The organism is Arthrobacter sp. SE2 (assembly GCF_058244265.1).
Genome location: NZ_JBZAYA010000001.1, coordinates 171,835 through 228,191 on the forward strand (window position 1 = coordinate 171,835; position 56,357 = coordinate 228,191).

General features: G+C 64.2%; 52 protein-coding genes, 1 tRNA gene and 1 riboswitch (2 of these 54 only partly in view). Of the genes, 33 read left to right on the top strand and 20 right to left on the bottom strand.

The features are described 5' to 3' along the window. The 4 genes in view from thrC to argS are tightly spaced (at most 5 nt apart) and all read right to left on the bottom strand, a layout consistent with a single transcriptional unit that may run on beyond the window. A protein-coding gene (gene thrC / locus AC4CS3_RS00840; protein ID WP_490781797.1) for a threonine synthase crosses the window boundary here: on the bottom strand, positions 1-360 show its start. It extends 747 nt beyond the left edge of the window; 360 of the gene's 1,107 nt are visible here — the first part of the coding sequence; it begins with the start codon at positions 358-360; its stop codon lies beyond the left edge, outside the window. Further along, entirely contained in the window at positions 361-1,677 is a 1,317-nt protein-coding gene (locus tag AC4CS3_RS00845) for a homoserine dehydrogenase (protein WP_490781798.1), read from the bottom strand. After that, entirely contained in the window at positions 1,670-3,148 is a 1,479-nt protein-coding gene (lysA, locus tag AC4CS3_RS00850; RefSeq protein WP_490781799.1) for a diaminopimelate decarboxylase, read from the bottom strand. Before lysA ends, AC4CS3_RS00845 begins: the two co-directional genes overlap by 8 nt. A 5-nt stretch (positions 3,149-3,153) precedes the next feature. Then, positions 3,154-4,803 (bottom strand): arginine--tRNA ligase, encoded by a 1,650-nt coding sequence (gene argS / locus AC4CS3_RS00855; protein WP_490781800.1) that lies wholly within the window; start codon positions 4,801-4,803, stop codon positions 3,154-3,156. Positions 4,804-5,022: 219 nt separating this feature from the next. Here argS and AC4CS3_RS00860 point away from each other — a divergent pair, with 219 nt between their 5' ends. The 6 genes from AC4CS3_RS00860 (at position 5,023) to AC4CS3_RS00885 (ending at position 9,534) form a co-directional block, all read left to right on the top strand. Then, positions 5,023-5,442: an FMN-binding protein gene (locus AC4CS3_RS00860; protein WP_236811752.1), complete on the top strand. Its 420-nt coding sequence runs from the start codon at positions 5,023-5,025 to the stop codon at positions 5,440-5,442. A gap of 4 nt (positions 5,443-5,446) precedes the next feature. Then, positions 5,447-6,319, top strand: a complete 873-nt coding sequence (locus AC4CS3_RS00865) for an FAD:protein FMN transferase (protein ID WP_490781801.1) — start codon at positions 5,447-5,449, stop codon at positions 6,317-6,319. Next, complete coding sequence (locus tag AC4CS3_RS00870; RefSeq protein ID WP_441411720.1) at positions 6,316-7,836, top strand: FAD-dependent oxidoreductase; 1,521 nt, start codon at positions 6,316-6,318, stop codon at positions 7,834-7,836. The genes AC4CS3_RS00865 and AC4CS3_RS00870 overlap by 4 nt, the downstream gene beginning before the upstream one ends. Before the next feature lie 87 nt (positions 7,837-7,923). Then, a tRNA-Arg gene (locus AC4CS3_RS00875) sits at positions 7,924-7,996 on the top strand. A 176-nt stretch (positions 7,997-8,172) separates the two neighbouring features. After that, positions 8,173-9,189, top strand: coding sequence for a M4 family metallopeptidase (locus AC4CS3_RS00880; protein WP_441411719.1), 1,017 nt, complete (start codon positions 8,173-8,175; stop codon positions 9,187-9,189). A gap of 33 nt (positions 9,190-9,222) precedes the next feature. Then, entirely contained in the window at positions 9,223-9,534 is a 312-nt protein-coding gene (locus AC4CS3_RS00885; protein ID WP_490781802.1) for a protealysin inhibitor emfourin, read from the top strand. Here AC4CS3_RS00885 and AC4CS3_RS00890 read toward each other — a convergent pair. Beyond that, the gene (locus tag AC4CS3_RS00890; protein WP_490781803.1) at positions 9,531-10,499 is read right to left on the bottom strand and encodes a GlxA family transcriptional regulator; all 969 of its coding nucleotides are present in this window, start codon (positions 10,497-10,499) and stop codon (positions 9,531-9,533) included. The two genes, AC4CS3_RS00885 and AC4CS3_RS00890, sit on opposite strands and share 4 nt — an antisense overlap. An 81-nt stretch (positions 10,500-10,580) precedes the next feature. On the opposite strand from AC4CS3_RS00890, the gene AC4CS3_RS00895 reads away from it, so the two are divergent. The 3 genes from AC4CS3_RS00895 to hrpA are packed head-to-tail and all read left to right on the top strand — an operon-like array spanning position 10,581 to position 15,807. Continuing rightward, positions 10,581-10,745 carry a hypothetical protein gene (locus AC4CS3_RS00895; protein WP_490781804.1) on the top strand — a complete coding sequence of 55 codons (165 nt, stop codon included), beginning with the start codon at positions 10,581-10,583 and terminating at the stop codon, positions 10,743-10,745. Positions 10,746-10,805: 60 nt separating this feature from the next. Further along, a complete protein-coding gene (locus tag AC4CS3_RS00900) occupies positions 10,806-11,792 on the top strand; it encodes a helix-turn-helix transcriptional regulator (RefSeq protein ID WP_490781805.1) in 987 nt (328 codons plus the stop codon). Positions 11,793-11,805: 13 nt separating this feature from the next. After that, complete coding sequence (gene hrpA, locus AC4CS3_RS00905) at positions 11,806-15,807, top strand: ATP-dependent RNA helicase HrpA (protein ID WP_490781806.1); 4,002 nt, start codon at positions 11,806-11,808, stop codon at positions 15,805-15,807. Between the two features lie 191 nt (positions 15,808-15,998). Here the strand turns inward: hrpA and AC4CS3_RS00910 are convergent, their stop codons facing one another. From AC4CS3_RS00910 to AC4CS3_RS00920, 3 genes are all read right to left on the bottom strand, one after another. Beyond that, complete coding sequence (locus tag AC4CS3_RS00910) at positions 15,999-16,427, bottom strand: HIT family protein (protein WP_490781807.1); 429 nt, start codon at positions 16,425-16,427, stop codon at positions 15,999-16,001. Next, the gene (locus tag AC4CS3_RS00915) at positions 16,424-17,632 is read right to left on the bottom strand and encodes an NAD(P)-dependent alcohol dehydrogenase (protein ID WP_490781808.1); all 1,209 of its coding nucleotides are present in this window, start codon (positions 17,630-17,632) and stop codon (positions 16,424-16,426) included. The genes AC4CS3_RS00910 and AC4CS3_RS00915 overlap by 4 nt, the downstream gene beginning before the upstream one ends. 77 nt (positions 17,633-17,709) lie before the next feature. Further along, positions 17,710-18,564 (bottom strand): sulfurtransferase, encoded by an 855-nt coding sequence (locus tag AC4CS3_RS00920; protein ID WP_490781809.1) that lies wholly within the window; start codon positions 18,562-18,564, stop codon positions 17,710-17,712. 115 nt (positions 18,565-18,679) lie between these two features. Here AC4CS3_RS00920 and cds1 point away from each other — a divergent pair, with 115 nt between their 5' ends. Next, entirely contained in the window at positions 18,680-19,768 is a 1,089-nt protein-coding gene (gene cds1, locus AC4CS3_RS00925) for an L-cysteine desulfhydrase Cds1 (protein WP_490781810.1), read from the top strand. Between the two features lie 50 nt (positions 19,769-19,818). On the opposite strand, the gene AC4CS3_RS00930 is transcribed toward cds1, so the two are convergent. Further along, complete coding sequence (locus AC4CS3_RS00930) at positions 19,819-20,475, bottom strand: MBL fold metallo-hydrolase (protein ID WP_490781811.1); 657 nt, start codon at positions 20,473-20,475, stop codon at positions 19,819-19,821. Positions 20,476-20,583: 108 nt separating this feature from the next. Here AC4CS3_RS00930 and AC4CS3_RS00935 point away from each other — a divergent pair, with 108 nt between their 5' ends. Continuing rightward, positions 20,584-21,066 carry a Fur family transcriptional regulator gene (locus AC4CS3_RS00935; protein WP_490781812.1) on the top strand — a complete coding sequence of 161 codons (483 nt, stop codon included), beginning with the start codon at positions 20,584-20,586 and terminating at the stop codon, positions 21,064-21,066. On the opposite strand, the gene AC4CS3_RS00940 is transcribed toward AC4CS3_RS00935, so the two are convergent. The 5 genes from AC4CS3_RS00940 to AC4CS3_RS00960 all read right to left on the bottom strand — a co-directional run bounded on the left by AC4CS3_RS00940 (position 21,063) and on the right by AC4CS3_RS00960 (position 26,565). Then, positions 21,063-21,980: a metal ABC transporter permease gene (locus AC4CS3_RS00940; protein ID WP_441411709.1), complete on the bottom strand. Its 918-nt coding sequence runs from the start codon at positions 21,978-21,980 to the stop codon at positions 21,063-21,065. The two genes, AC4CS3_RS00935 and AC4CS3_RS00940, sit on opposite strands and share 4 nt — an antisense overlap. Further along, positions 21,981-22,814: a metal ABC transporter ATP-binding protein gene (locus AC4CS3_RS00945; protein ID WP_490781813.1), complete on the bottom strand. Its 834-nt coding sequence runs from the start codon at positions 22,812-22,814 to the stop codon at positions 21,981-21,983. Between the two features lie 121 nt (positions 22,815-22,935). Continuing rightward, on the bottom strand, positions 22,936-23,922 hold the full coding sequence (locus tag AC4CS3_RS00950) for a metal ABC transporter solute-binding protein, Zn/Mn family (RefSeq protein WP_490781814.1): 987 nt from the start codon (positions 23,920-23,922) through the stop codon (positions 22,936-22,938). Between the two features lie 94 nt (positions 23,923-24,016). Further along, the gene (locus AC4CS3_RS00955; RefSeq protein WP_490781815.1) at positions 24,017-25,087 is read right to left on the bottom strand and encodes a hemolysin family protein; all 1,071 of its coding nucleotides are present in this window, start codon (positions 25,085-25,087) and stop codon (positions 24,017-24,019) included. Then, positions 25,084-26,565 (bottom strand): hemolysin family protein, encoded by a 1,482-nt coding sequence (locus AC4CS3_RS00960; protein ID WP_490781816.1) that lies wholly within the window; start codon positions 26,563-26,565, stop codon positions 25,084-25,086. The genes AC4CS3_RS00955 and AC4CS3_RS00960 overlap by 4 nt, the downstream gene beginning before the upstream one ends. Before the next feature lie 542 nt (positions 26,566-27,107). Between AC4CS3_RS00960 and AC4CS3_RS00965 the strand changes: the two genes are divergently transcribed. From AC4CS3_RS00965 to AC4CS3_RS00985, 5 genes are all read left to right on the top strand, one after another. Next, positions 27,108-30,920 carry a multifunctional oxoglutarate decarboxylase/oxoglutarate dehydrogenase thiamine pyrophosphate-binding subunit/dihydrolipoyllysine-residue succinyltransferase subunit gene (locus AC4CS3_RS00965; protein ID WP_490781817.1) on the top strand — a complete coding sequence of 1,271 codons (3,813 nt, stop codon included), beginning with the start codon at positions 27,108-27,110 and terminating at the stop codon, positions 30,918-30,920. Between the two features lie 134 nt (positions 30,921-31,054). Continuing rightward, positions 31,055-31,654, top strand: a complete 600-nt coding sequence (locus AC4CS3_RS00970) for a GDSL-type esterase/lipase family protein (protein ID WP_490781818.1) — start codon at positions 31,055-31,057, stop codon at positions 31,652-31,654. Between the two features lie 120 nt (positions 31,655-31,774). Further along, entirely contained in the window at positions 31,775-32,623 is an 849-nt protein-coding gene (locus AC4CS3_RS00975; RefSeq protein ID WP_490781819.1) for a DUF4097 family beta strand repeat-containing protein, read from the top strand. Continuing rightward, positions 32,623-33,237 (top strand): PadR family transcriptional regulator, encoded by a 615-nt coding sequence (locus AC4CS3_RS00980; protein ID WP_490781820.1) that lies wholly within the window; start codon positions 32,623-32,625, stop codon positions 33,235-33,237. Before AC4CS3_RS00975 ends, AC4CS3_RS00980 begins: the two co-directional genes overlap by 1 nt. A gap of 106 nt (positions 33,238-33,343) precedes the next feature. Then, entirely contained in the window at positions 33,344-33,418 is a 75-nt protein-coding gene (locus tag AC4CS3_RS00985; RefSeq protein ID WP_369299106.1) for a 50S ribosomal protein bL37, read from the top strand. 79 nt (positions 33,419-33,497) lie between these two features. On the opposite strand, the gene rsrA is transcribed toward AC4CS3_RS00985, so the two are convergent. Both rsrA and AC4CS3_RS00995 read right to left on the bottom strand, forming a co-directional pair. Then, positions 33,498-33,755: a mycothiol system anti-sigma-R factor gene (gene rsrA, locus AC4CS3_RS00990; protein ID WP_028264789.1), complete on the bottom strand. Its 258-nt coding sequence runs from the start codon at positions 33,753-33,755 to the stop codon at positions 33,498-33,500. Beyond that, a complete protein-coding gene (locus AC4CS3_RS00995) occupies positions 33,752-34,591 on the bottom strand; it encodes a sigma-70 family RNA polymerase sigma factor (protein ID WP_490781821.1) in 840 nt (279 codons plus the stop codon). Before AC4CS3_RS00995 ends, rsrA begins: the two co-directional genes overlap by 4 nt. A gap of 217 nt (positions 34,592-34,808) precedes the next feature. On the opposite strand from AC4CS3_RS00995, the gene AC4CS3_RS01000 reads away from it, so the two are divergent. The 7 genes from AC4CS3_RS01000 (at position 34,809) to AC4CS3_RS01030 (ending at position 42,019) form a co-directional block, all read left to right on the top strand. Beyond that, complete coding sequence (locus AC4CS3_RS01000; RefSeq protein ID WP_490781822.1) at positions 34,809-35,324, top strand: DoxX family protein; 516 nt, start codon at positions 34,809-34,811, stop codon at positions 35,322-35,324. 6 nt (positions 35,325-35,330) lie between these two features. Then, on the top strand, positions 35,331-36,725 hold the full coding sequence (gene aroA / locus AC4CS3_RS01005) for a 3-phosphoshikimate 1-carboxyvinyltransferase (RefSeq protein WP_490781823.1): 1,395 nt from the start codon (positions 35,331-35,333) through the stop codon (positions 36,723-36,725). Between the two features lie 2 nt (positions 36,726-36,727). Continuing rightward, a complete protein-coding gene (gene rsgA, locus AC4CS3_RS01010; protein ID WP_490781824.1) occupies positions 36,728-37,843 on the top strand; it encodes a ribosome small subunit-dependent GTPase A in 1,116 nt (371 codons plus the stop codon). Positions 37,844-37,902: 59 nt separating this feature from the next. Continuing rightward, complete coding sequence (gene hisN / locus AC4CS3_RS01015; protein WP_236811797.1) at positions 37,903-38,715, top strand: histidinol-phosphatase; 813 nt, start codon at positions 37,903-37,905, stop codon at positions 38,713-38,715. 161 nt (positions 38,716-38,876) lie between these two features. Beyond that, a riboswitch (SAM riboswitch) is annotated at positions 38,877-38,989 on the top strand. 35 nt (positions 38,990-39,024) lie between these two features. After that, entirely contained in the window at positions 39,025-40,449 is a 1,425-nt protein-coding gene (locus tag AC4CS3_RS01020) for an aminotransferase class V-fold PLP-dependent enzyme (protein WP_490781825.1), read from the top strand. A gap of 50 nt (positions 40,450-40,499) precedes the next feature. Beyond that, on the top strand, positions 40,500-41,276 hold the full coding sequence (locus tag AC4CS3_RS01025) for a class I SAM-dependent methyltransferase (RefSeq protein WP_490781826.1): 777 nt from the start codon (positions 40,500-40,502) through the stop codon (positions 41,274-41,276). A 29-nt stretch (positions 41,277-41,305) separates the two neighbouring features. Continuing rightward, on the top strand, positions 41,306-42,019 hold the full coding sequence (locus tag AC4CS3_RS01030; RefSeq protein ID WP_345452761.1) for a metal-dependent transcriptional regulator: 714 nt from the start codon (positions 41,306-41,308) through the stop codon (positions 42,017-42,019). A 70-nt stretch (positions 42,020-42,089) separates the two neighbouring features. On the opposite strand, the gene AC4CS3_RS01035 is transcribed toward AC4CS3_RS01030, so the two are convergent. After that, positions 42,090-43,535 (bottom strand): MFS transporter, encoded by a 1,446-nt coding sequence (locus AC4CS3_RS01035; protein WP_490781827.1) that lies wholly within the window; start codon positions 43,533-43,535, stop codon positions 42,090-42,092. Between the two features lie 80 nt (positions 43,536-43,615). On the opposite strand from AC4CS3_RS01035, the gene AC4CS3_RS01040 reads away from it, so the two are divergent. Continuing rightward, positions 43,616-43,990 carry a hypothetical protein gene (locus AC4CS3_RS01040; RefSeq protein WP_490781828.1) on the top strand — a complete coding sequence of 125 codons (375 nt, stop codon included), beginning with the start codon at positions 43,616-43,618 and terminating at the stop codon, positions 43,988-43,990. A 136-nt stretch (positions 43,991-44,126) separates the two neighbouring features. Further along, positions 44,127-44,267, top strand: coding sequence for a hypothetical protein (locus AC4CS3_RS01045; RefSeq protein WP_172465476.1), 141 nt, complete (start codon positions 44,127-44,129; stop codon positions 44,265-44,267). Positions 44,268-44,331: 64 nt separating this feature from the next. Here AC4CS3_RS01045 and AC4CS3_RS01050 read toward each other — a convergent pair whose 3' ends face one another. Beyond that, positions 44,332-45,330 carry a S1C family serine protease gene (locus AC4CS3_RS01050; protein ID WP_490781829.1) on the bottom strand — a complete coding sequence of 333 codons (999 nt, stop codon included), beginning with the start codon at positions 45,328-45,330 and terminating at the stop codon, positions 44,332-44,334. Positions 45,331-45,441: 111 nt separating this feature from the next. Beyond that, positions 45,442-45,912, bottom strand: coding sequence for a MarR family winged helix-turn-helix transcriptional regulator (locus AC4CS3_RS01055; RefSeq protein WP_490781830.1), 471 nt, complete (start codon positions 45,910-45,912; stop codon positions 45,442-45,444). Between the two features lie 123 nt (positions 45,913-46,035). On the opposite strand from AC4CS3_RS01055, the gene AC4CS3_RS01060 reads away from it, so the two are divergent. Genes AC4CS3_RS01060 through menE form a run of 6 tightly spaced genes read left to right on the top strand, consistent with a single transcriptional unit; the run spans position 46,036 to position 52,624 of the window. Beyond that, positions 46,036-46,977 (top strand): SDR family NAD(P)-dependent oxidoreductase, encoded by a 942-nt coding sequence (locus AC4CS3_RS01060; RefSeq protein ID WP_490781831.1) that lies wholly within the window; start codon positions 46,036-46,038, stop codon positions 46,975-46,977. 1 nt (position 46,978) lies between these two features. Beyond that, the gene (locus AC4CS3_RS01065) at positions 46,979-47,875 is read left to right on the top strand and encodes an amidohydrolase family protein (RefSeq protein WP_490781832.1); all 897 of its coding nucleotides are present in this window, start codon (positions 46,979-46,981) and stop codon (positions 47,873-47,875) included. Between the two features lies 1 nt (position 47,876). Continuing rightward, positions 47,877-49,115 (top strand): acyl-CoA dehydrogenase family protein, encoded by a 1,239-nt coding sequence (locus tag AC4CS3_RS01070; protein ID WP_490781833.1) that lies wholly within the window; start codon positions 47,877-47,879, stop codon positions 49,113-49,115. Positions 49,116-49,155: 40 nt separating this feature from the next. Continuing rightward, positions 49,156-49,611, top strand: a complete 456-nt coding sequence (locus AC4CS3_RS01075) for a MaoC family dehydratase (protein WP_441411688.1) — start codon at positions 49,156-49,158, stop codon at positions 49,609-49,611. Between the two features lie 45 nt (positions 49,612-49,656). Further along, entirely contained in the window at positions 49,657-51,024 is a 1,368-nt protein-coding gene (locus tag AC4CS3_RS01080) for an MFS transporter (RefSeq protein WP_490781834.1), read from the top strand. A gap of 40 nt (positions 51,025-51,064) precedes the next feature. Then, a complete protein-coding gene (gene menE / locus AC4CS3_RS01085) occupies positions 51,065-52,624 on the top strand; it encodes an o-succinylbenzoate--CoA ligase (RefSeq protein ID WP_490781835.1) in 1,560 nt (519 codons plus the stop codon). Positions 52,625-52,652: 28 nt separating this feature from the next. Here menE and AC4CS3_RS01090 read toward each other — a convergent pair whose 3' ends face one another. Beyond that, the gene (locus tag AC4CS3_RS01090; protein WP_490781836.1) at positions 52,653-53,579 is read right to left on the bottom strand and encodes a PaaX family transcriptional regulator; all 927 of its coding nucleotides are present in this window, start codon (positions 53,577-53,579) and stop codon (positions 52,653-52,655) included. Positions 53,580-53,756: 177 nt separating this feature from the next. On the opposite strand from AC4CS3_RS01090, the gene AC4CS3_RS01095 reads away from it, so the two are divergent. Beyond that, the gene (locus AC4CS3_RS01095) at positions 53,757-55,127 is read left to right on the top strand and encodes an MFS transporter (RefSeq protein WP_490781837.1); all 1,371 of its coding nucleotides are present in this window, start codon (positions 53,757-53,759) and stop codon (positions 55,125-55,127) included. Positions 55,128-55,199: 72 nt separating this feature from the next. After that, positions 55,200-56,357, top strand: the 5' portion of a protein-coding gene (locus tag AC4CS3_RS01100; RefSeq protein ID WP_490781838.1) for a CocE/NonD family hydrolase. The gene runs 594 nt beyond the window's last position; only the first 1,158 of its 1,752 coding nucleotides appear in the window; its start codon is at positions 55,200-55,202; its stop codon lies beyond the right edge, outside the window.

A 56,357-nucleotide genomic window follows, 5' to 3' on the forward strand; every position in this document is an offset into this window, starting at 1 on the left:
CTGGCTGAGTTTGCCCATGGAGATCTTGCCTTCTGGGACCAAAACGGCGCACTTCAGCCCGGCGGCCGTGGCGTAGGCTGCGGCGGAGGCCGAGGTGTTTCCCGTGGAGGCGCAGACAACGGCTTTGGCGCCTGCTGCGACGGCCGCCGTCATGGCCATCGTCATGCCGCGGTCTTTGAAGGATCCGGTGGGGTTCATGCCCTCTACCTTCAGGTACACCGTGGACCCGGTAAGTTCGGAGAGCTTCTGCGCGTGGACGAGCGGAGTTCCGCCCTCGCCGAGGGTAATGACCTTCGTGGCTTCCGTTACAGGCAAACGATCAGCGTACTCGCGGATTACTCCGCGCCATTGGTGAGCCACTTAGACCCCTTCTACCCGCAGGACGGATGTTACAGAATTGATGACGTCCAGGCCCTTGACGGCCTCGACGGTTGCCGCGAGTGCGGCTTCGGATGCGCGGTGGGTGACGATCTTCAGTTCGGCCGACTCAACCTTCGAGGCGGCGTCGCGGTGGATCGTCTGGCGCATGATTTCAATCGATACGCCGTGCTCCGCGAAGATGTGGGTGATCCGGGCCAGCACGCCGGCCTGGTCCGCAACGTCGAGGCCGATGTAGTAGCTCGTGGTCGAAGCATCGATCGACAGAGCGGGCACGTAGCCGGTGGTGGTCTCGGTACGACCGGGACCACCAAGCACCACCCGGCGTGCCGCCGAGACGAGGTCGCCCAGGACGGCCGACGCCGTCGGGGTTCCGCCGGCGCCCTGGCCGTAGAACATGAGCTGCCCGGCATTCTCGGCTTCGATGAAGACTGCGTTGAACGCACCGCGAACGGCCGCAAGCGGGTGTTCGCGGGGCAGGAGGGTCGGGTGGACGCGGACTGAAATGCCGCCGTCGCCGTTTGCGTTGGTGATCTTCTCGGCGATGGCGAGCAGCTTGATGACGAAGCCTGCTTCCTTCGCTGCAGCGATATCCGCCGCGCTGACCTTCGTGATGCCTTCGCAGTAGACGTCTTCGAGGGCGAAGCGCGTGTGGAAGGACAACGACGCGAGAATGGCGGCCTTGGCGGCCGCGTCGTGGCCTTCGACGTCGGCAGTCGGGTCGGCTTCCGCGTAACCGAGCCTCTGGGCCTCGGCCAGCGCGTCGGCGAACTGCGCGCCGGTGCTGTCCATCTGGTCGAGGATGAAGTTGGTGGTGCCGTTCACAATGCCCAGGACCCGGGTGATGCGATCCCCTGAGAGGCTGTCGCGGATGGGGCGCAGGATCGGAATGGCTCCGGCGACGGCGGCCTCATAGGAGAGCTGCACGCCGGCCTTGTCGGCCTCTTCGTAGAGCGTGGGGCCGTCCTGTGCCAGGAGCGCCTTGTTGCCGGTCACGACGCAAGCGCCGTTCTGCATGGCGGTCAGGATGAGCGAACGGGCCGGTTCGATGCCGCCCATGAGCTCGATCACCAGGTCGGCGTCCTTGACCAAGGTGTCGGCGTCGGTGGTGAACAAATCGCGCGGCAGTTCGACGTCGCGCTCTGAATCAATGTTTCGCACGGCGATGCCGGACAGCTGCAAGCGTGCGCCGGTGCGGGCCGCAAGGGCGTCGGCGTCGTCAAGGAGAATCCGCGCTACCTGGGCTCCCACGTTGCCACAGCCCAGCAGGGCCACCTTCAGGGTTCGCACTTCAGACATTCGCCACTCCCATGTCGCGGTTCAAGAGATCTTCTTCGGTTTCCCCGCGGACGATCAGCCGGGCGGATCCATTGCGCACAGCGACAACGCCAGGCCTGGCCAGATAGTTGTAGTTGCTTGAGAGGGCCCAGCAGTAAGCGCCGGTTCCCGGTACAGCGAGCAGATCACCGGCTGCCACGTCTTCGGGCAGATATACATCTCTAACAACTATGTCGCCGCTCTCGCAATGTTTGCCCACTACTCGGGACAGTTGCGGAGCGGCGTCCGAGGTCCGCGAGGCGAGAATGGCCGAATAATCCGCGTCGTACAGCACCGGACGGGCGTTGTCGCTCATGCCGCCGTCCACCGACACATAGCGGCGCGGGAACGTAACGTTTTCCTGCCCTTCTGTCCCGTCAGGCGCATCCACGCGGACGGTTTTCAGCGTCCCGACCTCGTACAAGGTGAAGGTGCTGGTGCCCACGATTGCGCGGCCCGGTTCGATCGAAATGCGCGGCGAGCTGATGCCAAGCTCAGCGCACTTGGAGCGTACGACGGCGGCCATCGCCTGCGCGATTTCGGCCGGGGGGCGGGGCGTGTCCACGGGCGTGTAGGCGATGCCGTAGCCGCCGCCCAGGTCCAGTTCCGGCAAGACGATGGAGTACTTCGCCTGCATCGCGGCGAGGAATCCCAACAGCTTCTCGGCTGCCAGGGCGAATCCGTCGGGCTCGAAGATCTGGGAACCGATGTGGCAATGCAGGCCCAGGAGTTCCACGTTGGAGTACGAGGTGGCCGCAGCAACGGCTTCTTCGGCGGCCGAGAGGCCGGCTGACTCGGTCGTGTCCCCGGCCATGGAGAGACCGAATTTTTGGTCCTCGTGGGCTGTGGCGATGAATTCGTGGGTGTGGGCGTGGACGCCGGGAGTCAGCCGCAGCAAGACCTTCGCCGTCTCGCCGCGGCCGGACGCAATTTTGGCAACCCGCTCAAGCTCATCGAGGCTGTCCACCACGATGCGTCCGAGCTTCATGTCCAGCGCCCGGTTGATCTCGGCGTCGGATTTGTTGTTGCCGTGCAGCCCCAAGTTGGCGCCGTCGATGCCGGCGCGGGCCGCGACGGCGAGTTCGCCGCCTGAGCACGTGTCCAGGCGCAGGCCTTCCTCGGCCACCCAGCTGGCCACCGCAGTGCACAAGAAGGACTTACCGGCGTAGTAGACGTCCACTCCCCCGCAGATGTCCTCGAAAGCTGCGTCAAAGGCATCTTTGAAGGAGCGGGCGCGGGCACGGAAATCGCCCTCGCTCATGACGAACAACGGGGTGCCGAATTCCGCCTTGAGGTCACTGACAGGAACCCCGTCAATGGCGAGTTCGCCGTCGTCGTTCCTCCGGACTCCTTCGGCCCACATCGGTGTGTGAAGCGCGTTGACGTCGTCCGGGACGGCAAGCCATTCGGGGGCAAGGGGCGAGCCTGCGGCGTTGCTGGGGGTTTGCTGCATGCCGATCACATCCGTTCCGGAGCTGAAACGCCGAGGAGTTCAAGTCCGTTGGCCAGCACCTGGCTCGTGGCGTCGTTGAGCCAAAGCCGTGTGCGGTTGACGTCCTGGACGGGTTCGTCGCCGAGCGGCGAAACGCGGCAGGCGTCGTACCAGCGGTGGTAGGCGCCGGCAATGACCTCGAGGTGGCGGGCCACACGGTGCGGTTCGCGCAGCTCCGCGGCCTTGGCCACGATGGACGGGTAGCTGCCGAGGTAGGACAGCAGCTCGTTCTCGGTGGCGTGGTCCAGCAGGGACGCGTCGAACGCGCTGTGGTCGACGCCGGCCTCGATCGCGTTGCGTGCTGTGCCGCGGGAGCGGGCGTGCGCGTACTGCACGTAGAACACAGGGTTTTCGTTGCTGTTCTTCTTCAACAGTTCCGGATCCAGTGTCAGCGGCGAATCGGCGGGGAAACGTGCGAGCGAGTAGCGCACGGCGTCCTTCCCGAGCCATTCGATAAGGTCCTTGAGCTCGATGATGTTGCCGGCACGCTTGGACAGCTTGGCACCGTTGACGGAGACCAGCTGTCCGATCAGGACCTCGATGTTGACCTCGGGGTCATCGCCCGCACAGGCGGCAATCGCCTTGAGCCGGTTGATGTAGCCGTGGTGGTCGGCCCCGAGCAGGTAGATCTTCTCCGTGAAGCCGCGGTCCTTCTTCGACAGGTAGTAGGCTGCGTCGGCGGCGAAATACGTGGGTTCGCCGTTCGCACGGATCATCACGCGGTCCTTGTCATCGCCGAAGTCCGTGGTGCGCAGCCAGACTGCCCCGCCGTCGTCGAACACGTGGCCCTGCTCCCGGAGGCGGGCAACGGCGGATTCGATCGCACCGCCGTCGTGCAGTTCCTGCTCGGAGAAGAAGACATCGAAAGCCACGCCGAACTCGGCCAGGGTGTCCTTGATGTCCTTCATCTGGGCCTTGTAGGCGGCGGAACGGATCACGGGCAGTGCTGCCTCGTCGGTCAGTTCGCGGATTGCCGGATGGGCCTTGAGGACCTCGTCGCCGAGTTCCCGGATGTACTCACCCGGGTAGCCGCCGTCAGGAACGCCGCGTCCGTGCAGGCGGGACAGTACGGAGTTCGCGAAAACGTTCATCTGCGAGCCGGCGTCGTTGATGTAGTACTCCGCGGTGACCTCCGCACCGGAGGCGCGGAGGACGCGGGCAATGGAATCGCCCAGGGCGGCCCAGCGCGTGTGGCCGATGTGCAGCGGTCCCGTGGGGTTGGCCGAGACGAATTCCATGTTGACCACATGGCCTTCGAGCGCCTGGTTGGTTCCGTAGGAGCTTCCCGCCTCGACGATGACCTTGGCCAGCGCGCCGGCGGCGGCTGCATCCACGGTGATGTTGAGGAAGCCCGGGCCCGCGATGTCCACGGCGGTGACGCCGTCAATCGCTTCCAGGCGCTTGCCCAGGATCGTCGCGAATTCACGCGGGTTGGTCCCGGCGTGCTTGGCAAGCTGCAAGGCAATGTTCGTGGCCCAGTCGCCGTGCTCCCGGTTCTTCGGTCGCTCCACGCGCACATCCTCGGGGAGGGCAGATTCTGAAAGCGCAAGCTCGCCGGCGGCGACAGCGTCTTTCAGGCAGGCGGATATGGCGGCTGAGAGTTCTTCGGGAGTCACCTGTCTAGCCTACCGGTGGGGCTTGCAAGTGGTGGAATTCTTATGCTTAGCAATGCGCACACGCGGGCACCAGCGCGCACCCAGCCGACGCTCAGCTTCGGCCAGTAGAGCTCCCAGACTGAACCGTTAGGCTGAAATCAACGTCAATGGTGTGATCGGCCCACGGCCCGGAGCAATGTGCATTGACCCTTTTCGAGTCCAGTTGAAACGAGCAAAACCATGACTACGCCACTCCGCAAGGGCCTTCTGGTGGGCGCCGCCGGCCTCTCCCTGGCCAGTTCGGTGGCAGCTTGCGCCCCCTCGGCCCAAGGCAGCACCCCGCAAAAGACCTCCACGATCTCCGGCCCGTACAAGGACGGTACCTACAGCGCGGACGGTGACTACATTTCACCCAATGGCGGTGAAACCGTGGGCGTCAAGCTGACCTTGGCCGGCAGCACTATTTCCGCGGTGGACATCACCGTCCATGCCAACAACCCGAACACCAAGGAATTCCAGGGGCAGTTCAAGAACGGCATCGCCGCGCAGGTGGTCGGAAAGAAACTGGACGAGATCAACGTCTCAAAGGTTGCCGGCTCATCGCTGACCAGCGAAGGATTCAACAAGGCCGTGGAAACCATCAAGTCCGAGGCCAAGTAGGCGCATGACCCACACGGGCTGGAGCGTTTTCAGCTTCGACGGTATCGGGACCAGATGGGAAATCTCGACGCCGGAGGAACTCCCGGACAGGGTGCGTGTCAGCCTGCTCGGCGTCGTGGAGGACTACGACCGAGGCTATTCGCGTTTCCGGGACGACTCCCTGGTTGCAGCGCTCGCCCGTGGACCCGGCACCGTGACCCTCCCGGCCGGGGCAGGCGAGCTGGAACAACTTTTCAAAAAGCTGTATCGCCTCAGCAACGGCGCCATGACGCCGCTCATCGGCGGCAGCCTCGAGCGCCTGGGCTACGGGGCGGACTATGCCTTGCGGCCTCTCGGCCACCCGGTGGCGGCACCGCGGTGGGAAGACGTCCTCGCATGGAAGGGTACGGCGATCTCCGCTTCCGCACCCGTGGTCCTGGACATCGGTGCTGCCGGGAAGGGCCAGCTGGTGGACCTTGCGGCAGAGGTCCTGCGCTCAGCGGGAATCACGGAGTTCCTTGTCGATGCCAGCGGCGACATGCTCCATTCCGGGGCGGAAACGTTGGGCGTGGCCCTCGAGCACCCGTACGACCCCACCCAGGCGATCGGCGTCGTCGAACTCCACGACGGCGCGCTGTGCGCCTCCGCCGCCAACCGCCGCGCGTGGGGCGACGGGCTGCACCATGTCCTCGACGGCGCGACTGGTCGCCCGATAGAGACCGTGGTGGCCACGTGGACCATGGCTGCCACCGCAATGGAAGCCGATGCCCTGGCCACGGCGCTTTTCATGGTGGATCCGAAGGTGCTTGAGGGAGAATTCGAATTCTCCTGGCTCAAGGTTTATTCGGACGGACACGCCGCCTATTCGGCCGGCTTCGAAGGGACACTGTTCTCATGATTGCCATCAAAGCGCGAGTGGATGCCTGGCTCGGCCGTTTCACGATGTACCGGCTGATCCTCTGGGTCCTTGCCGTACTCGCGGTGTACAGCCTGGTGTTGAACGCCTTGGGGTGGCTAAGCTTCGGGCTGCCTGAGATGCTGGTCCACCTCGTGCTGTGCCTGGGTCTGACGTACGCATCGAACAGGCTCGTGGCCATGCTCTTCAAGGTGCAGCCGCATTCGGAGTCCTCGCTCATCACAGGCCTTCTGTTGTACTTCCTGTTCTGGCCCACCGAGCTGATTCCCTCGGTCCAGATCCCGGATCTCGCCGGTGTCGCCGTGGCATGTGTCATCGCCTCGGCATCCAAATACGTCCTGGCCTTCCGCGGACGGCATATTTTCAATCCCGCCGCGGCGGGCGCCTTCATCGCAGGGCTGACGGGTTTGAACATCGCCACGTGGTGGGCAGCAACCCCGGCCATGCTGTGGCTCCTGGTCCCCGGCGTGGCGCTGGTGCTCTACCGGACGCTGAAGGTGCTCATGGCCTGCGCTTTCCTGGTGGTGGCGCTGTCGGTGGTCTGCGCCGTGCTCCTCCGGGGCGGAATGAGCTTCGGCTCCGCTGTGTGGCAACCGATCGCGCAGCAGCCGTTGCTGTTTTTCGTCGGCTTCATGCTCACCGAGCCCCTCACCCTGCCTCCCCGCCGATGGCAACAAGTGGCACTGGCCGCCGTCGTGGCCTTGTTGTTTGCGGTGCCCTACAACCTGGCGGGCGTCGTCGCCAATTCGCCCGAGCTCGCACTGCTCATCGGGAACCTCCTCGCCTTTCTCGTGGGACAGCGCGGCGGCATCATGCTGACGTACAAGGGTTCGCGTCCGATGACGCCCTTCACCACCGAATTCCGTTTTGAGCCACGACGGCCCGTCCGTTTCCTGCCGGGGCAGTTCATGGAACTCAACCTTCCGCACGCTCGCTCGGACGGGAAAGGACGGCGACGGGTCTTCAGCATCACCAGCGCGCCAGACTCGCCCGAAATGACATTCGGCGTCGGCACGGCGGAACCTGTCTCGGCCGCCAAGCGCGCGTTGCTCGCGCTTGAGCCTGGACAGTGCGTCCAAGGAACCGCGGTGGGCGGCGACTTTGTCCTACCGCCCGACGCCGGCAAACCCGTGCTGCTCATCGCGGCGGGAATCGGGATTGCCCCTTTTCTTTCCCAGCTGGCGTCCGGCGACTCCGCGCGAAGGGACATCGTCGTGTTGTATCTCGCCCCCAGTGCCGCCGAACTAGCCGGGAGCGATGTCCTGGCGGCCTCCGGCGCACGGGTCATCGCCCGCCTTTCGGACGGTTCCCCGCCGTCGTTCATGCACGACGCCGGGCGGAGCCGCATCGACGGCGACTCCCTGCGGGAGCTGATCCCCGATGTCGCCGAGCGGGAAGTGTACGTCTCCGGGTCCCCGGCAAACGTGGACACCCTTCGCTCCGCCGCCCGCCATGCCGGAGCCCGACGAATCCATGTGGACGCTTTCGCGGGCTACTGACGGCTCGCCCCCGCCCGTTTTCCATTGCGGCGCGGTGACCTGCTAAGCTCGTGGACGTCCCTCCGGCAACGGACGGGAGCCCCGGATGCCCTCGTAGCTCAGGGGATAGAGCGTCTGCCTCCGGAGCAGAAGGCCGTAGGTTCGAATCCTATCGAGGGCACAACAGAAAACCCCGCCAGTTCAAGGAACCGGCGGGGTTTTTCTTTGCCTGTCCGCGTTGCCGGGGACATGCCGCACCGGGCCTGCCAAAAAGTCGGTGGCCGCTCCTAAGCTGTTCGTACCCGTCCAACAGGTACGAAAGGGTTCGCCGTGATTTGTTCCATCATTCCTCCCTACATGCTGCGAAGGCTGGCGGCCCAGCACGAGCCCCGCCTGCGGGTGATTGCCCGCGCGGCCAAGGAATCCCTGCTGCACATCAAGAACCTCCAGGCGGTCCGGGCGCTTCCGGTGCCGGTCCCTGTGCCCACGGCGCGCCAGGCGAAGCCCGGCCCGCCCAAGCGGACCATCTACGACGCCGGCTCCACCGAGGCTTTGCCGGGGACGCTTGTCCGCAAGGAGAAAGGTCCGGCGACGGGCGACGCTGCCGCCGATGAAGCCTACGACGGACTGGGCGAAACCCACGCGCTTTTTGCCGAGGCGTTCAGCCGGAATTCGATCGACGGCGCCGGGCTGAAACTCGATGCCACTGTCCACTACGGCGAGCTGTACGACAACGCCTTCTGGAACGGCAGCCAAATGGTCTTCGGTGACGGCGATGGCGAGATCTTCCAAAGGTTCACGACGTCGCTCAGCGTGATAGGGCACGAGCTCGCCCACGGCGTCACCCAGTACACGGCGGCCCTCGCCTACCGGAACCAGGCCGGGGCCCTCAACGAGTCCATGTCGGATGTTTTCGGGGCGCTTGTGGAGCAGTATGCCAAAAAGCAATCTGCTGCCGAGGCCAGCTGGCTGATCGGCGAGGGCTTGTTCACCGACGCCGTCCAAGGCACCGCGCTTCGTTCCATGAAAGCACCAGGGACTGCGTATGACGACGACGTGCTCGGCAAGGATCCGCAACCGGACTCCATGGACAAGTACGTCCGGACCACCGCGGACAACGGCGGTGTGCACATCAACTCAGGCATCCCCAACCGGGCGTTCTCCCTTGTTGCCCTGGAGCTGGGCGGCAATGCCTGGGAGGCGCCGGGACAGATCTGGTACAACACGCTGAGCAGCGGCTCACTGCCTGCCACGTGCACGTTCGGACGCTTCGCAAAGGCCACAGCGGCGTCGGCGGAGGAGCTCTTCGGCGCCGGTTCAAACGAGCATGACGCAGTCCATAAGGCGTGGGAAACTGTGAAGGTAAAGCTCTAGCAGCACCCTCCGGAGCAGTGGAAGCCGCAGAACATGAAAATCACTGTCCAGCGCAGCGGTGGCGTCGCCGCGATCACACGCGTCTGGACCGTGGATGCCGCCACTTCCGAAGACAAGAGACGCTGGATGCCGATCGTGGAGGCCTGCCCTTGGGACCAGGTGCCATCGCGCGCACTAGCGGCCGCGCAGGCAGCCGGGAGAGCGGCCGGGAAAGCCGACCGGTTCATGTACTCGATCCGCGCCGGACAACACCGGGCCACGCTTCCGGAAACCGATGTCACCGGGCCATGGCACACCCTCGTGGAGAACGCCAAGGTAGAGGGACACGAGACCCTCCGCCGCTAGCCAACCTCCGCCAACTGGCCACGGAAAGCCCTGCGGTACGACTGCGGGCTCGTGGCCAGGACCTTGGCGAAGTGGTGCCGCAGCAGCACGGAATGCCCGAACCCGGCTTCGCGCGCAACCTCGTCGATGTTCAGCTCCGTGGTTTCCAGGAGTTCCTGGGCCCGGAGCACGCGTTGCGAGTTGAGCCAGGCCGCCGGCGTGGCACCCGTTTCGGCCCGGAACCGGCGGGCGAAGGTCCGGGCGGACATGTGCAGCCGGGCCGCCAGTTCGTTGACGCTGTGGTCCCGATCGAGGTTCTCCACCATCCAGCGCAGCAATGCCTCCATGGGCGCAGAGCCGCACGTGGGCATGGGCCGGTCGATGAACTGTGCCTGCCCGCCGTCGCGGTGTGGCGGAACCACCATGTCGCGGGCAATGGCAGCAGCGACATTGGCGCCCAACTCCACACGGACCAGATGCAGGCAGGCGTCAATGCCGGCGGCCGTGCCGGCACTTGAGATGATCGTTCCGTCCTGGACGTAGAGCACATTTTCGTCCACGTGAATCTTCGGGTACCTGCTGGCGAGGTCCTGTGAATAGTGCCAGTGCGTGGTGCAGCGGCGCCCGTCAAGGAGTCCCGCACGCGCAAGCGCGTACGCCCCGGAACAAATTGACATGACCCAGGCCCCGCGCGCGTGCGCCGCCCGTAGCGCAGCCAATACAGACTCCGGCACGTCCTCATCCCGTCCGTATGGAGCCATGATGACCAGGTCGGCATCGGCCGTGGCTTCCAGGCCCAGGCCGACGTGCATCGACAGCCCGGACTTCATCTTCACTTCTCCGGGGACGGGAGTGCAGACCCTGAAGTCAAAACCGGGAACGCCACTCCCCCGGTCCGCGCGGTCAATGCCGAAGACCTCGCAGGCGGTCCCGAATTCGAAGATCGAGAAGTTGGGAACAACAATGATTGCCACCGTTTTCAACATAGATCCAGTGTGGCAGAAAATTGCCTAAATGGGTCGTTTCTGCCACTGTTTCTTGAAGTGCATCAGGAACACGATGGAGTCATGGAATTCATCGGAGTCTTGCTCTTCATCGTCTTCATCATCACTGCCGCCGCTTCCATCTCAGCGGTCCTTCGGGACGGCCGCGGCCACCTTCCCGACCGTTCCGAGCCTTGGACCGCGCGGGACCTGCCTGACAACTCATGCTGGACACTGCGCGCCTTCTAAACACAGTCTGTCCCTGAACACGGACGACTTTTGTCCGCATCGTGGGCTAGATTCAATGCCATGATCCAGACGTCCGCCAGGCTGCTGCAATTGCTGTCCTTGCTGCAGGTCCGGCGCGAATGGACCGGCCCGGCATTGGCCACCCGGATGGGTGTCACCGAGCGAACGGTCCGCCGCGATATCGACAAGCTCCGGAACCTTGGCTACCCCATCCATGCCTCGCCAGGCATAGCCGGCGGCTACCAACTGGGCGCCGGGGCGCAGCTCCCGCCGTTGCTGCTCGACGACAATGAAGCACTCGCGGTCGCCCTGGGGCTGAACTCAGTGGCGGCTGGTCCCGTGGCAGGTATCGGAGAAGCATCCGTTCGAGCCTTGGCCAAGCTCGAGCAGGTGCTGCCTGCACGTCTCCGCCCGAAGTTCGCGATGCTCAAGGCTGCGGTCACCACGTTGCCCAGCAACGCGGCGTCGGTAGACCCCCAGCAGCTCACGGTGGTCTCTGCGGCGATCGCGGACAAGCGACAACTCAGTTTCGACTACGTCAAGGCTGACGGCGACGCCGGCCGGCGTCTGGTGGAGCCATACCGGCTGGTGGACACCGGGCGCCGCTGGTACCTGGTCGCTTGGGACGTGGACCGGGAAGACTGGCGCACGTTCCGCGCCGACCGTATCGCCTCACTTCCGGCTGAACGGAAAAAGTACGTGCCGCGCCCCTTGCCGGCCAAGGACCTAGCGGACTACGTCCAGCGCTCCGTGACCCGCTCGCCTTACCGCTACGACGTCGTCGTGCGCCTCCACGCCCCCATCGGCGAGGTGGCCGCCGTCGTCGGCCCGCAGCTCGCGAGCTTGAGCGACGACGGCGGGAACGCCACCCTGCTCCGTGCCGGCTGGGACAGCCTGGCGCAGCCTGCGGCGCATCTCGCAGCGCTCGACATGGACTTTGAGATCATCTCTCCGGAGGAATTCAAGGAGTACGCCCGCACCATGGCCGGGCGATTGGAAAAGGCCGCAGGGAACCACGCACTGCAAGGCGACGTGCCGCCACAGTAGACTGTCAGCAGCCATGACACTTCATATTTCCTACCCCGCAGAGCTGCCCGTCTCCGAGCGCCGCGAGGACTTGATGGCGGCTATCGCCGCAAACCAGGTGACCATCATCGCCGGCGAAACCGGTTCCGGCAAGACCACCCAGATCCCCAAGATGTGCCTGGAACTCGGTCTCGGGGACAAGGGGTTGATCGGCCACACCCAGCCGCGCCGCCTTGCCGCGCGTACCGTTGCCGAACGCATCGCCTTCGAGATGGGCGTGGAGATCGGGCAGGAAGTGGGCTTCCAGGTCCGTTTCACCGGCGAAGTCAGCAGGGCTACCAAAATCAAGCTCATGACCGACGGCATCCTGCTGGCCGAGATCCAGCGGGACAAGCTGCTGCGGAAGTACAGCGCCATCATCATCGACGAGGCACACGAGCGCAGCCTCAACATTGACTTCATCCTCGGCTACCTCAAGCGGATCCTGCCGCAAAGGCCGGACTTGAAGGTCATCATCACCTCGGCGACCATCGACCCCCAGCGTTTCGCGAAGCATTTCGGCAGCGAAGAAGAACCTGCGCCGATCATCGAGGTCTCGGGCCGGACCTACCCGGTGGAAATCCGCTACCGGCCGCTGTCCCAGCCGGCCGGCGGCGCTTCCGGCGAGGATGAGGACGCGTCCGACGACGAGCTCGAGGAAGACCGCGACCCCCTCGATGCCGTGTGCGACGCCGTCGACGAGCTCGCCCTTGAGGCTCCGGGAGACATCCTGGTGTTCTTCTCCGGCGAGCGCGAAATCCGCGACGCGGCGGAAGCTCTGAACGGCCGGATCCAAGCCAACCGCAGGCTGGCGGGCACGGAGGTCCTCCCGTTGTTTGCCCGTTTGAGCCTGCAGGAGCAGCACAGGGTCTTCAACCCGGGCGGCAAACGGCGGATCATCCTTGCCACCAACGTCGCGGAAACTTCCCTGACGGTGCCGGGCATCAAATACGTCATCGACACCGGCACGGCCCGCATCTCGCGTTACTCGCACCGCACCAAGGTGCAACGGCTGCCGATCGAACGTGTTTCGCAGGCATCGGCAAGCCAGCGCTCCGGCCGCTGCGGTCGCGTGTCCGAAGGTATCGCCATCCGGCTCTATTCCGAGGAAGACTTCGAGTCGCGCCCCCCGTTCACTGATCCGGAGATCCTGAGGACCAACCTTGCCGCGGTCATCCTGCAGATGACCGCCATGGGTGTTGCCCGCGGCCCCAAGGACGTCGAGAACTTCCCCTTCGTTGAGCCGCCGGACTCCCGTGCCATCAACGACGGCGTCACGCTGCTGCGCGAACTCGGCGCCCTCAGCGCGGCGCGCACGGGCGACGGCGGCACTCCCCCAGCCATCGACGGCGGCAACGGGCGTACCAGCGGCGCAGAAAACCGGGGCGGCCTGACCGCCGTCGGGCAGAAGTTGGCCCAGCTCCCGGTCGACCCCCGGCTCGGCAGAATGATTGTGGAGGCCGGAAAGCGCGGCTGCGTCAAGGAAGTCATGATCCTGGCGGCTGCCTTGACTATCCAGGATCCGAGAGAGCGCCCGAGCGACAAGCAACAGCTCGCGGCGGAGAAGCACGCACGCTTCCGGGACGAGAACTCGGACTTCACAGGATTCCTGAACCTGTGGAACTACATCCAGGAAAAACAGCAGGAGCTTTCCTCCACGCAGTTCCGCCGGCTGTGCAGGAACGAGTTCATCAACTACCTGCGCGTCCGCGAATGGCAGGACCTCTTCCAGCAATTGCGCCAGCTCGCCAAGCCGCTGGGAATCACTATCGACAACAAGCGCGAGGCCGACCCCGTAGGCAACAACGAGGGAATCCACATCAGCCTGCTCTCGGGGCTGCTGAGCCACATCGGCATGCTGGATGAACGCAAGCGCGAATACGCCGGAGCACGCGGCAGCCGTTTCGCCATCTTCCCGGGCTCGGCGTTGTTCAAGAAGTCGCCCGCTTTTGTGATGGCCGCGGAGTTGGTTGAGACAAGCCGGCTCTGGGCCAGGGTCGCGGCGAAGTTCGATCCCCTGTGGGCCGAGCAGGTTGCACCGGATCTCGTGAAGCGTTCCTACAGCGAACCCCACTGGTCCACCCGGACGGGCTCGGTCATGGCGCACGAGAAGGTCATGCTCTACGGAGTCCCCATCATCCCGAACCGCCGTATCAACTACGGCAGGATCGACCCCGAGCTCTGCCGCGAACTCTTCATCCGGCATGCCCTGGTAGAAGGCGATTGGAAGACCCACCACAAATTCTTCCACCGCAACCGCGCTTTGCTCCACGAGATCGAGGAACTCGAGACGCGGATGCGCCGCCGGGACATCCTGGTGGACGACCACACGCTCTTCGAGTTCTACGACGCCAGAATCGGCAAGGACGTGGTCTCCGAACGCCACTTCGACAAATGGTGGAAGGAAGCCCGCCAGCAGGACCCCACCTTGTTGGACTTCGACCAATCGCTGCTCATCAGCGAGGACGCCGAAGCCCTGGACGATTCCGCCTACCCGAAAACCTGGCTGCACAAGGGCTTTGAGCTGCCCCTGAGCTACGAGTTCCATCCCGTGGCTCCCGGCTCGCCGCCCAATCCCTCGGACGGCGTCACAGCCGAGGTTCCCGTGCTGTTCCTCAACCAGCTCGACGACGCCGCCTTCCGATGGCAGATACCCGGCCAGCGGGTGGAGCTCGTCACGGCCTTGATCAAGTCCCTGCCCAAGCAGATCCGCAAGAACTTTGTGCCGGCCCCGGACGTGGCCCGGCAAGCGGCTGCCTCCTTGGAAACCGACTTCGATCCCGCCTCGGACGATCTTGAAACCTCGCTCGAGCTGGTGCTGCGCCGTATCCGGGGACACATCGTTCCTCCGGGATCGTGGAATTGGGACGCTGTGCCGGCGCACCTCCGCGTCAGCTTCAAGGTAGTGGACAGCCGCGGCAAGGTGCTCGACGAAGGCAAGGACCTCGCCGCACTCCAGGAACAGCTGGCCCCGGCTACCCGCCGGGCCATCGCCGAATCCCTCGGGGCAACACCCGCGACGACGGCACGCGCCAACGGTCCGAAGGGCGCCCCAAATGCCGGCGGTACCGGATCCAGCGGCGGAAACGGCCGCGGCGGGACGACCCAGCAGTCCGCCGGTTTCCTGTCCGAGCAAACCGGGCTGACCGAGTGGACTTTCGGAGCTATCGAACGCCAAGTGACGCGCACGGTGAAGGGGCACGATGTCACGGGCTTTCCCGCTCTCGTGGATGAGGGAAAATCCGTTGCGTTGCGCGTGTTCCAGACCCGGGCGGAACAGGAGCCGGCAATGCGCGGCGGCGTGATCCGGCTGCTCGCCCTGCGGGTTCCCGCCCCGGACCGCTACGTCCTGGAACATCTGAACAACACGGAGAAGTTGACGTTCAGCCAGAACCCTCACGGCTCGGTGAGCGCCTTGATCGCGGACTGCGTCCTGGCGGCCATCGACAAGCTGACTCCGGCTGAACTTCCTTGGGACAAGGCAGCGTTCGATGCCCTGTACGAGCTGGTCCGTGCAGAACTGATCGACACCGTCTTCACGGTGACCGCCGTCGTCGAACGCATCTTGGGGAGTACCCGGCGGATCGAGAAGCAACTCAAGGGCAGCGCGAGCCTCGCCTTGATCAGCGCGCTCAACGACATGAAGAGCCAACTGGAGCAGCTCGTGTTCCCCGGTTTTGTGGCACGGACGGGCTACGCCCAATTGAGCCAGTTGCCCCGGTATCTGGCCGGAATCGAGAAGCGCCTCGAAAAGCTCCCGAACAATGTCCAGCGCGACGGGCTGAACATGTCGGTCGTGCAGGCGCTGGAAGACGACTACGACGACGCCGTCTCCGCGCTGCTGCCCGGCCGACGAGCAGGAGCTGAGTTAACACGGGTGCGCTGGATGATCGAGGAGCTGCGCGTGAGCCTTTTCGCCGTCGAGCTCGGCACAGCCTACTCGGTTTCGGAAAAGCGCATCCGGACCGTGCTCAACCAGGCGCTGGCACCCGCGTAGCCGGGGCGCCGGTAGCGACGCTCGCTCACCTATACACGCCTTTCCCCCGACGCTCGCTCACCTATACCGCCGCATTCCTGCCAGAGGTGAGCGAGCGTTTGGGAAGAACACCACAAAGGTGAGCGAGCGCCACCCCGGAACCGGGTCGCCGGACCGTAAGCGTGCTGCCACCTCGACGGCTTCTCCCGGCCTCAGTCCGCCGGAACGAACTCTCGGTGCCCGGCGGCGACGAGGCCGGCGCGGAGTTTCGCCGCGTTCGCGTCGAGCCGCCCAGGGTCCGGGTTGTGCTCTACGGTTCCGAAGTCGAAATCGGCCAGGGACGTTGCCGGGAAGACGTGCACGTGGAAGTGCTCCACTTCGAATCCCACTACGGAGAGTCCTGCCCGTGGTGCGCCAAACGCCTCCACTTGCGCCTTGCCGATTGTCTGCGCGACGGACATGACTTTGTTGAGGAGCTCAGGGGGGACGTCGGTCCAGCGGTCCACCTCTTGGCGCGGCACCACGAGCGTGTGGCCGTCGGTAAGCGGGGCGATGGTCAGGAAGCCCACGACGTCGTCGTCCTTCCAGACAAAACGTCCGGGAATCTCGCCGTTGATGATCTTGGTAAACAGGGTGCTCATACGTCTGCCTTTTCCGAAGCGGGCTGAAGGGTCTTGGTATCGAGGACGAAACGGTATTTGACGTCGCCGGCAACCATGCGGTCGTAGGCTTCGTTGAGTTGCCGGGCAGTGACGACTTCGACGTCGCTTACTACGCCGTGCTCGGCACAGAAGTCCAGCATTTCCTGGGTCTCGGCAATGCCGCCGATCAACGAGCCTGCATAGGAGAGGCGGCGCCGGATCAGAGCGCCGGGACTGACCGGGGGCATGTCGGTGGGAGGGAGCCCCAATTGGAAGAGGGCCCCGTTCAGCCGCAAGGTGCGGAAGTACGGGTTGAGGTCATGGGGCGCCGCAACAGTGTCGATAATGACGTCGATGGTGCGGTCGGCGCCTTCCATTGCCTCGGGATCCTTCGAGAGGATCACGTCGTCGGCGCCAAGTTCTATTGCCGCCTCGAACTTGGCCTCCGAGGTGGTGAAGACCACTACGCGCGCCCCCATGGCCTTCGCAATCTTGACCGCCATGTGGCCCAGTCCACCGAGTCCGACGACGCCTACGACGTCCCCCTCCTCGACGTCGAAGTAACGCAGCGGTGAGTAGGTGGTGATGCCCGCGCAGAGCAACGGCGCCGCCGCTGCAGGGTCAAGGCCCTCTGGCACCCGGAGCACGAAGCGGCGGTCAACCACCACCGAGGTGGAGTACCCGCCCTGGGTGATGGAGTTGCCGTTCCGCGCGTCCTTCACCCCATAGGTGCCGACGTTTCCGCGTTCGCAATACTGCTCCAGGCCTTCGAGGCAGCTGCCGCACTCGCGGCAGGAATCCACCATGCAGCCGACGCCCACCAGGTCTCCCGGTGCGAAGTCGTCGACGGCGGAACCCACGCTGCGGACCCGGCCCACGATTTCGTGGCCCGGAACCAGCGGATAGTTCTGTGCACCCCATTCGCCCCGCGTCGCGTGGACATCGGAGTGGCAGAGGCCGCAGAAATCGATCTCGATCTCGACGTCGTCTTCCTTGGGAGCGCGGCGGGCCACGGTCAGCGGGACAAGACCGCTGTCCGCGGAAGTGGCGCCGTATGCAGCCGCGAGTGTCGGCGTGCCCTGCGGGGCAGGGGCTGATTGGGCGGCAGCGGGCGTCGACGGGGCGGCCGCGGTAGCCTCCGCTGTCTCGTCAGCCACGACGAGCCGCTTGCCAAGGGGTGGAGGAACGGGGCGTCCGGGAGTCATGCCTCGACGCTACCCCTGCGGGCTGATTTATTGCCACTCTGCGCTGCCACGCCCTCCGGCTTCGCCGCGGCCACGGTTCACTGACCCGGAGATCCCAGCGGCGCTGCTCCAGTGAGCACCTGGTTGGAGTCGAGCGAGGACCACTGCGAAAAGGAGCCCGGGAAGAGTGCCGCCCTGAATCCGGCGATTTCGAGGGCGGCGATCTCGTGGGCTGCCGTTACGCCGGAGCCGCAGTAAACCGCTACCTTGCTGCCCTCGTCGATGCCCATGGCCGCAAATCTATTGCGGAGCTGGGCTGCGCGGAGGAACGTGCCGTCCGGTCCGAGGTTTCCGGTGGTGGGGGCGCTCAGCGCGCCGGGAATGTGTCCCGCGCGGGGATCAATGGGTTCGATTTCGCCGCGGTAGCGTTCCCCGGCCCGGGCATCGAGAAGGATTCCGTGGTTGTGCCACTCCGCTGCCTCGTCCATGGTGATCGCATCCATATGGCCGTGTCCCAGCACGACGTCGCCCGGAACCGGCGGTTGCTCGTCCTGCGCCAACGGGTGGCCGGCCGTGCGCCAGGCACCCAATCCGCCGTCGAGCAGGAAGACGGAGTGGAAACCGGCGTCCCGGAGCAGCCACCACAACCGCGCCGCAGCGGTGCTGCCGCTGTCGTCGTACGCAACCACGGTGTCGCCGTGGTTGATGCCCCAGGTACGGGCGCTCCGCTGCAGCGCAGCGGTGGGCGGCAACGGGTGCCTGCCTTGGCCCTCGGCCGTGGGATCGGCAAGTTCGTTATGCAAGTCGACAAAGACTGCGCCTGGAATGTGGCCCTGGCGGAAGTGCGAATGGCCGTGCGGATCGCCCAACACCCACCGCACGTCAAGCAACACGGTCCGCTTGCCCGCATCCATGCGGTCCTTGAGCGCGGCTACGTCAATGAGGGTGGCCATCAAATCTCCTTCGTTTTGCTGTGTCTACCAAACGACGTCGAAGCGGCCGCAGTTCAGCTGCCGACCGGCTACCAGCCTATCCTTGGGCGGCAGCCTCCGCCGGTAGGCTGGATCGGTGAGCACTTTACGCAACCAGGACCGGGCATGGGCCAGCGAGGCAATCCGACGCATCGAAGCCGAGAACAACCGTTCGGCGGATACGCACCTCTACGCGGTGCCACTCCCGGAACATTGGGGTGTCCAGCTCTACCTCAAGGACGAGTCCACGCACCGTTCGGGCAGCCTCAAGCATCGCTTGGCCCGCTCGCTCTTCCTCTACGGCCTGGTCAACGGCTGGATCACGGAAGGGACCACCATCGTGGAGGCTTCCAGTGGAAGCACGGCTGTGTCCGAGGCGTACTTCGCCAGGCTGATCGGGCTTCCGTTCATCGCCGTGATGACCCGGACCACCAGCCCCGAAAAGATCGCCCTCATCGAAGAGTTCGGTGGCGCCTGCCTCCTCGTGGATCACGCCTCGGAGGTCTATGCGATGGCCGAGGAGGTTGCCCGGACGTCCGGTGGTTACTACATGGACCAATTCACTTTTGCTGAGCGCGCCACCGACTGGCGGGGCAACAACAACATCGCGGAATCGATCTTCGAGCAGCTGGCCCTCGAAGAGCATCCGGTGCCCGAGTGGATCGTGGTGGGCGCCGGCACCGGCGGAACCAGCGCCACCATCGGCCGGTACCTGCGGTACCACTGCCACTCGACCCGGCTGGCAGTGGTCGATCCCGAAAATTCCGCGTTCTATCCCGGGTGGCGCGACGGCGTCCCGGACTACTCGACGGGTATGCCCTCCAGGATCGAAGGCATCGGACGGCCGCGCATGGAGCCCAGCTTCGTCCCGGCCGTCATCGACACCATGATCCAGGTTCCCGATGCGGCCTCGGTGGCCGCTATGCGGCACCTCCGCAGGCTGGCCGGGCTGCACGCCGGGCCTTCCACGGGAACCAACCTGTGGGGCGTTTGCCAACTGATTGCCGAGATGGTGGCCCGGGGAAAGCGCGGCAGCATTGTGTCGCTCATGTGCGACGCCGGCGATCGCTACGCGGGGAGCTACTACAACCCGGGCTGGCTAGCCGAGCGTGGACTGGATCCGGCCCCGTACGAGGCCGTGCTCGCTGACTTCTTCGAGACAGGCATCTGGCCGCCCAGCCTGTAGGCGCCGCGGCATTTAGGCCACGCCGCCCGTAGGCGCCGCGGCGGACTGAGCTAGACCTCCACCGATTCCCGCGGCGACAACCTGGCGTAGCTGGTACCGTACTTCGCGCCGATCCTGGTCACATGGGCTTCCACCAATCCGCGTCCCAGTTCGTTGAGCAGGCCATCGTGGACCGGATAGGCCTTGGGCGCGCGGACCGCGATCACGAAGTCAACCACCTCGCCCACTTTTGACCACGGCGCGTGGATTGGCACCAGCAGGGTTTGTACGTCGATGCCATCAGGGACAACGAACGAGTCCCCCGGGTGGAAGACGTTTTCGTCCACGAGGTAGCCGATGTTGGCCACGACCGGAATCTGCGGGTGGATGAGGGCATGCTGGCCTCCGAAGGAACGAATCGCAAAGCCCCCCGCTTCAAAGGACGTCCCGGGTTCGACGGCGTGTACCCGATCGCCGTCGTCGCCCGCCTTCACGGCCAGCTGGGAAGCGATTCCCGAGGGTGCGTGCACCTGAAGTCCCGGGTTTCCCTTGAGGGCTCCGACGACGGCGTCCGCGTCCACGTGGTCAGCGTGCTCATGGGTGATCAGCACCGCGTGGGCGCCTGCGAGGGCTTCCTCGGACTCGGAAAAAGTCCCGGGGTCGATCACGAGGACCTGGCTGTCCTTTTGCAGGCGGACACAAGCGTGGGTGAACTTGGTGAGCTTCATGCAGCCAGCCTAGGGCGGGCCTCCAATGGTGTCCACGAACCGACGTCGGGGCGTGGCCTGCTGGTAACGTTGGTATTTGCGAACATCCACATCGAAATGAGTCCACGAATGTCACAGGGCGCCCATGCCGCCACGTCCGGGCCCGCAGCCCGGTCGCTTCCGGATGCGAAGGATCCCGCCGTCAAGGAGCAGCGCGTCACCAAGCAACGCCTTGCGGTCAGCGCCGCCCTGGACGAACTTGACGACTTCGTGAGCACGCAGGAACTTTACCGGCTGCTCCAGAACCAGGGCGTTTCGGTGTCCCTGGCAACGGCGTACCGCATTCTGCAGTCGCTTGCCGACGACGGCCTTATCGATGTGCTGAGAAATGCCGATGGCGAAGCCGTCTACCGCCGCTGTGCCGTCTCGGGCCACCACCACCATCTGCTGTGCCGCAATTGCGGCAAGGCGGTCGAAGTGGAAGCTCCAGCCGTCGAGACGTGGGCGGCCCGGGTGGCTGCTGAGAACGGCTACACCGAAGTGGCGCACACGGTGGAGATTTTCGGTCTCTGCCCTGAGTGCACTGCCAAGAAGGCTGCGGGCCTGCTCTAGCCGGCTACCGTCTGGTCCTGGACGGCCTGGCCCACGGCGGCGTGGGGACGGACGATCCTGCCGTTGATTCCCCGTTTGGCCCGTACGTTGCCGATGATCCGGCACACCACATAGATCAGGAACGACAAAGTGGTGACATACGGGCTGATCGGAATCCGGCTGCCGAGCGCCAGGAGAATTCCACCCACTGTGGCGGTGATCGCAAAGACCACGCTCAACAAGACCACGAGCCGCGGCGAAGTGGTCACCCGCAGGGCAGCAGCCGCGGGCGTGATCAACAATGCCAGGACCAGAAGCGCGCCGACTATCTGGATGGACAGCGCAACGCTGACGCCGAGCAACACCATGAAGGCAATCGCCAAGCCACGGACAGGCACTCCCCTGGCTTCCGCCATCTCGGGGTCCACGCTCGCGAAGCTGAGCGGGCGCCAAATTGCGGCCAGTGCGAGCATGACCACCACAGCCGTGCCTGCCAGGACCTGGAGCTGGACAGTGTCCACCGAAACGATCTGGCCGGTCAGCAGCCCGAACTTGTTGGCAGCCCGGCCCTGGTAGAGGGCCAGGAACAAGATGCCAAGGCCCAGCCCGAACGGCATGATGACGCCAATGATCGAGTTCTTGTCCCGCGCCCGGACGCCCATGAGTCCGAGAAGCAGCGCAGCCGCGACGGATCCCGCGAGCGAACCGAAAATGATGTCCGCCCCGATGAGAAGGGCGAAGGAGGCACCGGCGAAGGACAACTCCGAAATGCCGTGCACCGCGAAGGCGAGGTCCCGCTTCATGACGAAAGTGCCGATGAGCCCGCCGAGCAGGCCTAGGACTGCACCGGCCCAGATGGAATTCTGGACGAGCGCCAGCAGTTCGCCATAGTTTTCAAAGTTGAAGATGGTGTGAAGGATGCTTCCGAGATCCATTTAGTGACCTTCCTCCACACCGGCGTGGGCGTCATCGTGGTAGTGGGTCGTCGCGTCCGGAAGCCCGACGACGACGATCCTGCCGTTCGCGCGGATGACATCAACGCGGCTGTTGTACAGCTCGGACAGGACCTCGGTGGTCATGACCTCCTCCGGTGTTCCCACCCGGAACCTGCCGCCGGCAAGGTAGAGGACGCGGTCTACGTAGTCGATGACCGGGTTGATCTCGTGGGTCACGAACACCACGGCGCTGTTCCGCTCGTGGCATTGCTGGTTGATGAGGGAACTCACGGCCTGCTGGTGGTGCAGGTCCAACGACAGCAGCGGTTCGTCACAGAGCAGGAGTTCAGGCTCCGCGGCAAGGGCTTGCGCAACACGGAGCCGCTGTTGCTCACCGCCGGACAATTGACCAAGCGGCACGCGGGCGTAGTCACTCGCCCCCACCAAGTCCAGCAGGGCGTCGACGCGCTCATTGACGGCTTTGGCCTTGATCCGCAGGCCCCAGCGGTGGCCGTCGACGCCGAGGGCAACCAGGTCCCTGGCACGCAAGGGCGTGTCCGGAGCAAAGGACTTCTGCTGCGGAATGTAGCCGATCTTCCGGCTGCCACGTTCCACCGGGTTTCCGGCCACCGCCACCGTCCCCGAGTGAAGCCGCTGCAAACCGAGGAGGACTTTGAGGAAGCTGGTCTTGCCGCTGCCGTTGGGGCCGAGCACAGCGAAGAACTCACCCGCCTGGATGTCCACGTCGAGGTCCTTCCAGAGGGCCCGCTGGCCAAACTGGAGGCCCGCGCCGCGAAGGCTCACTACCGGTGTCAAAAAGATTCCTCGATCCATGGGGTTCGCGAAGCTATGTCGCTGGTGGCCTGCTCTTGGATGAACAGAGAGGGCCCCGCAGCCGCCCTGTACATCTTAGGACGATTGCGGGGCCCGTCTGTTCTTAACTTGCCGGCGCCGTTTACTTGTTCAGGGCAGCAGCAACGTTGCCCACATTGTCGGTCATCCAGGCGACGTAGTCCTTGCCCTCGGGAAGTGTCTCGGTGAAGCCGACAACCGGAACACCGGCAGCGGTTGCCTCGGCCTTCAGCTTTTCCGTCTCGGCGCTGGCGGTCTGCTCGTTGTACGCCAGGAAGCGAACGGACTTCGAGGTAATCAGATCGCTCGTTTCCTTGACAGCTGCCGGCGGAACGTCCGAGCCGACCTCAATGGCGTGGCTGAATTCCTCGGGCGTCTTGTTCTCCAAGCCTGCAGCTTCAAGCAAGTAGCCCGGCACGGGCTCGGTGATGGCGACCGGAGCGGAACCCTTGGATGACTTGATTTCAGCGACTTTGGCGCTGAGTCCGGTCAGCGAGGACTTGAACTTGTCTGCGTTGGCAGTAAAGGTCTTGGCATCGGCCGGGTTCAGGCTTCCAAGCTTCGCAGCGACGGCGTCGGCCACTTTCGCCATGGCGTCGAAGTTGTACCAGACGTGCTCGTTGAACCCTTCCGGCACCGCTGAGGGGGATGCGCTGGACGTCGCCGCGGGAAGGAGCCCCGAAACGTTGACCGCAGTGATCGTCTTGTCCGCTGCCACCTTGCTGTCATCGGCCAGCTTGCTGAAGAAGTCGTCGTAGCCCGCGCCGTTGTCGATCACCAATTGGGCTTTGGAGACGACCAGTTTGTCCTGGGTGCTTGCCTCGTAGGAGTGCGGATCCTGGCTGGTCTTGCTGATGATGGACGTGACAGACACCTTGTCACCGCCGACGCTCTTGGCGATGTCGCCGTACACGCTGGTGGAGGCGACCACGTCGATCACTCCGGAGGACGACGACGGCGCCGTCGCGGCGGGTGCCGAGCATGCGGCAAGCAGGACGGCAACTGCCGCGCACGCAGCAGGCACTGCGGCAAGGGAAAGACGGGCGGCGGTACGGCGCACGGGAAACCTCGGATCTACCGAATCAAGCACAACAGGGGACTCAAATGAGTATACCCACAAATGGGAATGATTCCTATTTAGAATTCCAGGCGGGTCCTGCCGGTCCCTTGGGGCCAGCAGGAGGCTACGCTGACTCGGGTCCGCCCAGCCGCCGGATTCCCCTGGCCTGGGTGGCGTCACGGATCTCGCCCACAAGCTGCTCGATAACGTCCTCCAGGAACAACACCCCCAGGGTCGCGCCGCCGGTCCCCACAACACGGCCCAGGTGCGAGCCGGTCCGCTGCATCACGGCCATGGCATCTTCAATTTCGTCCTCAGGTGCGAGGTTCACGAGGGACCGGATCCGGCTTTCCGCGATCGGATAGCGGCGTCCTTCCTCGGGGATGGAAAGCACATCCTTGATGTGCAGGTAACCGGTCAACTCGCCGTCGTCGTCCAACACGGGAAAGCGGGAGAAACCGGTGCGGCTGACCGCCTTCTCGAGTTGCCGCGGCGTGGAGCCAGGCTTGAGCGTTACCAGTTTGTCCAGCGGCACCATGATGTGCGCCGCGGTGTGCTCGGAAAACTCCAAAGCGCCGCTCAGCAAGCCGGCGTCGTCGTCCACGAGCCCGTGGCGGGTCGATTCCTGCACGATCGACTGCACTTCTTCGAGCGTGAAGGAGGAGGTCACCTCGTCCTTGGGCTCGATCTTCATCAGGCGAAGGATGCGGTTTGCCAGCCAGTTCAGGGTCCAGATGACGGGCTTCACGAAACGGGCCACGTGGACCAACGGCGGCGCCAGCAGTAACGCTGCCTTGTCTGCGACCGAAACAGAGATGTTCTTGGGGACCATCTCGCCAAAGGTCACATGCAGGAAGGTGACCGCAAGCAAGGCAACCGCAAAAGCGATAACGTCTGCCAACTCAACAGGGACACCTACGGACTCCAGCGGTGCCCCCAGCAAATGGTGGATGGCAGGCTCGGCCACGAGGAGAATCAGCAAGGAACACACGGTGATGCCGAGCTGGGCACACGCCAACATCAGCGAGACGTGTTCCATTGCGTACAGAGTCGTTTGCGCGCGTTTGGAACCGCGTTGGGCCATAGGCTCAATCTGGCTGCGGCGTGCAGACATCACGGCAAACTCGGCGCCGACAAAGAAGGCGTTGCCGATCAACAGCACCACGAGCCACAGGATTCCTACCCAGTCGCTCATGCGGCACGTCCTTTGCGACTGGTTTTGGCCATGGGGTTGCCAACGGCATCGCCTGCCGAACCGCCGGAGCCCTTACTCAACCGTTTGCCCGCCTGCTTCCTGCTTTGCCATCCGCTCGAATCGCTTTCCGTTGCGCCTATACGATCAGCGCCTTTATCGTCGTCGCCTTCATCCTCGGTGTCGGGAGCCGTGGGGTGGAAGCAAATGCGGTCGATCCGGCGACCGTCCATACGGGTGACGGCCAAAGTGCCGCCGCCGGCCTCGACGACGTCGCCTACCAACGCGATCCGTCCAAGTTGGCTCATGACGTAACCACCCACGGTCTCGTACGCGGGGTCGTCGGGAACCGTCAGTCCCGGGATCTGTTCGCTGACCTCGTCCGGGCGCAAGAGTCCAGGGAAATACCAGTCCCCCGAAGCGCTCTGCAGCAATCCGGGCCGGACCTTGTCGTGCTCATCCGCCACTTCGCCGACGATCTCCTCCACCAGGTCCTCAAGGGTCGCGATACCCGCGGTTCCGCCGTACTCATCAAGCACGACCGCGAGTTGCAGGTTGCCCTCGCGAAGTTCCAAAAGCAGGGCGTCAAGGTGGATGGTCTCGGGAACGCTCAGGACCTCGGACATGATTGCTCCGGCTTCCAGCCGGCTCCTGCGTTCCGACGGGACGGACACGGCTTTCTTGATGTGCACCACGCCCCGGATGTCATCGGCCGATTCGCCGATGACCGGGAAGCGCGAATATCCGGTCCGCCGCGCCGCTTCGATGATGTCCGATACCGGCTGGTCGGCGTCGATGGTTTCCATGCGGATGCGGGGGGTCATGACGTCCGCCGCCGTACGCGCCGAGAAGTTCAGGGTCCGGGCAACAAAGTTGGCCGTGCCGGCGTCGAGGGTTCCCAGCTCTGCTGAACGGCGTACGAGGGAGGCCAGTTCAGAAGGCGAGCGTGCACCCGAGATCTCTTCCTTGGCCTCGAGTCCCACGAGGTTGAGCACCTTGTTCGAGAAACCATTGAGCACAACGATTGCGGGCTTGAACACGGCTGTGAACATCAGTTGCGGGCGGGCCAACGCCCGGCCCAGCGGGAATGCCAAGGCCAGGGCCATGTTCTTCGGGACGAGTTCGCCGATCAGCATCGACAAGACGGTGGCGAAGGTCATGGCCAGGATGAGTGACAAGGACTGCGCGGCGGCCTCAGGCAGCCCGGCCCAAAGCAGCGGTCCGTGCAAGAGGGAGCCGACGGATGGCTCCATGACGAAGCCGGTCAACAAGGTGGTGAGGGTGATCCCCAATTGGCAGCTAGAGAGCTGGGTGGAGAGGGATTTCAGGCATTTGAGCAACGCCGCGGCGGCATGGTCGCCGCCGTCGACCGCTCTTTGGACCGTTGACTGGTCAAGCGCCACGAGCGAAAATTCGACCGCGACAAAGAAGCCGGTACCCAGAATGAGGAGCACGCCGGCCAGAAGGAAAAGCCACTCCATCAGAGGCCGCCGGATGGTGCGAACGGCTGGAGCAGGGCGCCAGGAAAACTAATGGCTGGTTGACCCGGCGGAGGTTGGTCGGACGCTGCGGAAGAACTATCCGCCGACCGGCCGGCCTGCAGCTCCGGGGTGCGATGGGCATGTGTACGGGCATTGCCGGCTCTGTGGGTGCGTTGCTCGGAGATAGCCGAACGGCTTCCCCCGCAGCTCCCAGGCCGGCACCTAGAATTACTGTCCATAAGAATTCAAGTCTACAGTCCGGTCGCGGCGCGGCTTCACGCGACTTCACCGGCCGGGTTCGGGATCTGCGACGCTAAAACGGCAGGAAAAACCCGGGAAAGAAGATGCACCTCGGGGCATGGAAGCCGGGGCATATCGCGATCGGCATGATTTAGATCACCACTATTGGCAGATAGCCGTCGCTCGTCACTAGACTGGCTAGGGTCTGAGTTCGCGGGACCCAGACCCTGGCTCGCCTTTGCACCTCCTGCAGTTCCCCGGGCCAGCTGGAAATCAACACTCATGGAAGAGGCGTATTTCAAGTGCCAGAGCAGCCAAGCCACCGTCTACCCGAGGAATTTGGCGGAAACGAGTGGCTCGTTGACGAACTGTACGAGCGGTACCAGCAGGACAAGAATTCGGTCGACGCCAAATGGTGGCCGCTTTTCGAGTCCTTCGACACCGCTGACGGCACTTCTTCCAACGGAACCTCCGCAGCCCCTGCAAACCCTCCCACTCGCGAGATTCCTGTCGTGGCACAGGCCGCCGCAACGGCAATGACGCCGGCCGCGCCTGTGGTTGCCCCGGCAGCCGCCCCTGCCGCCCCCGCACCTGCTCCGGCCGCTCCCGCAGCACCGGTCAAGAAGGCTCCGGCCACTGTCGCCAAGGACGGCGCGCAGAAGCCATCCGACGGCAGCCAGTCCCAGCCGATCCCGGCACAGCTCCCCAAGAGCACCAAGGCTCCGACTCCCCCGGAAGAGGACGTCGTCTCCGTCCTCCGTGGTCCGGCCAAGGCCATTGCGTCCAACATGGTCATGAGCCTTGAGGTTCCTACCGCCACGAGCGTCAGGGCCGTTCCTGCCAAACTCCTGATCGACAACCGCGTTGTCATCAATTCCAACCTCGCCCGCGCCCGTGGCGGCAAGGTCTCCTTCACCCACCTCATCGGCTACGCAGTGGTCCGCGCCCTGTCCCAGTTCCCGTCGATGAACGTGTACTACGACGAAGTAGATGGCAAGCCCGTTGCCGTGCAGCCCGCACACGTCAACTTCGGCATCGCCATTGACATGCCCAAGCCCGATGGCACGCGCCTCCTGATGGTTCCCAACATCAAGAAGGCCGAGACCATGAACTTCGCGGAGTTCTGGCACACCTACGAAGACCTCATCAAGCGTGCGCGCAACGGCAAGCTCACGGCGGACGACCACGCGGGGACCACAGTATCCCTGACAAACCCCGGTGGCATCGGTACCGTGCACTCCGTGCCCCGGCTCTCCAAGGGCCAGGCGGCCATCATCGGCGTCGGAGCCCTCGACTACCCGGCTGAGTGGCAGGGCGCCAGCGAGAAGATCATCGCCCAGAACGCAATCAGCAAGATCCTCACGCTGACGTCCACGTACGACCACCGCGTCATCCAAGGCGCCGGAAGCGGCGAGTTCCTCAAGCTCGTCCACCAGCTCCTCCTCGGTGCCCAGAACTTCTACGACGAGATCTTCGAAGCACTCCGCATCCCCTACGAGCCCGTCCGTTGGAGCCCCGACCTCCAGGTCGACCCCGCTGACGAGATCAACAAGGTTGCCCGCATCCAGCAGTTGATCCACTCCTACCGGGTCCGCGGCCACCTCATGGCCGACACGAACCCGCTCGAATACGTCCAGCGCAAGCACCCGGACCTCGACGTGCTGACCTATGGCCTCACCCTGTGGGACCTGGACCGCGAGTGGCCTACCGGCGGATTCGGCGGCAAGCCGATGCTCAAGTTCCGGGACATCCTGGGCGTCCTCCGCGACGCTTACTGCCGCACTACGGGCATTGAGTACATGCACATCCAGGAGCCTGAAGAACGCAAGTGGTTCCAGGACCAGGTGGAGCACCCGTACTCCAAGCCGAGCCGCGAAGAGCAGCTGCGCATCGTTTCCAAGCTCAACGCAGCAGAGGCCTTCGAGACCTTCCTGCAGACCAAGTTCGTAGGGCAGAAGCGGTTCTCCCTCGAAGGCGGGGAATCCCTGATTCCGCTGCTGGACACCATCATTTCCGACGCCGCCGACGACGGACTCGACGAAGTCGCGATCGGCATGGCCCACCGTGGCCGCCTCAACGTGCTCACCAACATCGCGGGCAAGACGTACGCCCAGGTGTTCCGCGAGTTCGAAGGCACCCAGGACCCCCGCTCCGTGCAGGGCTCGGGCGACGTCAAGTACCACCTGGGCACTGAAGGAACGTTCACTTCGGACAACGGCAATGAGACCAAGGTCTACCTTGCCGCCAACCCGTCCCACCTTGAAGCGGTTGACTCCGTGCTTGAAGGCATTGTCCGGGCCAAGCAAGACCGGCTGGACCAGGGCGAAGCGTTCCCCGTGTTGCCCATCATGGTCCACGGCGATGCCGCCTTTGCCGGCCAGGGCGTTGTGGCGGAAACCCTCAACTTGTCCCAGCTGCGTGGTTACCGTACCGGTGGAACCATCCACATCATCGTGAACAACCAGGTGGGCTTCACCACCGCACCGTCGTCGTCGCGATCCTCGACGTACTCCACCGACGTGGCCAAGATGATCCAGGCTCCGGTCTTCCATGTGAACGGTGACGACCCCGAGGCCGTCGTGCGCATCGCGCAGTTGGCCTACGAGTTCCGCCAGCGCTTCCACAAGGACGTCATTGTGGACATGGTGTGCTACCGCCGCCGTGGACACAACGAGGGCGACGACCCCTCGATGACGCAGCCGCTCATGTACAACCTCATCGAAGCCAAGCGCTCCGTCCGCAAGCTCTACACGGAATCCCTCATCGGCCGTGGCGACATCACCGAGGACGAAGCCGAACAGTTGCTGCGCGACTACCAGGAACGCCTCGAACGCGTCTTCGCGGAGACCCACGCGGCGCAGACTTCGCCTATCCCTATCATCACGGCGGATTCCGCCGCGGTTTCGGACATCGAGCGTCCCATCGCCCAGCAGGCGGACTTCGGCACCAACGCGCCGGCCACCACCGCCATTTCAGCCGAAATGCTGCAGAGGATCGGCCAAGCGCACCTCGACATTCCGGAAGGCTTCACGGTCCACTCCAAGCTCAAGCAACTGCTTGAGAAGCGCGAGCAGATGTCCCGCGAAGGCGGCATCGACTGGGGCTTCGGCGAGATCGCGGCTTTTGGTTCGCTTGTCATGGAGGGCGTACCCGTCCGCCTTGCCGGCCAGGACTCCCGCCGTGGCACGTTCGTGCAGCGTCACGCCGTCTTCCACGACCGCGCCAACGGACGCGAATGGATGCCGCTGGGCAACCTGAGCGACGAGCAGGCCAAGCTGTGGATCTACGACTCCTTGTTGTCCGAATACGCAGCCATGGGCTTCGAATACGGCTACTCCGTGGAACGCCCGGACGCGTTGGTGTTGTGGGAAGCCCAGTTCGGTGACTTCGTCAACGGTGCACAGACCATCATCGACGAATTCATCTCCTCGGCCGAGCAGAAATGGGGCCAGCGTTCCTCGCTCGTGCTCATGCTGCCTCACGGCTACGAAGGCCAGGGGCCGGACCACTCGTCCGCACGCATCGAGCGCTTCCTGCAGCTTTGTGCCGAGGACAACATGATCGTGGCGAACCCCACCACTGCTGCCTCGCACTTCCACTTGTTGCGCCGTCAGGCCTACAGTCGTCCGCGCAAGCCGCTCATCATCTTCACCCCGAAGCAGCTTTTGCGCCTCAAGGGTGCGGCTTCTGCGGTGGAGGACTTCACCACGGGCGGCTTCAAGCCGGTTATCGGCGAACACGAGCCCCTTCAGGCCCAGAACGTTGACCGCGTGATCCTGGTTTCCGGCCGTCTCTATTACGATCTCCTGTCGAACCGCCAGAAGACCGGCGACACCTCGACCGCAATCATCCGCCTGGAGCAGCTGTACCCGCTGCCCCAGGCCCAGATGGAGGCGGAACTGGCCAAGTACCCGAACGCCGACATCGTCTGGGCACAGGACGAACCCGCCAACCAGGGTCCGTGGCCGTTCATCGGCTTGAACCTGCCGCAGGCACTGGACCGCAAGGTCCGGCTCGTTTCGCGTCCGGCATCGGCCTCCACGGCGGCCGGTTCCATGAAGCGCCACAGCGCCGAACAGGCCACGTTGCTGAAGCAGGCATTCGAACGCAAGTAAGACGGCGGCTGCCCGGCTGGAGGTTCAATACCCGCTTCCAGCCGGGCAGTTCTGTTTAATGGAACAAGTGTCCGGTGATCCAGCCGCCCGGCCGGCACAGTGCAAGGACCGCAACGTTTGGTGAAGAGGTAACTGTGGAAGACAGGAAGCTGCGCATCGCAGCTGTTGGTGATGAACTACTCGCCGGGCTCGGTGATCCCAGGGCCTTGGGCTGGCTCGGACGGGTTCTTGCGCGGACTCCACAGGACTCCGTCCTTGTGGAAAGCTACTCTCTTCCCTGCCCCATGGAGGGCACAGAAGGCCTTGCGGGGCGCTGGCTCGACGAAGCCGGGAGACGCTTCAGCAACGTCCACGAAAACCGCCTCGTGATCGGCCTGTCCGGCCGCGACATCGAATTCGGCGTCTCCACAGCACGCAGCCGCCTCAATCTGGCCAATATCCTGGACGGGGCGTCCCAAAGCAACATCGAAGTATTCGTCGTCGGTCCGCCACCCACGCTGGACCCGGCCAAAAACCGTCGGATCGCGGATCTCAACGCGGCATTTGCGGACGTCACCACCCGCCGCAACCATCACTACGTCGACACGTTCTCGCCGCTGCTCAACCACGAACAATGGCGTACGGACCTCGCGGCGAACGGCGGCACCCCGGGCCAGGCGGGGTACGGACTCATGGCCTGGCTCGTGTTGCACCGGGGTTGGTTCCAGTGGCTGAGGATCGCCCAGCCGGAATAGCCGCGGCCGGAGACGCCCTTTCTCCCACGCAAGACCCATTGCCAACTTCAATGTCGCGATATATCGTGTGTACATAAACGCGATATATCGCAATGTCCGCAGTGCAGCAATGGAGGGGTCATGTCAGAAGAAAACTGGACCGTTACCGGTCCGCAGACCATCGACGTCGACGGCGTCCGCTCACTCAAGCTGGGGATCGTCAAAGGCCGCTTCGACGTCGTCACGCACGACGAAGCAATCACCAGGATCGAAGTCTCGGAGATCGCCGGCGATCCACTGAGCGTCAGCCTCATTGACGGCCGGCTCGAAGTCCGCCACCAGTTGCACGGCCCCCAGGGCTGGTTCCGCAACCTGATGGGAACCGTCAACAACACCAGCACCAACACGATCGTCATCAGCATCGCGCTGCCAGCCGGCGTCGACGTCGAAGCAGGAACCGTGGGCGGCGACGGCATGGTGTCGGGTGTCAGCGGTCATATCCGCCTCAATACAGTTTCCGGGTCAGTCCTCGCGGACGGCACGCGGGGCGAGCTCCACGTCAACACCGTCAGCGGTGAAGTCATCGCCCGGAACCACGACGGCGTCATGACCGCCAAGAGCGTCTCGGGCGAAGTCACGGCTTCGGGCCGTTTCAAGAATATCCGGGCCAATACCGTCAGCGGCGACCTCAGCTTCGACCTTCACGGCTACACCCAGGACTTCGGAGCCAATTCCGTTTCAGGCGACCTCACCATCCGCCTGCCGCATGATGTGGGCGTGGACATCGTGGCCAAAACGGCCGGTGGCACTGTGATGATCGATGACCAGCTCTACGCGCAGTCAGGCAGCAGGGTCCAGACCATCGTTGGCCCCGACGAGCGGCTCATGGTGGCACGTACCAATTCCGTGTCCGGAAAGACCTCCATCATCCATGGCAGTGCGCCAACACCTGGAACAACGCACTCAGTCCCCGGAGAAGAGGAAGCCTGATGCCGCCCGTCTTTGCCCACGGAGCCCTCCGGCTCTACCTGCTGGCACTCCTGGAATCGGGCCCCAAGCACGGCTACGAGCTCATCAAGGCCCTCGGCGAACGCTTCGGCGGGACCTACTCCCCCAGTGCCGGAACCATCTACCCGCGCCTTGGCAAACTCGAGGAAGAAGGACTCGTTGCCACCAGCAGCGACGGGCGCCGCACCAACTACTCCATCACCGCGGCCGGACTGGCGGAACTCAACAGCCGGCGGAAGGAACTGGCCGACGTCGAGGACAACATCTCCGCCTCCGTGCGGCGGTTGGCCGACAATCTCCGCGACGACATCCGCAGCAACATGCGCGGCCTGCGTGCAGACCTGGCCGCGACTGCCGAAGCCGCGCGAGCCAATGCGAAGTCCGCGGAATTCCAGTCATGGGCCGGAAGCTACTCTCCGGAGGGACACCGCATCCTGAAGGAAGCCGAAATGATGGTCCAGTCCTTCCGCGATGACATACGCGTGGAGCTGCGGCAGCACGCCGGATCCAAGGCCCTGACTCCGATTGCCCTCGAAACCGTGCGCACCGTCCTGGACCAGGCCAGGATCTCCATCCGGAATTCCCTGCGCGGCTGAGTCCGAAATCCCGCGGGGCTGGCCGGCACGGTTCGCGGGGCGGCCCCGTGATGTGGGAGACTGGAGGGCAGCTTTATTGAGTATCAAGAATCTAAGGAGGCCAGCTATGAGCAAGCGTGCACGTAAGCGTCGTGACCGTAAGCGCGGCGGCGCAAACCACGGCAAGCGTCCCAACACCTAAGCCAGCGGCTTAGCGTAAGACTTAATGCGGAGGGCCCCGGAAACCATCAGGTTTCCGGGGCCCTTGCCGTTTAAGGCTCTTACACGTCCACGGACTTCATAGCGTGGATCCTGTCCAGGATCGAGTTCTTGAGATTCTCAGGAGCCGCTTCCGTACAGGAGCGCTTGACCACGGTGCGGATGACGCATTCAAGGTCGTATTGCTCGGTGCACTCCGGGCAGTCTTCCAGATGCACTTTGATCTCTGCGATGTCCTCGCGGGTCAACGCACCATCGAGGTACTCGTAGATACGCTGCATCCGAGCATCGTCGCAGTCGCCCAATCCTTGGCAGCTCATTTCCTTTTCTCCTGTTTTTTGCTTGTGGCCGCGCCCACGGCCAAGGCCTTTTCTTCCGCGCCGGCGCTGATTCCCCGTTCTGCGGCATAGTCCGCCAGCAGATCGCGCAACATTTTCCTGCCGCGATGAAGCCGGGACATGACCGTCCCGATCGGGGTATTCATGATGTCTGATATTTCCTTGTATGCGAAGCCTTCGACGTCAGCGAAGTACACCGCGAGCCGGAATTCCTCCGGAATGGACTGCAAGGCGCTCTTCACGTCCGAGTCCGGCAAATGATCCAGTGCCTCCGCCTCCGCAGAGCGCAGCCCCGCGGACGTATGGGATTCCGCCCGCGCCAACTGCCAGTCTTCGATGGTGTCCGAATTCGACTGCAACGGTTCGCGCTGCCGCTTCCGGTAGAGGTTGATGTACGTGTTGGTCAGGATGCGGTACAGCCACGCCTTGAGGTTGGTGCCCGGCTTGTACTGGTGGAAGGCTGAGAAGGCCTTGGTGTAGGCCTCCTGGACCAGGTCCTCGGCGTCGGACGGATTCCTGGCCATGCGCATGGCAGCCGAATAGAGCTGGTCGACATACTGCATGGCGTCGCGTTCGAAGCGCGCCCTCCGTTGCTCGGGGGTCTCGGTTGCGAAGTCCACTGCAATCTCGACGTCGGCCTCAACAGTTGCGTCGCCGTCGGACGTTGCGTCCGTGACTTCGGTCGCTGCTTTGTACATGGCCGCTGCGGCCGGATCCATGGTGCTCATTGCATCCAAGTCTACTGTCACCCTCCGGGAGTCCCTTGGCAGCTCCCGCCCGAGCGCCAAGTGTCCCTCGCGGTCCTTAACCAAGGCCAAAAAACCATCTCCACTCACTTGACGTGACACAGCGCGGCACAACTCACGCGCCACATTCCAAGGTCCAGCCCATACCGCACCTTCTCTTGACAACGGCAGGCTCCGGGCAAATATTCCGCAAAGATGCAAGACTAGATCCGACTGCACCCCGTGAACACCGCACCACTTGAACGCAACACCACCTGAACACTGTGGCAAGCCATCCAGGAGGCAAAACATGTCCCTCGTCCGTTTTCTCGCCAGGCCAATGTTGGCTTCCAGTTTTGTCGTCGCAGGGCTGGACAAGCTCAAGAACGCGGATGACACTGCCAAACAGCTCTCTCCCCTGCTCCGCCGCGCTTCCGAGTCATTGCCTTTCCCGGCGGACGAGAAGGTGCTGGCGCGGGTCATCGGCGGCGCGCAAGTGGGGGCCGGCGCCTTGCTGGCCCTCGGCAAATGTTCCCGGTTCTCGGCAAGCCTGCTTGCCGGCATCTCGATCCTGAATACCTTTGTTGAGTGGCGTTCTGCCGACATCAGCACCAAGGAAGGCCGGCTCGCCCGCCGCGCCCAGTTGCTCAAGAACATTTCGCTGACGGGTGGCGTTTTCCTTGCCGCAGTCGACACCGCGGGCAAACCGAGCCTCGCTTGGCGCGCCGAACACCTCGCCATAGATGCCAAGAAGGCCACGGGCAAGCAGTTCAAGAAGACAGACCGGGCCGTCCGCAAGGCCGTAGACAACGCAGTTGGAGCATAAGGAAGCATGCCAGGAACCCCCGCCACGCAGACAGACGATTCAGGGAGCACCACAGCCTCCGCACTCCCCTTGTGGCCGGCACCATTCGCCAGCCACCCTGTGGATGCCACGGTCACGGTTCCTGGTTCGAAGTCCCTGACCAACCGCTATCTGGTCCTGGCGGCGCTGGCCAACGGCCCAAGCAGGCTGCGGGCACCCTTGCATTCGCGGGATTCCGCCCTGATGGTCGAGGCCCTGCGCCAGCTCGGCGCCACCATTACCGAGGTTCCCGGCGATGGACACTACGGCCCGGATCTTGAAGTCACCCCCATCGACCCGGCGGCTGACGCATCGGAGACCGCCATCGACTGTGGCCTGGCCGGCACGGTCATGCGCTTTGTGCCGCCGCTCGCGGCCCTCCGCAACGGCGCGTCGGTGTTCGACGGCGATCCGCACGCACGCCAACGTCCCATGGGCACCATCATCGAAGCCCTCCGGACACTCGGAGTGGAAGTCAGCGCAGTGGACGGGCACACCGCGAGCTCCCTGCCGTTCAAGGTTTCCGGCACCGGCTCTGTCCGCGGTGGCCACTTGGTGATCGATGCGAGCGCTTCTTCGCAGTTCGTCTCCGCCCTGTTGCTGGTCGGCGCCCGGTTCGATGAGGGCCTTCACCTGGAGCATGTCGGCAAGCCCGTGCCGAGCCTTGACCACATCAACATGACCGTCTCGGTCCTGCGCGGCGTCGGAGTGCAGGTGGATGACTCCGTGCCGAACCATTGGCGCGTCGCCCCCGGTACCATCCAGGCGTTCGACGAGCGGATCGAGCAGGATCTCTCCAACGCGGGTCCCTTCCTCGCCGCGGCGTTGGCCACGAAGGGAACTGTCCGGATCCCCAACTGGCCGGCCAACACCACGCAAGTCGGGGACTTCTGGCGGGACATCCTCGCCACCATGGGTGCCACTGTCACGCTGGACAACAGCACGCTGACAGTCACCGGCGGACCGGAGATCCTGGGCGCGGACTTCGACGAAACCAGCGAACTCGCCCCTACCGTTGCGGCATTGTGCGCGCTGGCAACCAGCCCTTCCCGACTCACCGGCATCGCTCATTTGCGGGGCCACGAAACGGACAGGCTGGCTGCCTTGGTCGCCGAAATCAACCGGCTTGGCGGCGACGCCGAGGAAACCAGCGACGGCTTGGTGATCCGGCCCGCGACGCTGCACGCCGGCGTCATGCACAGCTATGCCGACCACCGCATGGCTACCGCGGGCGCCATCCTTGGGCTCGCCGTCGAGGGTGTCCAGGTTGAAGACATCGCGACGACTTCCAAGACCATGCCCGAATTTCCGCAAATCTGGGCATCGATGCTCAGTGCCGGCCAGGCGGTCGCGGACACGGGTTCAACGGAGACAAGCAACTAACGATGGCCCGCGACGCAAGCTCCTGGGATGAGTCCGACGTCCGGATCCGCCCCAACAAGAAGGGCACACGCCCCCGCACGAAGGACCGCCCCAGCCACGACGACGCCGTGATCGGGCGCATTATTACGGTCGACCGCGGCCGCTACACCGCGATAGTGGGCGAAAGCTCGGACAACGAGCGCATCGTCATTGCCGCCCGTGCCCGGGAACTGAGGCGCTCCCCTGTGGTTCCCGGAGACTTCGTGGCCCTCGTCGGCGATGTGTCCGGAGCCCCGGACACCCTCGCCCGCCTCGTGCGCGTCGAGGAGCGCAAGACCCTCCTGCGGCGAAGTGCCGATGACACGGATCCGATCGAACGGGCCGTCGTCGCCAACGCCGACCAGCTCGTGGTGGTGGTCGCGGCCGCCAACCCGGAGCCGCGCACCGGATTCATCGACCGCGCCTTGGTGGCAGCGTACGACGCCGGAATCGAGCCGCTGCTGCTCGTCACCAAAGCGGACGTCAAGGATCCGACGGAATTGCTCGCCAACTATGTGAGCCTTGGTTTTCCCATCATCATCAGCCGGACGGCCGACGCAGGCGCCTCCGGTATCGATGCCCGCTCCGACGACGGCTTGTCCGCCCGCCTCGATGGCGACGCCGTCGATCAATTGCGGGACTACCTCGACGGCAAGGTCACCGTGCTCCTGGGCCATTCCGGCGTCGGGAAGTCCACCATGGTGAATGCCCTCACCGGCGCCGAGCGCGCCACGGGCGGGGTCAACGCGGTGACGGGGCGCGGACGGCACACCTCGTCCTCTGCCCTTGCTCTGAAACTCAGCGACGCCCCTGGCGGCAGCTGGATCATCGATACGCCCGGCATCCGCTCCTTCGGCCTCGCCCACGTGAACCCGGACCGCATCCTGCATGCCTTCCCGGATCTGGAACCCGGAACCGAAATGTGCGAGCGAGGCTGCAAGCACGATGCTTCCGCGGTTCGATGCGGACTGGATTCCTGGGTCGCCGACGGCCACGCCGGCGAGGCAGGCCCGGCCCGCTTGGCGTCGTTGCGCCGGCTCCTCGGCGCGGACCCGCGCATGGAAGCCCAGGAGACCAAGGAATTGGGTACCGTCAACTAACTGCGCGCTTGCCGTCCTACCTCCCCGGCTCACCGGCGAATAGACGGTAGTTTGGAACCATGACCCAACCCGATTCGAGCTACAACGACGACCTGCGGCTGGCACACGTCCTGGCCGACTCCGTCGATTCCCTGACAATGGAGCGGTTCAAGGCCCTGGACCTCCAGGTCGAGACCAAACCCGACCTGAGCCCCGTCACCGATGCAGACAAAGCCGCCGAAGAAGCAATCCGCGGGCAGCTCTCCCGTTCCCGCCCCCGCGACGCCGTCCTCGGGGAAGAATTCGGCAGCACGGGCCACGGCTCGCGGCGTTGGATCATCGATCCCATTGACGGGACCAAGAACTTCGTGCGTGGCGTACCCGTCTGGGCTACGCTGATCGCCCTCGTGGACGAGGGCGAGGTAGTAGTGGGGCTCGTGAGCGCTCCGGCGCTCGGCAAGCGTTGGTGGGCGGCCAAGGGCTCGGGCGCCTACATGGGCCGGTCGCTGGCCGCAGCCACCCGGTTGAAGGTTTCCAACGTGTCGCGGCTCGAAGACGCCTCGCTTTCCTACTCCGAGCTTTCCGAGTGGAAGCAGCACGATAAGCTGGACAACTTCCTGGGCCTCGAGAACGATGTCTGGCGCAGCCGTGCGTACGGCGACTTCTGGTCCTACTGCCTCGTGGCCGAGGGCGCCGTGGACATCGCCGCCGAGCCGGAACTCCAGGTCTACGACATGGCGGCTTTGGTGCCGATCGTGACGGAAGCCGGGGGGCGCTTCACGTCCCTGGACGGTGCGGATGGTCCCTTCGGCGGAAACGCCGTGGCCACTAACTCGATCCTGCACTCCGAGGTCCTCAAGAGGCTCAACCCCGAGCTCGACGACCTCCTCTAGTCCGCTCTCTCCACTGAATAAACGACGGCGGACGCCCACTTTTGGGGGTGTCCGCCGTTTTTTCTTCGGCAGAAGGCACACTTTTCCGGCGGTGTAATAATCCGCTTAACAATCGCCGGTCACATTGGAATGAGCCTTGCTGGTGTCCTACGCTCTTTACAGGTCACGAGTGCCAGCGCGAAACCCCGGTTTGCTGGCCGGCAACCCTCCATCGCGGCGGGGTGCCCCGGGTGACGACCCGGCCGGTCCGGAACGGATGCGGCAAGCGCGGACCCCCTGCACGCAGGGGTCCCTCTTGAGTGAGGTCCCATGAGCACAGCCACATTTACTTCCCCGGCTCTTTCGCTGAACAACGAATCTGCACAGCACCGCGGTGAAACCCTCCCCCGGGCATCGCGCCCGCTCGCCGCGGTCACCGGCGCGGAGTTGCAGGCACCCTTGATCCAGGGCGGCCACATCCGCTACGCCAACCTTGACTACGGCGCTTCCGCACCTGCGCTGACCGTGGTTTCCGCGTACCTCAACGAGATCCTGCCGTACTACGCGAGCGTCCACCGCGGCGCAGGCTATGCCTCCCAAATCAGCACCTCGGTCTATGAAAACGCCCGCAACATCGTCCGTGACTTCGTTGGCGGCCGGCCGGACGATTCGGTCATTTTCACTCGCAACACCACCGATTCCCTCAATCTACTGGCCGGCTGCCTGCCAGTTGAGGACGGTCGACACATTGGCGAAGTCCTTTACCTGGACATTGAGCACCACGCCAATCTCCTCCCGTGGCAAAGTGTCCCCCACCGCAGCATCGTTGCCGCGGGAACGTTGTCCGAGACCGTCGCCAATGTCCGCACGGCGCTCTCCCACGGCGGCGTCAGCCTTCTGGCTGTCACCGGCGCGTCAAACGTGACCGGCGAAATCCTGCCCATCAAGGAACTCGCTGCCTTGGCCCACGAATTCGGGGCGCGGATTGTGGTGGACGCGGCGCAACTCGCCCCGCACCGCAGAATCGACATCGCCGCAGCGGATGTCGACTACTTGGTTTTCTCTGGGCACAAGCTTTATGCACCGTTCGGCGCAGGTGTCCTGGTGGGTCGTCCCGACTGGCTCGACGCCGGCACACCGCACCTGGCCGGAGGCGGGGCCGTCCGCGAAGCGCGCCTCGATTCGGTCAGCTGGGCCACAGGACCGGCCAGGCACGAAGGCGGCTCGCCGAACGTACTCGGCGCGGCCACCCTCGCCCGGGCCACGCAGGTCATTGCCAGCCTCGACCACGATGAATGGCACGCCCACGAGGCCGCCATCCGCTCGCATCTGGTCGACGGCCTCAAGGAAATCGACGGCGTGACCGTACACCAGATCTTCAGCGACACGGATCCCCAGGACACCATCGGCGTCGTGAACTTCTCGCTCCAGGGCTACGACGCCGGACTTGTGGCTGCCTATCTTGCGGCCGAGCACGGCATTGGCCTGCGCGACGGACGCTTTTGCGCCCACCCGTTGCTCAAGCGCCTCGGCCTTCCCTCCGGATCCCTGCGAGCCAGTTTCGGCGTGGGCTCGCGCTTGGAAGACGCCACCCGGCTCATCGCGGGCATCCAGGCGCTCAAGAGCAATGGCCTCGGCTGGGACTACGTGGTGGATGCCGGCCGGTGGGTGCCGGCGAACGACCACCGAAGCTACCCGGAGTGGGCTCCCAACACTCCCGGGACCGCGGGCGCCGCTCCCTGCAGCACCGACTGATTGCGGTAGATTCGTAGGGTATTTTTCCTGTCCTACGAAGGAGTTCCTGCGTGGCCCCGCGACCCAAAGGCACGTCAGCTGGCCCGAAGCTCTATGAGGAGCGGCGCCTTGAACTCGGTCAGAGTTTCCAGGACGGCGGAGAACACTATGACCGTGTCAGGCCCGGCTACCCTGCGGATTCAGCTGACTGGCTGCTGCCTGAAGGCGCGCGGGACGTGGCAGACATCGGCGCCGGCACGGGGAAGTTCACGTCGCTCCTTGTCGAGCGCGGGCTGGCTGTGTCCGCAGTGGACCCTTCCACGGACATGCTCACCCAGCTGCGCAAAACGTATCCACAAGTGGTCGCCCTGGAGGGCACGGCCGAGGCAACTGGACTGGCGGACTCAGCATTCGACGTCGTCAGCGTTGCCCAGGCCTGGCACTGGTGCGATCCCCTCGCCGCCAGCACCGAGATCGCCCGGATCCTTCGACCCCAGGGCGTTATCGGCTTGATCTGGAACCAATTGGACACTTCAGTGCCCTGGGTCCATCGCTTGTCCCGCATCATGCATGCCGGCGATGTCCACAAACCGGACTTCCGGCCTGTGGTGGGCCCGGAGTTCGCCGGGCTTGAAAGTCACTTGACGCGCTGGGAGGATCCCGTGACTCCGGCCGATATCCTCGAACTCGTGAAGTCGCGCAGCTACTATCTGAGGGCGAATGACGCCACCCGGGCCAAGGTCATGGGCAATCTTCAGTGGTACCTCTTCGAACATCTGGGCCATGCCGAGGGCGAGGTCATCCCGTTGCCTTATCTCACGCAGAGCTGGCGGGCGCGGAAAGTCTGATTCGGCCGGTTCACGATAGGCTTGGAACCGTGAAGACCAGTGCGCCCTCCTCCTCGATCGAGGACTACGTCAAGGTCATCTACTCCTTTACGGAGTGGCAGGACAAACCCATCACGTCCTCACAGCTCGCGCAGCGGCTCGGTGTCGCCAATTCCTCCGTCTCGGAGATGGTCCGCAAACTCAAGGACCAAGGCCTGGTGGACCACCAGCCCTACAGCGCCATTACTTTGACCCCCCAGGGAATGCAGCTTGCCCTGGGCATGGTCCGCCGGCACCGCCTGATCGAGACCTACCTCGTGAGGGAGTTGGGCTACAGCTGGGATGAAGTCCACGACGAGGCCGAGATGCTCGAGCACGCTGTCTCGGACACGTTCATCGATCGCATGGCCGCCAAGCTGGGCAACCCCGGACGCGATCCCCATGGTGACCCCATCCCCGCTGCGGACGGTTCGGTGAGCCTGCCGCATGCGCACCGGATGATCGAGCTCGACGACGGCCATTCCGGGAAGATCACCCGGATCAGCGACGAAAACCCGGAGCTGCTGCGGTACCTGTCTGCCGAGGAAATCGACCTCGATGCCAGCATCGAGGTGATTGGCCGCAAACCGTTCGGCGGTGCGCTGGTGGTGCGGATCGGAAAAGGTCCGGGCAGCCGCGACTACGATCTCGCCGATGAGGTCGCCTCGGCGCTCTGGGTGGCCACGGACGCTGTCCACGAAGGCTGCGTCCTCGCGGAACGCTGACGAAGCTGTGTACTGAAATGCCCGTGTCTTAGAAAGCGTGTCTTAGAAAGCGTGTCTTAGAAAGCGCTGTTCAGGCGCGCTGGGCGGCCGTCCCGCCGTCGTCGGCGGCTGGACCTTCCGGAGAGTCCATCACCGCAGCGCCCAAGACCGGGTTCCGGATCCCGACGGCGGATGCCGCCGCCCCGAGGAAGAACAGCACAGCGGTGACCACCACGGCGTTCATGAGACCTTGGCGGGTGAAGACCGGGCCGATGATGAGCCCTGCAAATGCGATGCAGATCAAGCCTGCGATGCGGGCCACGGCGTTGTTCACTGCGGAGCCGATCCCTGCCTCTTCAGTGGGTACCGCGCCCAGGATGGCCGCAGTGAGGGGCGCCACCAAGGTGCTGAGGCCGATCCCGAAGACGATCTGCCCGGGCAGCACTTGCGTCCAGTAGTTCAAGGGCTCCTGGACGGCCAACGTCATGAGAAAACCGATTCCACAGATGAACGGGCCGGCCGCCATGAACCACCGCGGACCGTACCTGCCGGCGAGTCCGCCGAAGAATGAGGCCGTGAGCATCAGGAGGACCGTCGCGGGGAGCAACGCGATGCCGGCAGTGGTTGCTTTCATCCCTCCCACTTGCTGCAGGTAGATGCCTACGGCGAAGAAGCCGAGGGACAAGGCGCCGTAAATGGCCAGCGTGGCGATGTTTCCCCAACCGAAATTACGGATCCCGAAGAGCCGAAGGGGCAGCATTGGTTCCGGGGTCCTGGCTTCGTGGACCAGGAAGAAGACCAGGCCAACGGCTCCAACGACGAGAGGCATCCAGACCACCATGTTGCTCCAGCCCATGCGCCCTTGTTCGATGAAAGCGTAGACCGGGCCACCGAGTCCCACCATGGCCAGGAATGCGCCGAGGTAATCGATCTTCTTGCTTGTGTCCGTGGCGGCATCGGACTTCCGCAGCCCCGCGAGGATCGGCCAAACGGCGACGGCCGGAATCACATTGATAAAGAAGATGACGCGCCAGGACAGCAGGTCGACCGATGCGCCGCCGATCAGCGGGGCAACGATGGCGGCCGCGCTGGTCCAACCGGACCATTGGCCGATTGCCTTGGACTGCGCAGGCCCGGAGAAGAACGTGACGATCATGGCGAGCGAACTCGGGACAAGCAGTGCCCCGGCAATCCCCTGCAGGGCCCTCGATATCACCAGCACCTCCCCGTTCCAGGCGAGACCGCACATGACGGAGGTGAGGGTGAAGCCGGCGAGTCCCCATTCCAGGATGCGCGCACGGCCGAAGTGGTCGGACAGGGATCCGGCGACCAGTATTAGCGCGCCGAGGGTCAAAAGGTAGGCGTCCACCACCCATTGCTGGATGACAAGCCCACCACCGAGTTCGCGGCCAATCGCCGGGAGCGCTAGGTTCACCACGAAGCCGTCCAAAATGGCGATGAAGGAAGCCACAATAGCCACAACAAGGACCCGCTTTTGGAGCGGAGTGCTTGGCAGCAGGGCCGCTGCGTCGGTCATGAGCACAGCCTACGCCTGCTTGTCCGCTCGCGTCCGGATTCCTGCCCGATCCTGCCACTGCGAAATTCCCGTATCGTTGAATGGTGATTAGCAGACGTGACGCCGCACTGGCCCTTGATATTTCGATGGAAATGGCCCAACGCCACGGCATCCCCTCCAGGCTTTCACAAGCCGAGCTGAGCGAGCTGCAAGACAATCCACCGCAGTGGCTCGTCCAATCCCGTGCCAACCGCACCGGCAAGCGTCCTGTTTGGGTGCACCTGAGCTGCGTCGTCTGCGGTTACACCGAGGCTGCGCGTCCCAAGAAATGGTGGCCGGACTTCACCTACGTATTCTGTGGCCACCACCGGAACAGCGAGGTTCCCGGAATCCTGCCCGGAGAGGTCCGCAGCGAGTACGAAGGAATCGGCTCGCGGTTCGTGGGCATTGTGGACGTCCCGGCTTCCGAAGCCTAGTTGCCCGGGCGTTGTTTCTGGCGCCTCCGGCCCCCGGTTGCTTTCGCCTGAAACAGGCGTAACTTACAAGGAGAGGGCCTTTCAGGACCCTCTTTGCAGGATCTTCACGGAAAGATCCGTAGTTAGGGAGCATGACATGCCTGACAAAGCGCCGCACCAGCACGAGACGAAAAAGAGTATCAAGTCCATCAAGGAGAAACGGGCAGTGAAGCGTGCCAAGCACGAATCCGACGCCGCCGTGGATCCAGTGGCCCATTTGAGGATGCGGAAGAAGTAGCAAAAAGCCGGAGCCATCTTGGCCCCGGCTTTTTAGCGGACAGGCTCCGTCGTGACCCGGCTCCTCATGAATCCGCGTCAGTCATTTCGCTGGGCACGGCGACAATCGCGTGGATTTTGCCGTCCCGGAGGACCGTCAGGAAGAACGGCTCCCCAATGGCCTGCGAAAACAAGAGTTTTTGAAGGCTCTCAGCACTGGATACGGCCCGCGACTGTGCACTGAGGACCAGGTCGCCCGCGAGCAGTCCTGCCCGCTCCGCCGGAGATCCGGCGATTACTTCCACCACCCGCAGCGCTTCCTTCTGGCCTGTCCGGATCACCGCACTCGCGTCCAGAGGTATAGGGGTGCTCACCAGGCCAAGGTATGCCCGGCGGACCCGGCCGTCCTTCAGCAGGGCGGCGATGATCCGTTGCGTGGTGGTGTTGATGGGCACTGCAAGTCCGAGGCCCAAACCAGCCACGGCGGTGTTGATCCCCACAATCCGCCCTTTGGTGTCGGCAAGGGCTCCCCCGGAATTGCCCGGGTTCAGCGCTGCGTCGGTCTGGATGACGTCCTCGATGACCCTGCTGTGCCGGCCGGACCTGACCGGGATGGAACGCCCGAGGCCGCTGACGACACCCGCGGTCACCGATCCTGCCAGTCCCAGCGGGTTACCCACAGCGATCACCAATTGGCCGACGTGCAGTGACTCCGCGTTGCCCAGCGTGGCGGGCAGTGGGGTGTGGTGCCCGCGGACAATGGCGAGATCGGACAAGGGATCCGCACCGACGAGTTCGACGTCGGAATGGGTTCCGTCGGCGAAGATTGCCCGCCCGGAGCGGAGGCCCGAGACGACGTGGGCGTTGGTCAGCATGTAGCCGTCCCCCGTGAACACGACAGCCGATCCACTTCCGATCCTGACCTGGCCGTTTCTGCGGGCGCTGCTCATCTCCAAAGCTGCGACATGCGGCGTGACCGTTTCTGCGACGTGCATCACTGTCCGCGAGTAGGCGTCCAAGGCTTCGTCATCTGACGGGGCGTCAGGGATGTCCTCGGGAAAAACTTGTTCCGGCAACGTACTCAACGTGCACCTCCTGTAACCGGTGGTGTCTATATCAACGAATACACTGCTGCGGTTAGTCCGTTCTGGCCTACGCCGTGGGTGAACTCTGTCACGCAGCTGATGATTGGGAAACTAACCCCACAACGCTTTTCGCAGCAGCGCCTTGAGCTGGGCGGCTTCCCCCTCGTCCAGCGCGGCCAACACGTCGGATTCCGCGTGGCGGGCCGCAACGGCTGCTTGGGCGAGCAACTGGCTCCCCTTCGCCGTCGCAGTCACCGTTTTGGCCCGGCGATCCTGCTTGCCTGGCGCCCTGGCCACGAGCTTCCGCTTTTCAAGTTCGTCCACCAAAGCGACGATTTGGCTGGGGTCGAGGCTGAGGAAGTCCGCCAATTCCCGCTGGGTGGGCTCCAGTCCGCTGTTGGCCAGGATCAGCACCGAGTACGAACGCTCCTTGAGGTCGAACTCAGCAAGCGCCTGGTTGTTCACGAGCGATCCGCCTGCATGGAGCTTGGCCAACAGGAAACCCACGTCCTGGCTGATAGGAGCGGCGACCAGCCGGTCCTTCGTGGCAGCCTGTTGCTCGTCCTGCGCCTCGATCGTCATAACAAACTCCAATAATCTTCAAAATCAATCGTTGACATTTTCAACTATACGTATTCTCATGGATACAGAACAGCATCCCACGCCTAAGGCTTGGATGCGCGGGTATCGAGCAAAGGAGCAGCGATGAGCCTGACAGGAAAAGTAGCGATTGTCACCGGAAGCGGCCGGGGACTTGGGCTGGCTTACGCCCGGGAACTCGCCCGTCAGGGCGCGGCGGTGGTCATCAACGACGTCGACGCCGAGGTGGCCGGAGAAGCGGTCCGGTCCATCGAGGCCGACGGCGGCCGGGCGGTCGCCGTCGTCGCTCCCGTGGGCAGCACAGAAGCAGCGAAGCAGCTGGTGCAGGCGGCCGTCACGGAATTTGGCCGCTTGGACATACTGGTCACCAACGCCGGGATCCTGCGGGACAAGAGCCTGCTGAAGATGACGGACGAAGACTTCGACCTGGTCATCAACGTCCACCTTCGCGGCACCTTCACCTGCGCCCGCGAGGCATTCGGCTACTTCAAGGAGAACGGGATCGCCGGCCGCATCATCGCCATCGGCTCCCCGACAGGGCAGCGTGGCAACTTCGGCCAGACAAACTACGCCGCCGCGAAGGCCGGAATCGTGGGCATGGTCCGGACCTGGGCGTTGGAAATGAAGAAGGCCGGCGTCACTGCCAATGCCGTGATCCCGGTAGCTGCCACTGCGATGACCAAGACCATCCCGTACTTCCGGAAAGCGGTGGAGGCGGACGAGCGCGGAGAGGCCATGCCGCATTTCTTCCGCCACGAGCTTGGCTTCGGAACGGCCGACGACGTCTCCGGGCTCATTGCCTTCCTCGCCTCCGACGAAGCCGCCGGCATTACCGGCCAGGCCATCGGCGCCGGCGGAGACCGCCTCCAGCTCTGGACCCACCCCGAAGCCGCCGCCACCGAATACCGTCAAGGCGGTTGGGGTTACCAGGACCTCGTGGAGAACTTCGGCCGGCTGTTCGGAGACAAGCTTCAGAGCGTCGGCGAGGAATTCCTGCCGCTCCCGGCGGAACTGCAGCCCGAAGCCGCCGCTGCACAGGCCCGCTGACATGGCCGCAGCCCAGCGCTACGAACTCGGCGTCGACGCCTCGAAACTTGACGCGATCGACATACACGTCCATCTCGAAGTGGACGGTCATGGCCACGGATCCCTGCCACCGGCCCTGACGGAAGCATCCGCCAAGTACTTCAAGTCCGAGGACCGCACACCCTCGCTGGACCGGATCGCCGAGGTCTACCGAGAACTGAACATGGCCGCCGTCGTCTTCACCGTGGACGCCCGCACCCAGCTCAAGCACGAGCCCAACAGCATCCCGGAACTGATCGCGGGAGCCGCCAGGAACAACGACGTGCTGATCCCGTTCGGCAGCGTGGATCCCCGCACCGGCACCGAGGCCATCCAGGGCGCCAAGCACCAGGCGATCGACTTGGGCGCCCGCGGCTTCAAGTTCCATCCGAGCCTGCAGGGCTTCGATCCCTCCAACGAACAGTTCTACCCACTCTGGGAGACCCTCCAGGAACTGGGCCTCCCCGCCATCTTCCACACCGGCCAGAACGGCATGGGCGCGGGCCTTCCTGGAGGCTACGGCATCAAGCTTGCCTACTCCAACCCGCTCCTTCTCGACGCCGTCGCCGCCGACTTCCCCGGGCTGCAGCTCATCATGGCCCACCCCTCGGTGCCGTGGCAGGATGAGGCCAACTCCATCGCCACGCACAAGGCGAACGTTTTCATCGACCTCTCGGGCTGGTCACCGAAGTACTTCCCGGAGTCCCTCGTGAAGGCCTCGAACTCGGTGCTGCAGGACAAGGTGCTGTTCGGCACGGACTTCCCGCTCATCACGCCGCAGAAATGGCTGGGCGCCTTCGCGGAGCTCCCGCTCAAGGACGAGGTCCGGTCCAAGATCCTCAAGGACAATGCCGTGCGGCTGCTCGGATTGGACGGCTGACATGAGCCTGGAAACCCAGGTGGAGACCGCGGTTACAGAACGCCTCTACGACGTCTGCGACTACTACGACGCCGCGTCCCTCCTCACCGAGGACGAGCGCCGGGTGCTGGGCCGACTGCGGGATTTCCTGGACCGCGAAGCGAAGCCGCTGTTGGCCGACTACTGGGAGCGCGGCGAGTTCCCTACAAGGTTGGCCCAGCCGCTCATTGATCTGGACCTGATGGAACCGGCGGAACTGACCGGTACCTCGGGCACAAACAGCGGTCCTGCCCGCGGCATCTACCAAGGCTTCAGGATCTTCGAACTCGCACGCACGGACGCTTCGCTCGCTACCTGGTACACGGCGCAGGCCGGCCTCTTCCGCACCGCCATCCGGGTGGGCGCCTCATCGGAACAACAAGCTGAGTGGATGCCGCACGTCATCGATTTCTCGCTCAAAGGCGTCTTCTCCCTGACCGAACCGGAATCCGGCTCGGACATTGCCGGCGGACTCTCCACCACCGCCCGGCGCAATCCCGACGGCGACGGCGAAACCTGGGTGCTCGACGGTGCCAAGCGCTGGATCGGTGGCGCCGCGACGGCGGATGTCCTCGCGGTGTTCGCCCGGGACGTCGCCGACGGACAGGTCAAGGCGTTCCTCGTGGACCGCCAGGCCGCCGGGGTGACTGTGGAGAAGATCCACCGGAAGACCTCATTGCGGATGATGCAGAACGCCCACATCACGCTCGACGGTGTCCGGGTCCCCGAATCCATGCGCCTGCACAACGTGAACTCCTTCAAGGACGTGGCGGCGATGCTCCGGGCCATGCGCTCCGATGTCGCCTGGATCGCCACCGGCATCCAGGCCGGTGCCTTCGAAGCAGCCCTCCGCTACGTCTGCGAGCGCCACCAGTTCGGCCGCCCGCTGGGTTCCTTCCAGCTGGTCCAGGAAAAGCTGGCCCGGATGCTTGGCAACCTCACCGCCTCGCTCTCGCTTGTGGTCCGTCTTACGGAGCAACAGGCCAACGGCATCTACCGCGACCAGGACTCCGCGCTCGCCAAGATGCAAAGCTGCCTGGCCATGCGGGAAACAGTCGCCCTGGCCCGCGAGCTGGCAGGCGGCAACGGCATCACGCTGGAGAGTGATGTTGCCCGGTTCCACGCCGACGCCGAAGCCGTCTACTCCTACGAAGGAACGCACGAGATCAACGCCCTGATCGTCGGGCGCGCACTGACCGGCGAGAGCGCCTTTACCCGCTAACCCACACTCTCTTCATCCATCACAACCGCCAGGAGCCAAAGTGCCCAATCTCGTCGTCGACTTCGATAAATTGCTCACCCTCGCCGGAACCGATCTCGGCGTCACCGAATACCGCGAAATCACCCAGGAACAAATCAACAAGTTCGCTGACGCCACCGGAGACGCCCAGTGGATCCACGTCGATCCGGAACGCGCCAAGGACGGCCCGTTCGGCGCCCCGATCGCCCACGGCTTCCTCACGCTCTCGCTCATCATCCCGTTCTGGGGCGAGCTGTTCGACGTCGAAGGCGTCACCACGAAAGTGAACTACGGCCTGGACAAGGTCCGTTTCACTTCCCCGGTCAAGGTGGGCGCGCGAATCCGCATGCAAGCCACCATCGCCGAGGTCACCGAGGTCAAGGGCGGAGCCCAGATCAAGGTGTCCAACACCATCGAAATCGAAGGCCAGGAACGCCCGGCAGTCGTGGCCGAATTCCTCGCCCGCTTCTACAAATAGCCGCCGCTAGGCCCTCTCCCCCCACCCCTGCTTTAAGGAACAACGATGTCCCAAATATCGCAGCTTCAATCCATGGACGTGGCTACCAGGCGCAAGGAAGCACGCACCGTCATTGCTTCCAGCTACCTGGGCAGCACCATCGAGTACTACGACTTCCTGCTCTATGCCACAGCCGCAGCCGTGGTCTTCCCCAAGGTGTTCTTCTCGGGAATGGACGACTGGGTGGGCGTCGTGGCCGCTTACGGAACTTTCGCCGCAGGATACGTGGCCCGTCCGCTGGGTGGAGTCATCTTCGGGCACTTCGGCGACAAGCTGGGACGCAAGGGAATGCTCATCGTCTCCATGTTGGTCATGGGCCTGGCTTCCGCGCTGATCGGATTGGTCCCGGACGCCTCCGTGGCCGGTCCGTGGGGCGCCGTGATGCTTGTTGTACTCCGCGTCTTCCAGGGCATCGCTGTGGGCGGCGAGTGGGGCGGGGCCGCCTTGATGGCGCTGGAGCATTCGGAATCGGGGAAGCGCGGCTTCGCTGCCTCGTTCGTCAATGCGGGAGCGCCCTCGGGCGCCGTGCTGGGCACCCTCATCATGGGCGCTTTCTCGGCCCTGCCAAACTCCCAGTTCCTTGCCTGGGGCTGGCGGGTTCCCTTCCTGCTCTCGTTTGTCTTGCTTGCAGTGGGCATGTTCGTCCGGCTGAAAGTATCGGAGAGCCCCATCTTCAAAGCCGCCATCGAACAGGAAAGGATGGCAGAGCAGGAAAGAGCGGCCCGGAACCCGGACAATCGCGCCGCCACGAAGCCCGTCATCCCGCTCCTCCAGGTGCTGCGCCGGCCCAAGACCCTGATATTCACCATGCTCGCCGGGGCCGCGGGCTTTGCCCTCCAGGTGGTGCTGGCAACGTTCGCGGTCACCTTCGCGGTGTCCAAGGGTGCCGACCGCCAGGGCGTGCTTTACGCCTTCGCGGCTGCTTCCTTCATTTCCATCGCCTTCGTGATCCTTGGCGGCAGGCTCTCCGACAAGTTGGGCCGGAAGCCTGTGATGATCGGCGGACTCATACTCTTCATCGCCTATCTGATCCCGATGTTCCAGCTGTTGTCCTCGAACAACATCCTCCTGGTCTTCGTCGCCTTCACCTTCGGCCTGATGATCCACTCAACGCTCTTCGGGCCACTGGCCGCCTTCGTGTCCGAGCAGTTCGGCACCACCTCCCGCTACACGGGCGCCTCGCTCGGCTATCAGCTCGCGACGCTCATCGGTGCGGGCTTCACGCCGGGGATCGTGGCCCAGATCTTCAAGGACTCGGGCCAGGACACCGGCTCGGTGGTCTTCTACCTGGCCGCGATGTCCGTCACCTCCATCATCTTCATCCTGTTGACCCGGGAACCGAAGAACAACGATTTGCAGACCGTCCGGCCTTGAAGCCGGGAAGGGTCTAGCTTGGGAACCAGAAAGGACCGTCATGGAGAATTTTGGCATCGGTTCATGGCTGCAGCGCCGCCGCCCGAAGTCCGGAAGCAAGGTTGCGTTGATCTCCGGAGACCGCCGTCTCAGCTATGAGGAATTTGCGGAACGATCGGACAGGCTCGCCAACGCCCTCAAAGCCGGGGGCGTTGCCAAGGGCGACAGGGTGGCCTATCTCGGGGAAAACCATCCCGCTTTCCTGGAAACGCTTTTTGCTTGTGGGGAGCTCGGCGCGATCTTCGTGCCCCTCAACACCCGATTGGCGCCGCCGGAGATCAATTTCCAGCTTGAGGACTGCGGTGCCGTTGCGCTGATCCACTCCGCGAGCCTCAACGGCCTTGCGGCCAGCGGCGCGGAAGGCACCCGCGTGAGCCGGCGCGTCGTCGTCGGCGATTCCTTCATGGGCGACAGTAGCGCCTCTTCCGGAAGCGAAACCCAGACGTCGGCGGAGGACTATGAGGACGTCGTCGCCTCGGGAGCACCCTGGCATCTGGACGAGGAAATCGGGCTCGACGACGGGGCAATGATCCTCTACACGTCCGGAACCACGGGACGCCCCAAGGGTGCGTTGCTGACCCACGGCAACATCACCTGGAACTGCATCAACGTAATTGTCGACTTCGATTTCTCTTCCACGGATGTAGCACTCATGATCTCGCCGATGTTCCACGTAGCGTCGCTCGACATGGGTGTGTTGCCGACGCTTCTCAAGGGCGGGACCGTGGTCCTGGAGTCGAGGTTCGATCCCCAACGCACCCTTGAGCTCATCGAGCAGCACAGAGCCACCACCATTAGCGGGGTGCCCACCACCTACCAGATGCTCTGCGAGCATCCGGACTGGCCGACGTCGGACCTTAGCTCCCTCAACAAGCTGACCTGCGGCGGATCGGCAGTTCCCATGCGCGTCCTCGAAGCATACGAGGCGCGCGGACTGCATTTCTCCAACGGCTACGGAATGACCGAAACGGCGCCGGGTGCCACCACGCTGCCCGCTGCCAGATCCCGCGACAAGGCGGGCTCTTCCGGGCTCCCGCACTTCTTCAGCGATGTCCGGATCGCCGACGTCGCGGGCGGCCTTGCCGAGCAGGGCGTGGTGGGGGAAATCCAGATCCAAGGCCCCAACGTCATCCACGAATACTGGAATCGGCCCGATGCCACGGCTGAATCGTATGAAGACCGCGGCTGGTTCAAGTCCGGAGACATGGGCTACAAGGACGCAGACGGATTCGTCTTCGTCTCGGACAGGCTCAAGGACATGATCATCTCAGGCGGCGAGAACATCTACCCGGCCGAGGTGGAACAAGCGATCAGTGAACTGGACGCAGTGGGCAGCGTGGCAGTCATCGGCGTGCCGGACGAGAAATGGGGAGAGGTGCCACGCGCCGTGGTGGTTCTGCGCGAGGGAGCCTTTTTGACCGAGGACGAACTCAAGGAGCACCTGGCCGGCAGACTGGCCCGCTACAAAATCCCGAAGACTGTGGTGTTCGTGGACGACATGCCGCGAACGGCCAGTGGAAAGATCCGCAAAAGCGAGCTCCGCCGGAGCACCGTCTCCTGAGGGATTCGCTTCCAAGTGCCTTGGCGTATCAGCGTCCGGTCTCGATAGGGAGGCATGACGCGGATCCACCGAGGGATGGTGCCACATTGGCAACGATCTCATCGACGTGGGCCAGTGCCGAAGCTGCAAGACCGTCGTACAACCGGACGAAGATCTTGCGGGCTTCGGCCAATGGCCAATTCTCGGGGAGGAGTTCCGCGGGCAGGTCGGGGTCGTTCCAAGGAAAGGCGCGCCAGGCGTCCATGGCCATCGTGCGGACGCGGAAGGCCTCTGCCGCGGTAACAAGGCCGGCATCGGCCTTCTCCACCCACAGCCTGTAGCTCTCGATGAAGGGCGCGTATTGCTCAGCCAGCTCCTCGGGAGACCAGGCGGTGATGAGGCTTCTTCCGCGCACGGTCTGATCCGCTGTCCGGAAGATGACGTAGTCCTCGACGCCAAAGGACGCGCAGTTTTCTTCCAGCTCCTCGGCATGGTCCCGCGGCGATACCCAGAGCGCGCCATAGAGAGGGGCGAATCCCCGCCATCGAAGCCGCGACCGGAACATGTCCCGGATTTCCCTGGAGGACTCGGGAACAGAAAAAGCGATCACGGTCCAAGACCCGTCCCACGAGTTGCTTTGGCTGCCGAACAAGCGCACTTGTTCAAATCCGATGCGCAGCCGCACCCGGGCACGTTGGGTGAACCGGTACCGCGAGGTCCTTCCAGCGCTGGACTGCTCCAACACTCCCCTGCTCGCCAAGCGGCTGAGGCCCGTCGCGCAGGCGGAAGGCGACACACCAAGCGGTGCCGCCAGTGCCGCGATCAGCTTGGCGGGAATCCACTCGTCCGTGTTTTGCCAGAAATCGCCGAGCATCGTGGTGATCAGGTGCTGGGTGGAGGAGCCCTTCAAGGGGCGCGGAAAATCCACGGGGGCCTCGGGGACCAACCCGGGAGCGGAGGAAGCAGTCGCTGGCATCACCCCTTCATTCTGTCAGCCCTCGCGCCGCAAGTATTTATTATGCACTTGTATTGACGGGCGTGGATTAAGTCGCATACTATTTTTGTACGAGTGATGCAGACCACAATTCTCAGCGGAACTCGGCCCCCGCCGCACTGCGAGCCCCAAGCCCCATCCACACTCAGGAGATCCGCAATGACCGCTGGTCCCATGGTTCCGCCGACGGCACTGACGCCGTCCGCCGACACCGTCCCTTCCGCCACCCACTCCGGCAGCGGACATGCCCGCCGGGCTGCCGCCGCCAGCTTCATCGGCAGCACGCTTGAGTACTATGACTTCTTCATCTACGGCTCGGCGTCAGCCCTGATCTTCAACAAGATCTTCTTCCCCGGAATCGACCCGGCACTGGGCACCCTTCTTTCCATGGCGACCATCGGCGTCGGATATTTCGTCCGTCCGCTGGCCGCGAGTGTGATCGGGCACTTCGGCGACCGCATCGGCCGCCGCCAGATGCTGGTTCTCACCTTGGTCATGATGGGGGTTGCCACCTTCCTCATCGGGTGCCTGCCGCCCACCGCAGCCATCGGCGCTGCAGCCCCTGTTCTCCTGGTGCTGCTGCGTGCCCTGCAGGGCGCTTCCGCCGCCGGAGAATCGGTTGGCGCGGTGACCATGACACTCGAGCACGCACCCAGCAACAAGCGGGCGTTCTACGGGAGTTGGGTCAACACCGGCGCCGTCGCCGGAATCATGCTCGCCTCCCTGGCCTTCCTCGCGGTATCCCTCCTTCCTCAGGCTGAACTGCTGAGCTGGGGCTGGCGCTTGCCGTTCCTCGCGAGCATCATTGTCGTCGGGGTGGGCCTATACGTCCGGCTTCGCCTTCCCGAGTCCGAGGTGTTCGAATCGGCAAAGGAATCGGAAGGCTCCAAGGAACTGCCGCTGAAAGTCGTCCTGCGGGATCACTGGACCACCATCATCAAGGTCATCTTCTTTGGCCTATGGAGCGTCGTCTCCTCGATCTTTGCCGCCTTCGCACTTGCCTACTCCGGAAAGTTCGGGATCCCCGCCGCGGTCATGCTCACCGTCACCATCGTGACGGCGGCCCTCGCAATTGTCGTCCAGCCATATGCAGGCATCCTCGCCGACAGGATCGGGCGCAAGCCCGTTTTCATTGCCGGCAACATCATCTGCGCCGCATCCGCCTTCGCATTCTTCTGGTCGATCAGCGCCGGCTCGATCGCGCTGATCTTCGTGACGGCCATCATGTTCATGACGGTCGGCTATGGCCTGGTCAATCCGCTTGGGCCCTCCATGACGGCCGAGATGTTCGAAACCCGGATCCGATACACGGGGGCCGCAACAGCATCGCAGCTCGGGTTGATTGTCACCGGATTCGCGCCGACCATCGCAGCGGCAATCGTACAGCCCGGCCCCAACGGCTGGGTGCCCGTCGCGGCCTTCACCGCGGGCTGCTGCCTCGTCTCCGCCGCAGTGACGGCCATCTGGGTCAAAGAGACCTACAAAGTACCCACCGAAGCGCTGGGCACGAAGACCTCCAGCCCGTCTTAAGCTTCCGCGGAGGAGGCCCGGCTTTGTGCCTCCTCCGCGGACCGAACTCCCTCAACCTAAAGGACCGCCTACGTGAGCCCGTTCCCCGTACTCATCGAGACCGACGTCGAAACCCGCATGACCGATGGCACAGTCCTGCGGTCAACCGTCTATCGCCCCGCGGACGACGGCGGCGGACGGTTTCCGGTCCTGCTCACCAGAACTCCCTACGGCAGGGACCTCTCGGTGAATTCCGCCTATTTCAACCCGGCAACCGTAGCGGCCGAAGGCTACGGGGTGATTCTCCAGGACTGCCGTGGCCGGTTCGGCTCGGACGGCGTCTTCAGTCCCTCCGTCAACGAAGCCTCCGATGGCGCGGACACGGTTGCCTGGGCGGCCGGGCTGCCGTGGTCCGACGGCAGCGTCGGGATGTGGGGCCGTTCCTACTTCGCCGAGACACAATGGCGGGCTGCATCCTTGTCGCCGCCTGCCCTTCGTGCCCTCGCCCTCGGCATTTCAGCAGGCGGGAATGCCAACAACGGCGCACTCTACCGGGGTGGAGCCCACGAGCTCGGCAGCCGGCTCGGCTGGGGCCACGCCTCAATCTCCGTGAACGAACTGCTTCGCGAGTTCGACGACGACCCGGAGCGCCGCCAAAAGGAACTCGAGTCCTGGCTCGACCTCGACCGCGGATTCGCCGACGGATCGCTCTTCGAGACGCTTCCGCTGTGCAGCCTCTCGCCGAAACTCGGAACTTTCATGAATTCCCATGTCCTGCCCTCCGCGGGTGAGGATCCGGGCAGCCGATTCACGAAACTGTGGGACGCCGCATCGGCAATGCCCGTCCCGCTGCCGACCCTGCACATTGGCGGCTGGTTCGACATTTTTGCGCCCAACACCTTCGAACAGTACGGAAAACAGCTCGAGTTGAGCCGGGACCAGCGCTCCCCCGCGCCGCGCCTCATCGTCGGCCCCTGGACCCACACGAACTTCACCGGCGCCTACCCGGACATCAGCTTCGGGATCGCCGCGGCATCCGGAATGATGAACGGATTGGGGGACTTGTCGCGGATCCACACCGACTGGTTCGACTCCGTCCTCAAGAACCGGCCGGAGCGCCTGCGCCGCGTTCACCCGGTGTTGCTTTACTTTATGGGCGAGAACCAGTGGCGCGGCTTCGAAGAACTCCCGGTTCCAGCCAGCGAACGATCCTGGTACTTCGGACGTGAAGGTTCCCTCTCCCCCGAGCCC

What these genes read in the sequence shown, in the direction of transcription:
- AC4CS3_RS00845 (WP_490781798.1), bottom strand. Translation starts at nt 1,677, where the DNA reads ATGTCTGAAGTGCGAACCCTGAAGGTGGCCCTGCTGGGCTGTGGCAAC.
- lysA (WP_490781799.1), bottom strand. Translation starts at nt 3,148, where the DNA reads ATGCAGCAAACCCCCAGCAACGCCGCAGGCTCGCCCCTTGCCCCCGAA.
- AC4CS3_RS00860 (WP_236811752.1), top strand. Translation starts at nt 5,023, where the DNA reads ATGACTACGCCACTCCGCAAGGGCCTTCTGGTGGGCGCCGCCGGCCTC.
- AC4CS3_RS00865 (WP_490781801.1), top strand. Translation starts at nt 5,447, where the DNA reads ATGACCCACACGGGCTGGAGCGTTTTCAGCTTCGACGGTATCGGGACC.
- AC4CS3_RS00870 (WP_441411720.1), top strand. Translation starts at nt 6,316, where the DNA reads ATGATTGCCATCAAAGCGCGAGTGGATGCCTGGCTCGGCCGTTTCACG.
- AC4CS3_RS00880 (WP_441411719.1), top strand. Translation starts at nt 8,173, where the DNA reads ATGCTGCGAAGGCTGGCGGCCCAGCACGAGCCCCGCCTGCGGGTGATT.
- AC4CS3_RS00885 (WP_490781802.1), top strand. Translation starts at nt 9,223, where the DNA reads ATGAAAATCACTGTCCAGCGCAGCGGTGGCGTCGCCGCGATCACACGC.
- AC4CS3_RS00890 (WP_490781803.1), bottom strand. Translation starts at nt 10,499, where the DNA reads ATGTTGAAAACGGTGGCAATCATTGTTGTTCCCAACTTCTCGATCTTC.
- AC4CS3_RS00895 (WP_490781804.1), top strand. Translation starts at nt 10,581, where the DNA reads ATGGAATTCATCGGAGTCTTGCTCTTCATCGTCTTCATCATCACTGCC.
- AC4CS3_RS00900 (WP_490781805.1), top strand. Translation starts at nt 10,806, where the DNA reads ATGATCCAGACGTCCGCCAGGCTGCTGCAATTGCTGTCCTTGCTGCAG.
- hrpA (WP_490781806.1), top strand. Translation starts at nt 11,806, where the DNA reads ATGACACTTCATATTTCCTACCCCGCAGAGCTGCCCGTCTCCGAGCGC.
- AC4CS3_RS00910 (WP_490781807.1), bottom strand. Translation starts at nt 16,427, where the DNA reads ATGAGCACCCTGTTTACCAAGATCATCAACGGCGAGATTCCCGGACGT.
- AC4CS3_RS00915 (WP_490781808.1), bottom strand. Translation starts at nt 17,632, where the DNA reads ATGACTCCCGGACGCCCCGTTCCTCCACCCCTTGGCAAGCGGCTCGTC.
- AC4CS3_RS00920 (WP_490781809.1), bottom strand. Translation starts at nt 18,564, where the DNA reads ATGGCCACCCTCATTGACGTAGCCGCGCTCAAGGACCGCATGGATGCG.
- AC4CS3_RS00930 (WP_490781811.1), bottom strand. Translation starts at nt 20,475, where the DNA reads ATGAAGCTCACCAAGTTCACCCACGCTTGTGTCCGCCTGCAAAAGGAC.
- AC4CS3_RS00935 (WP_490781812.1), top strand. Translation starts at nt 20,584, where the DNA reads ATGTCACAGGGCGCCCATGCCGCCACGTCCGGGCCCGCAGCCCGGTCG.
- AC4CS3_RS00940 (WP_441411709.1), bottom strand. Translation starts at nt 21,980, where the DNA reads ATGGATCTCGGAAGCATCCTTCACACCATCTTCAACTTTGAAAACTAT.
- AC4CS3_RS00945 (WP_490781813.1), bottom strand. Translation starts at nt 22,814, where the DNA reads ATGGATCGAGGAATCTTTTTGACACCGGTAGTGAGCCTTCGCGGCGCG.
- AC4CS3_RS00955 (WP_490781815.1), bottom strand. Translation starts at nt 25,087, where the DNA reads ATGAGCGACTGGGTAGGAATCCTGTGGCTCGTGGTGCTGTTGATCGGC.
- AC4CS3_RS00960 (WP_490781816.1), bottom strand. Translation starts at nt 26,565, where the DNA reads ATGGAGTGGCTTTTCCTTCTGGCCGGCGTGCTCCTCATTCTGGGTACC.
- AC4CS3_RS00975 (WP_490781819.1), top strand. Translation starts at nt 31,775, where the DNA reads ATGTCAGAAGAAAACTGGACCGTTACCGGTCCGCAGACCATCGACGTC.
- AC4CS3_RS00980 (WP_490781820.1), top strand. Translation starts at nt 32,623, where the DNA reads ATGCCGCCCGTCTTTGCCCACGGAGCCCTCCGGCTCTACCTGCTGGCA.
- rsrA (WP_028264789.1), bottom strand. Translation starts at nt 33,755, where the DNA reads ATGAGCTGCCAAGGATTGGGCGACTGCGACGATGCTCGGATGCAGCGT.
- AC4CS3_RS01000 (WP_490781822.1), top strand. Translation starts at nt 34,809, where the DNA reads ATGTCCCTCGTCCGTTTTCTCGCCAGGCCAATGTTGGCTTCCAGTTTT.
- aroA (WP_490781823.1), top strand. Translation starts at nt 35,331, where the DNA reads ATGCCAGGAACCCCCGCCACGCAGACAGACGATTCAGGGAGCACCACA.
- rsgA (WP_490781824.1), top strand. Translation starts at nt 36,728, where the DNA reads ATGGCCCGCGACGCAAGCTCCTGGGATGAGTCCGACGTCCGGATCCGC.
- hisN (WP_236811797.1), top strand. Translation starts at nt 37,903, where the DNA reads ATGACCCAACCCGATTCGAGCTACAACGACGACCTGCGGCTGGCACAC.
- AC4CS3_RS01020 (WP_490781825.1), top strand. Translation starts at nt 39,025, where the DNA reads ATGAGCACAGCCACATTTACTTCCCCGGCTCTTTCGCTGAACAACGAA.
- AC4CS3_RS01035 (WP_490781827.1), bottom strand. Translation starts at nt 43,535, where the DNA reads ATGACCGACGCAGCGGCCCTGCTGCCAAGCACTCCGCTCCAAAAGCGG.
- AC4CS3_RS01040 (WP_490781828.1), top strand. Translation starts at nt 43,616, where the DNA reads ATGGTGATTAGCAGACGTGACGCCGCACTGGCCCTTGATATTTCGATG.
- AC4CS3_RS01045 (WP_172465476.1), top strand. Translation starts at nt 44,127, where the DNA reads ATGCCTGACAAAGCGCCGCACCAGCACGAGACGAAAAAGAGTATCAAG.
- AC4CS3_RS01055 (WP_490781830.1), bottom strand. Translation starts at nt 45,912, where the DNA reads ATGACGATCGAGGCGCAGGACGAGCAACAGGCTGCCACGAAGGACCGG.
- AC4CS3_RS01060 (WP_490781831.1), top strand. Translation starts at nt 46,036, where the DNA reads ATGAGCCTGACAGGAAAAGTAGCGATTGTCACCGGAAGCGGCCGGGGA.
- AC4CS3_RS01065 (WP_490781832.1), top strand. Translation starts at nt 46,979, where the DNA reads ATGGCCGCAGCCCAGCGCTACGAACTCGGCGTCGACGCCTCGAAACTT.
- AC4CS3_RS01070 (WP_490781833.1), top strand. Translation starts at nt 47,877, where the DNA reads ATGAGCCTGGAAACCCAGGTGGAGACCGCGGTTACAGAACGCCTCTAC.
- AC4CS3_RS01080 (WP_490781834.1), top strand. Translation starts at nt 49,657, where the DNA reads ATGTCCCAAATATCGCAGCTTCAATCCATGGACGTGGCTACCAGGCGC.
- menE (WP_490781835.1), top strand. Translation starts at nt 51,065, where the DNA reads ATGGAGAATTTTGGCATCGGTTCATGGCTGCAGCGCCGCCGCCCGAAG.
- AC4CS3_RS01090 (WP_490781836.1), bottom strand. Translation starts at nt 53,579, where the DNA reads ATGCCAGCGACTGCTTCCTCCGCTCCCGGGTTGGTCCCCGAGGCCCCC.
- AC4CS3_RS01095 (WP_490781837.1), top strand. Translation starts at nt 53,757, where the DNA reads ATGACCGCTGGTCCCATGGTTCCGCCGACGGCACTGACGCCGTCCGCC.